52 protein-coding genes and 1 pseudogene (1 of these 53 running past the window's edge) are annotated in these 57,671 nt (G+C 34.8%); 6 read left to right on the top strand and 47 right to left on the bottom strand.

Features of this window, described 5'->3' with window-relative positions:
* Positions 1-109, bottom strand: the 5' portion of a protein-coding gene (locus tag FD20_RS05555; RefSeq protein ID WP_057736569.1) for an SIR2 family NAD-dependent protein deacylase. 629 nt of this gene lie to the left of the window's left edge; only the first 109 of its 738 coding nucleotides appear in the window; it begins with the start codon at positions 107-109; its stop codon lies beyond the left edge, outside the window.
* Between the two features lie 133 nt (positions 110-242).
* Between FD20_RS05555 and FD20_RS05550 the strand changes: the two genes are divergently transcribed.
* The gene (locus tag FD20_RS05550; RefSeq protein WP_057736568.1) at positions 243-644 is read left to right on the top strand and encodes an iron-sulfur cluster biosynthesis family protein; all 402 of its coding nucleotides are present in this window, start codon (positions 243-245) and stop codon (positions 642-644) included.
* A 133-nt stretch (positions 645-777) separates the two neighbouring features.
* Here FD20_RS05550 and FD20_RS05545 read toward each other — a convergent pair whose 3' ends face one another.
* The 6 genes from FD20_RS05545 to FD20_RS05520 all read right to left on the bottom strand — a co-directional run bounded on the left by FD20_RS05545 (position 778) and on the right by FD20_RS05520 (position 8,554).
* The gene (locus FD20_RS05545; protein ID WP_057736567.1) at positions 778-1,944 is read right to left on the bottom strand and encodes an AI-2E family transporter; all 1,167 of its coding nucleotides are present in this window, start codon (positions 1,942-1,944) and stop codon (positions 778-780) included.
* Between the two features lie 221 nt (positions 1,945-2,165).
* Positions 2,166-4,082: an ABC transporter permease gene (locus tag FD20_RS05540; RefSeq protein ID WP_057736566.1), complete on the bottom strand. Its 1,917-nt coding sequence runs from the start codon at positions 4,080-4,082 to the stop codon at positions 2,166-2,168.
* A gap of 3 nt (positions 4,083-4,085) precedes the next feature.
* Entirely contained in the window at positions 4,086-4,841 is a 756-nt protein-coding gene (locus FD20_RS05535; protein WP_057736565.1) for an ABC transporter ATP-binding protein, read from the bottom strand.
* A gap of 103 nt (positions 4,842-4,944) precedes the next feature.
* Positions 4,945-5,937: a sensor histidine kinase gene (locus FD20_RS05530; protein WP_057736564.1), complete on the bottom strand. Its 993-nt coding sequence runs from the start codon at positions 5,935-5,937 to the stop codon at positions 4,945-4,947.
* Entirely contained in the window at positions 5,937-6,614 is a 678-nt protein-coding gene (locus FD20_RS05525; protein WP_057736563.1) for a response regulator transcription factor, read from the bottom strand. Before FD20_RS05525 ends, FD20_RS05530 begins: the two co-directional genes overlap by 1 nt.
* A gap of 572 nt (positions 6,615-7,186) precedes the next feature.
* The gene (locus tag FD20_RS05520) at positions 7,187-8,554 is read right to left on the bottom strand and encodes an FAD-dependent oxidoreductase (protein WP_057736562.1); all 1,368 of its coding nucleotides are present in this window, start codon (positions 8,552-8,554) and stop codon (positions 7,187-7,189) included.
* Positions 8,555-8,825: 271 nt separating this feature from the next.
* On the opposite strand from FD20_RS05520, the gene FD20_RS05515 reads away from it, so the two are divergent.
* Positions 8,826-10,028 carry an SAM-dependent methyltransferase gene (locus FD20_RS05515; RefSeq protein WP_057736561.1) on the top strand — a complete coding sequence of 401 codons (1,203 nt, stop codon included), beginning with the start codon at positions 8,826-8,828 and terminating at the stop codon, positions 10,026-10,028.
* Between the two features lie 383 nt (positions 10,029-10,411).
* On the opposite strand, the gene FD20_RS05510 is transcribed toward FD20_RS05515, so the two are convergent.
* From FD20_RS05510 to FD20_RS05470, 9 genes are all read right to left on the bottom strand, one after another.
* Complete coding sequence (locus FD20_RS05510) at positions 10,412-11,272, bottom strand: MetQ/NlpA family ABC transporter substrate-binding protein (RefSeq protein WP_057736560.1); 861 nt, start codon at positions 11,270-11,272, stop codon at positions 10,412-10,414.
* A 478-nt stretch (positions 11,273-11,750) separates the two neighbouring features.
* Positions 11,751-12,617, bottom strand: coding sequence for a polysaccharide deacetylase family protein (locus FD20_RS05505; protein WP_235807718.1), 867 nt, complete (start codon positions 12,615-12,617; stop codon positions 11,751-11,753).
* 188 nt (positions 12,618-12,805) lie between these two features.
* Positions 12,806-13,591 carry a DUF4931 domain-containing protein gene (locus FD20_RS05500; RefSeq protein WP_268871941.1) on the bottom strand — a complete coding sequence of 262 codons (786 nt, stop codon included), beginning with the start codon at positions 13,589-13,591 and terminating at the stop codon, positions 12,806-12,808.
* Between the two features lie 53 nt (positions 13,592-13,644).
* Positions 13,645-14,109: a GNAT family N-acetyltransferase gene (locus tag FD20_RS05495; RefSeq protein ID WP_057736559.1), complete on the bottom strand. Its 465-nt coding sequence runs from the start codon at positions 14,107-14,109 to the stop codon at positions 13,645-13,647.
* 51 nt (positions 14,110-14,160) lie between these two features.
* Positions 14,161-14,661 (bottom strand): cysteine hydrolase family protein, encoded by a 501-nt coding sequence (locus FD20_RS05490; protein WP_057736558.1) that lies wholly within the window; start codon positions 14,659-14,661, stop codon positions 14,161-14,163.
* A gap of 158 nt (positions 14,662-14,819) precedes the next feature.
* Complete coding sequence (locus FD20_RS05485; RefSeq protein ID WP_057736557.1) at positions 14,820-15,458, bottom strand: HAD family hydrolase; 639 nt, start codon at positions 15,456-15,458, stop codon at positions 14,820-14,822.
* Positions 15,459-15,569: 111 nt separating this feature from the next.
* Entirely contained in the window at positions 15,570-15,992 is a 423-nt protein-coding gene (locus FD20_RS05480; protein ID WP_057736556.1) for a YjdF family protein, read from the bottom strand.
* 154 nt (positions 15,993-16,146) lie between these two features.
* Positions 16,147-16,605 (bottom strand): DUF3021 domain-containing protein, encoded by a 459-nt coding sequence (locus FD20_RS05475; protein ID WP_057736555.1) that lies wholly within the window; start codon positions 16,603-16,605, stop codon positions 16,147-16,149.
* The gene (locus FD20_RS05470) at positions 16,605-17,039 is read right to left on the bottom strand and encodes a LytTR family DNA-binding domain-containing protein (protein ID WP_057736554.1); all 435 of its coding nucleotides are present in this window, start codon (positions 17,037-17,039) and stop codon (positions 16,605-16,607) included. Before FD20_RS05470 ends, FD20_RS05475 begins: the two co-directional genes overlap by 1 nt.
* Positions 17,040-17,359: 320 nt before the next feature.
* On the opposite strand from FD20_RS05470, the gene FD20_RS05465 reads away from it, so the two are divergent.
* The gene (locus tag FD20_RS05465; protein WP_057736645.1) at positions 17,360-18,187 is read left to right on the top strand and encodes a glycosyltransferase family 8 protein; all 828 of its coding nucleotides are present in this window, start codon (positions 17,360-17,362) and stop codon (positions 18,185-18,187) included.
* An 85-nt stretch (positions 18,188-18,272) separates the two neighbouring features.
* Here FD20_RS05465 and FD20_RS05460 read toward each other — a convergent pair whose 3' ends face one another.
* The 7 genes and pseudogenes from FD20_RS05460 to FD20_RS05430 form a co-directional block, all read right to left on the bottom strand.
* Positions 18,273-19,049: an ABC transporter permease gene (locus tag FD20_RS05460; RefSeq protein WP_057736553.1), complete on the bottom strand. Its 777-nt coding sequence runs from the start codon at positions 19,047-19,049 to the stop codon at positions 18,273-18,275.
* 4 nt (positions 19,050-19,053) lie between these two features.
* On the bottom strand, positions 19,054-19,962 hold the full coding sequence (locus FD20_RS05455) for an ABC transporter ATP-binding protein (RefSeq protein WP_187327342.1): 909 nt from the start codon (positions 19,960-19,962) through the stop codon (positions 19,054-19,056).
* A gap of 269 nt (positions 19,963-20,231) precedes the next feature.
* Positions 20,232-21,749 carry an ATP-binding cassette domain-containing protein gene (locus FD20_RS05450; protein ID WP_057736551.1) on the bottom strand — a complete coding sequence of 506 codons (1,518 nt, stop codon included), beginning with the start codon at positions 21,747-21,749 and terminating at the stop codon, positions 20,232-20,234.
* 231 nt (positions 21,750-21,980) lie between these two features.
* On the bottom strand, positions 21,981-22,493 hold the full coding sequence (locus FD20_RS05445) for a ClbS/DfsB family four-helix bundle protein (protein WP_057736550.1): 513 nt from the start codon (positions 22,491-22,493) through the stop codon (positions 21,981-21,983).
* A gap of 77 nt (positions 22,494-22,570) precedes the next feature.
* Positions 22,571-22,950: pseudogene (locus FD20_RS05440) on the bottom strand (TIGR02328 family protein).
* 24 nt (positions 22,951-22,974) lie between these two features.
* Positions 22,975-23,160: a hypothetical protein gene (locus FD20_RS05435; protein WP_057736549.1), complete on the bottom strand. Its 186-nt coding sequence runs from the start codon at positions 23,158-23,160 to the stop codon at positions 22,975-22,977.
* Positions 23,161-23,836: 676 nt separating this feature from the next.
* Complete coding sequence (locus tag FD20_RS05430) at positions 23,837-24,319, bottom strand: AAA family ATPase (RefSeq protein WP_057736548.1); 483 nt, start codon at positions 24,317-24,319, stop codon at positions 23,837-23,839.
* A 201-nt stretch (positions 24,320-24,520) separates the two neighbouring features.
* Between FD20_RS05430 and FD20_RS05425 the strand changes: the two genes are divergently transcribed.
* Both FD20_RS05425 and FD20_RS05420 read left to right on the top strand, forming a co-directional pair.
* On the top strand, positions 24,521-25,096 hold the full coding sequence (locus FD20_RS05425; protein ID WP_057736547.1) for a TetR/AcrR family transcriptional regulator: 576 nt from the start codon (positions 24,521-24,523) through the stop codon (positions 25,094-25,096).
* A gap of 3 nt (positions 25,097-25,099) precedes the next feature.
* A complete protein-coding gene (locus FD20_RS05420) occupies positions 25,100-25,675 on the top strand; it encodes an NAD(P)H-dependent oxidoreductase (RefSeq protein ID WP_057736546.1) in 576 nt (191 codons plus the stop codon).
* A 110-nt stretch (positions 25,676-25,785) separates the two neighbouring features.
* Here the strand turns inward: FD20_RS05420 and FD20_RS13305 are convergent, their stop codons facing one another.
* The 12 genes from FD20_RS13305 to FD20_RS05370 all read right to left on the bottom strand — a co-directional run bounded on the left by FD20_RS13305 (position 25,786) and on the right by FD20_RS05370 (position 35,944).
* Entirely contained in the window at positions 25,786-25,923 is a 138-nt protein-coding gene (locus FD20_RS13305; protein ID WP_157060856.1) for a hypothetical protein, read from the bottom strand.
* A 215-nt stretch (positions 25,924-26,138) separates the two neighbouring features.
* On the bottom strand, positions 26,139-26,597 hold the full coding sequence (locus tag FD20_RS05415) for a GNAT family N-acetyltransferase (protein WP_057736545.1): 459 nt from the start codon (positions 26,595-26,597) through the stop codon (positions 26,139-26,141).
* A gap of 49 nt (positions 26,598-26,646) precedes the next feature.
* Complete coding sequence (locus FD20_RS05410; protein WP_338040523.1) at positions 26,647-27,540, bottom strand: NADP-dependent oxidoreductase; 894 nt, start codon at positions 27,538-27,540, stop codon at positions 26,647-26,649.
* Between the two features lie 732 nt (positions 27,541-28,272).
* Entirely contained in the window at positions 28,273-29,145 is an 873-nt protein-coding gene (locus FD20_RS05405) for an alpha/beta hydrolase (RefSeq protein ID WP_057736543.1), read from the bottom strand.
* Positions 29,142-30,422, bottom strand: coding sequence for a PTS sugar transporter subunit IIC (locus FD20_RS05400; RefSeq protein WP_057736542.1), 1,281 nt, complete (start codon positions 30,420-30,422; stop codon positions 29,142-29,144). Before FD20_RS05400 ends, FD20_RS05405 begins: the two co-directional genes overlap by 4 nt.
* Positions 30,423-30,732: 310 nt before the next feature.
* Positions 30,733-31,572: an energy-coupling factor transporter transmembrane component T family protein gene (locus tag FD20_RS05395; RefSeq protein ID WP_057736541.1), complete on the bottom strand. Its 840-nt coding sequence runs from the start codon at positions 31,570-31,572 to the stop codon at positions 30,733-30,735.
* Positions 31,569-33,275 (bottom strand): ABC transporter ATP-binding protein, encoded by a 1,707-nt coding sequence (locus FD20_RS05390; protein WP_057736540.1) that lies wholly within the window; start codon positions 33,273-33,275, stop codon positions 31,569-31,571. The genes FD20_RS05395 and FD20_RS05390 overlap by 4 nt, the downstream gene beginning before the upstream one ends.
* Before the next feature lie 3 nt (positions 33,276-33,278).
* Entirely contained in the window at positions 33,279-33,839 is a 561-nt protein-coding gene (locus FD20_RS05385; RefSeq protein ID WP_057736539.1) for an ECF-type riboflavin transporter substrate-binding protein, read from the bottom strand.
* Between the two features lie 133 nt (positions 33,840-33,972).
* A complete protein-coding gene (locus tag FD20_RS14000; protein ID WP_268871940.1) occupies positions 33,973-34,095 on the bottom strand; it encodes a hypothetical protein in 123 nt (40 codons plus the stop codon).
* 142 nt (positions 34,096-34,237) lie between these two features.
* The gene (locus tag FD20_RS05380) at positions 34,238-34,534 is read right to left on the bottom strand and encodes a MazG-like family protein (protein WP_057736538.1); all 297 of its coding nucleotides are present in this window, start codon (positions 34,532-34,534) and stop codon (positions 34,238-34,240) included.
* Between the two features lie 10 nt (positions 34,535-34,544).
* On the bottom strand, positions 34,545-35,375 hold the full coding sequence (locus tag FD20_RS05375; protein WP_057736537.1) for a Cof-type HAD-IIB family hydrolase: 831 nt from the start codon (positions 35,373-35,375) through the stop codon (positions 34,545-34,547).
* 62 nt (positions 35,376-35,437) lie between these two features.
* A complete protein-coding gene (locus tag FD20_RS05370; protein ID WP_235807717.1) occupies positions 35,438-35,944 on the bottom strand; it encodes a GNAT family N-acetyltransferase in 507 nt (168 codons plus the stop codon).
* A gap of 361 nt (positions 35,945-36,305) precedes the next feature.
* Between FD20_RS05370 and FD20_RS05365 the strand changes: the two genes are divergently transcribed.
* Positions 36,306-38,951, top strand: coding sequence for a YfhO family protein (locus tag FD20_RS05365; RefSeq protein WP_057736535.1), 2,646 nt, complete (start codon positions 36,306-36,308; stop codon positions 38,949-38,951).
* A 132-nt stretch (positions 38,952-39,083) separates the two neighbouring features.
* Here FD20_RS05365 and FD20_RS05360 read toward each other — a convergent pair whose 3' ends face one another.
* The 12 genes from FD20_RS05360 to FD20_RS05305 all read right to left on the bottom strand — a co-directional run bounded on the left by FD20_RS05360 (position 39,084) and on the right by FD20_RS05305 (position 57,396).
* Complete coding sequence (locus FD20_RS05360) at positions 39,084-40,112, bottom strand: zinc-binding alcohol dehydrogenase family protein (protein ID WP_157060854.1); 1,029 nt, start codon at positions 40,110-40,112, stop codon at positions 39,084-39,086.
* 282 nt (positions 40,113-40,394) lie between these two features.
* Positions 40,395-41,633, bottom strand: coding sequence for a cytosine deaminase (gene codA, locus FD20_RS05355; protein WP_057736534.1), 1,239 nt, complete (start codon positions 41,631-41,633; stop codon positions 40,395-40,397).
* Positions 41,623-42,996: a cytosine permease gene (locus FD20_RS05350; RefSeq protein ID WP_057736533.1), complete on the bottom strand. Its 1,374-nt coding sequence runs from the start codon at positions 42,994-42,996 to the stop codon at positions 41,623-41,625. Before FD20_RS05350 ends, codA begins: the two co-directional genes overlap by 11 nt.
* Positions 42,997-43,312: 316 nt before the next feature.
* A complete protein-coding gene (locus FD20_RS05345) occupies positions 43,313-44,725 on the bottom strand; it encodes an amino acid permease (RefSeq protein WP_057736532.1) in 1,413 nt (470 codons plus the stop codon).
* A 487-nt stretch (positions 44,726-45,212) separates the two neighbouring features.
* Positions 45,213-46,004, bottom strand: coding sequence for a tyrosine-protein phosphatase (locus FD20_RS05340; RefSeq protein WP_057736531.1), 792 nt, complete (start codon positions 46,002-46,004; stop codon positions 45,213-45,215).
* A gap of 303 nt (positions 46,005-46,307) precedes the next feature.
* Positions 46,308-49,526, bottom strand: coding sequence for a GH32 C-terminal domain-containing protein (locus tag FD20_RS05335; protein WP_083489048.1), 3,219 nt, complete (start codon positions 49,524-49,526; stop codon positions 46,308-46,310).
* A gap of 498 nt (positions 49,527-50,024) precedes the next feature.
* Entirely contained in the window at positions 50,025-50,945 is a 921-nt protein-coding gene (gene cysK, locus FD20_RS05330) for a cysteine synthase A (RefSeq protein WP_057736530.1), read from the bottom strand.
* Positions 50,946-51,155: 210 nt separating this feature from the next.
* A complete protein-coding gene (locus FD20_RS05325) occupies positions 51,156-51,530 on the bottom strand; it encodes a YbgA family protein (RefSeq protein ID WP_057736529.1) in 375 nt (124 codons plus the stop codon).
* Between the two features lie 12 nt (positions 51,531-51,542).
* Positions 51,543-52,904: an FAD-dependent oxidoreductase gene (locus tag FD20_RS05320; protein ID WP_057736528.1), complete on the bottom strand. Its 1,362-nt coding sequence runs from the start codon at positions 52,902-52,904 to the stop codon at positions 51,543-51,545.
* 285 nt (positions 52,905-53,189) lie between these two features.
* Positions 53,190-54,581 carry an aspartate ammonia-lyase gene (locus FD20_RS05315; RefSeq protein ID WP_057736527.1) on the bottom strand — a complete coding sequence of 464 codons (1,392 nt, stop codon included), beginning with the start codon at positions 54,579-54,581 and terminating at the stop codon, positions 53,190-53,192.
* Between the two features lie 540 nt (positions 54,582-55,121).
* Positions 55,122-56,039: an ROK family protein gene (locus FD20_RS05310; protein WP_235807716.1), complete on the bottom strand. Its 918-nt coding sequence runs from the start codon at positions 56,037-56,039 to the stop codon at positions 55,122-55,124.
* A gap of 4 nt (positions 56,040-56,043) precedes the next feature.
* Positions 56,044-57,396, bottom strand: a complete 1,353-nt coding sequence (locus tag FD20_RS05305) for an APC family permease (protein WP_057736526.1) — start codon at positions 57,394-57,396, stop codon at positions 56,044-56,046.
* Positions 57,397-57,671: the final 275 nt, after the last annotated feature.

Raw genomic sequence — 57,671 nt, 5'->3', positions numbered from 1 at the left:
AATCAGGATATCCGCTCGAGGTTGAAATTCCTGCTCCAGTGAAAACAACAGTTTTGTTTGCCGTTAGAATGAGTTCAGCTAAGCAAATTATTTTTTCCATATTTGACATTTAGATTCATACCACCTATTGTTTGACTTTTAATCTATATGCATTTAATATGTATGTACATAGCAAAGTTTATACAATTAATGTCCGAAATTCAATAATAGAGTTTGCATTATTTTAAGGAGGTAAATATATTATGTTTTTAACTATCTCGCCAACAGCACAAAAAGTGCTCAAAAAGTATACAGATAATAAAAAGCTCCATGTTTTGTTAAGCTTTGATGATGGTGTTGGAATTTATTCCAAACTCCAAGCAACTTGTGGGCTTGAAACAAACTTTGATATTGTCATTGTTAATGATACAGCTGATTTAACTGATTACGAGACTGAAATTGATTCTTCTTTGGGGCGTTTTTTAGTAAAAGACTACTCACTTGAATTCTTGGACGACGAAACCTACTTAGGTACGGATCAGTTTAATCTTTTAGTTTTATCGGGACGATATACGGGTATAATCGACAACAATGTTTCTCTTAAAGATTTTTCACACTATACTCCGAATTCGCACGCTTTGATGGAAAAAACTGATTTAATATGATTTTTAATTGTTGTCAAGTTTAAATACAACTAAAAAACTGTTAGGCCGCATTTCGACACCCTAACAGTTTTTTGTATTTTGGTAAGTTGCTTACAGCTTATAAAAAGAATTTCAAAATTATTCTTTTTCCTCACTAATCTAAATAATCATCTTTCGAAAACTTTGTATCTTCATACTTGCCATGTCTTCCATAGTAACGATTATAACGACGCTTAAAATTGCGAAAAAGATAAATGACAAGAACCTTAACTAGACAATAGATTGGGATCCCGAAAATTACACCAACTAGGCCCATCAGATCTCCCATAACAAGCAAGACTAAGAGAACGGTAATGGGATGGAGCTGGACCTTATCACCCATCACACGTGGAACGACTAATTCTCCATGCAGGAATTGGATAACAAACCATACAACAACAAATTTAACTGCCATCATAAATGAAGTTTGAAAAGCAACGATTAGTCCTGGAATAAAGACTGCAAAGGGCCCGATATATGGAATAATACACAGAATGCCCGCAGCTAATGAAATAGCTCCAGCATAGTTTAGTCCAATTAAGAGGAAAGCCGGCCAATATAAAATTCCTAAGATAATTGAAGCGACAATCTGACCTTTAAGATAACCGCCAATCTGCTGATCAACAATTTTAAATAACTCATTAAAATCATTTCGAAAAAATGGGGGAACTATTTTTTTTACAAAATTATAAAATTTTTCTTTATCTTTTAGTAAAAAGAAAGCGACAATTGGACCAGTTAAAATTGTTAGAAAGATTGTTGTTACGGCTGAAAAAACACCGCCGAATCCCTTAAGACCATCTGAAAAATATTTGCTGCTGAAATCTCCAATTTTATTGCTATTTAAATCAACTGATTTAACTAATTGGTTAACTTCGTTTGCAAATGGCAGATTCTTGGTAGCTGAATCAAAGTTATTTTGGAAGCCTTTCAAAATTTCTGGGAATCGTTTAAGTAATTCAGTTGCTTGATCTTGAACTAAAAATAAAAGTTGAATACCCCCAATTGCCAAGAGAACAAGTATTAGAACATATATAACCGTTATTACCCATGCTCGAGAAAGCTTTTTTTCTAGTAATTTGACTAATGGATTCAACAAATAGTAAATAACAACTCCAAAAATAAGTGGCGGTAGCACGGTCCCTGCTATAATGCCAAGTGGTTTAAAAATAAATGATATTTTATCGAATAGAAAGATAACAGTTGCCATCAAGCCCAGAGTAACTAATGTAAAAATTAAATTATTTCCACCTAAGAACCGAATCCATCTGCTTTTTTCCATCTTCTCACTCCCCTTAATACGCAATAGCTGATTACTGAGTTAAATGTAAAGTTTACTCGCCATTGCTAATTTCAACACCTAAAGTACATTATAGCGAAATATACCTCTGGCTAATAGTTTTTTACATTTACAGACTGTAATATTGGCTGTACGAAATTAAAAGGGATGATAATCTAAAATATCAATAAGGTTACCAACTAAGTTAGATTTTTTTTATTTTATTATTTTTTATTTACCAACTCCTGATAAACCTTCGTTGTCAGAAAATATATACAAAGATATCCACCTGCTAAAACAAACAGTGTCACAATGCTTACCCCTGCTAATATTTTAGTGTTATACATTGAAAAAAGCGAAAGTATATTTTTAAGCATTGGGATACAAAAAACAAAGTGAATGGCTGCACCTACAATCGGTAACATGAACACTAGTAAAACTTGACTGCGAATTGCCTCCTTAGTTTCTTTTTGACTCAATCCCACTTGCTGCATTGTCTGAAATCTTTTCCGATCGGCATAACCTTCCGAAAGCTGTTTGTAATAGAGAATCAGAGCTGTTGCAAAAATTAGCGTAATGCTTACCAATGACCCAATGAAAAGCAACGACCCAAAAAGCGATTGAAATAGATTTCTAAAAATTGGGGCTGCAGTATATGTTTCGTTACTCAATTTCATATTTTTCTGCAAAGAGTTTGCAAATCTTAACTGATTAGTTTTAGTACCACCTATATTAAATCCTGAGACGACCATTTCAGGTTGTGGATTAATTGCACTGCAGATTGACTTATCAGCGGCAACAACAAAAATCGGTTGTACAATTGCATGTTGGTAGTTGAATGCGAATTTGAAGTTATTAATTTTTTTTACCTGGTAGCGCTGTCCGCGAATAGTAATATGTTTTTTGTTAAATTTTGAAGAAACATCATAAAGTAAAATTTGCTGTTTTTTTAATTTTATATTGGTTCCCTGAATGCTGTTATAGTCAGCAAGTGTTAATGAGGATAACTGCAATGTAGCATTCATAATATTATTGGTTTCAAATTTATCTTTTTTTATTGAACCCGCGCTGGGGGTCGTCATTGTTATCTGTTTTTTCTTACTTAAAGAAATATTGTATTTAGAAGCCGTTTCGTTGATGGTACGCTGCTGCTTTGAGGTAAGCCGTTTTTCTGTTGTAAACATTATATCGTATGGATTCCATGAATTGATCAGCTTATTTTCACCAACATACAAGCTCAAAGTGCCGACCATCGTAACAAGAATAGATGTACACAGTAAACATATCGATGCTAGCCCTGCTCCATTTTGTTTCATCCGAAAAAGCATCCCTGATATAGCAATAAAATGATTTGGTTTATAATAAATCTTCTTCTGTTTCTTCAATACCTTCAGGAGAACGATACTACCGACAATAAAAAGTAAATATGTTCCCAAAACAACTAAAATAACGGCCAGCACAAAGCCAGTAAAAGCTGTTGCATTCGGCTTAGTTTTAACTGATATCCAGTATCCCCAAGCAAGTATTACAACACCAAGAACAGCTAATGTTTTTTTTGATTTGGGTTCCCTCTCACCCTTGAAAGATTGATTCCAAAGATGGATAGGATCATTTGTATGAACTCGATAAAAATTATAAAACAACAACGCTAGAAAAATAAGTGCGAAAATCATAGCCGTCGTATATACTGCATACAATTCAAAATGGTCAAGGGACTGCTTAAGCGTCAACAACTTTTGAAGGATCAAAAACGCCAGTTTAAGAAAAGCAAAGCCCGAAATTAATCCAGCAATTAAGCTAATTGCATACAACAAAGCAGTCTCTAATGTCAGAATCCAGCGCAGATCACTATTACTGAGTCCGATCATATTGTAGAGACCAAGTTCTTCTCCGCGTTGCTTGATCAAAAAACTGTTCGCATAAAACATTAAAAACAATGATATCAAGGAAATAAAAACAATGGCCACCTTCGTTATCTCAATTGTTGCATCGCCAAAAGCCATTGCTTTTAAAGTTTTATTCAGTGATACATTCCAAAAAATAAAGTTAATTGCAATAAGAACTATACTTGCTAAAAGAAAAGGACCATATTCTTGTTTGTGATGTGTGACACCGTGCCACGCCAATTTAAGATGGATCATTCTTTAAACCTCCTTGCTTGACAATGCTGCCAAACTTGTCATGATTTTTTTTAAATATTCCGCTCTCGAATGATCTCCCTTGAAGATTTCGTGATAAATTTGACCGTCTTTGATAAAAAGCGTTCGTTTCGAATGACTTGCCGCTGCAGCGCTATGTGTTACCATCAAAATTGTTTGTCCTTGAGCATTAACTCTTTCAAAAAGCTGTAGCAAATTTTCGGTGTTATGCGAGTCGAGAGCTCCTGTCGGTTCATCAGCTAAAACAAGGTCTGGTTTTGTAATTAATGCCCTTACTGCTGCGACACGTTGCTTTTGCCCGCCTGAGATTTCATGAGGATAACGCTCTAATAAGCTTTTGATATCAAGCTGTTCTGCCAGCGGGCGTAAACGCTGCTCCATCTCAGGATAGCTGGTTTTCGCAAGTACTAATGGCAAAAAAATATTGTCACGATTATTAAATGTATCTAACAAGTTAAAATTTTGAAAAACAAAACCTAAATGTTCACGTCTAAACTTAGCTGTTTGTTTTTCAGGTAGTTTATTCAAATCAAAATTATCTAAAGTAATGCTGCCACTTGTTGCCTTATCCAAAGTTGCAATAATATTAAGCAATGTTGTTTTGCCCGCTCCTGATTCACCCATGATTGCAACATACTCACCTTTATCAACACTGAACGAAATATCTTTTAATGCTATAACCTTGTTTTTCTTGTCATCTGCAAAAATTCTGCGAACATGGTTTAAATCTAATACGTTCATCTAAATAACACTCCTTCACTTGTCTAGTAATATTATAAAAGGTTTCTAACGTTGTTTTGTAGTTACAACAACGTTAGAAACCTTACAGTTTGTTATTTTTAATTCAGTATTTGATCTTAGTTTCAGGAATTAAAATTATTGCACTCGTTCCGTTGCTTATTTCTGATTCAATCGTCAATTTAAGATCTAGTAGCTTACTGATTCGTTGAGCAATATAAAGCCCCATACCAGTAGCAGAGTTGTGATGACGTCCGTTTTGACCAGTAAAACCAGGCTCAAAAACGCGTGGAAGATCACTAGCATCGATGCCAATTCCATTATCAACAATTTTGATTGCATTGTCTTGCCACTCAATTTCAATAGAAGCCCCCTTTTTTGAATATTTGAGAGCATTCATTAGCAACTGTTCTAAAATAAACGATAGCCATTTTGGATCTGTCAGGGCTTTGACAGCCGTAATTTTTATATGGGGTGTAATTTCTTTTCTGATAAAAAAAACTGCATATCTTTTTATAAGTACTTCAATAATGTCACTAACAGAAATCCATTTGAAAACAAGATCGTGGTTAAAGTCTGCTAACCGCTCATATGTAAGTATTAAGTTCAACTGATGGTAAGCCAACGCTATCTGCTGCTGCACATCAATGCTTGCAACCTCATTTTCATTTTCTGCCATTAAACTCAAAGCAGTCAGCGGTGTTTTTACTTCATGACTCCACATCACTAAATAATCACGATGTTGTTTAAATTCTTTCTGAACTTCTTTTTCATATTGAATTCTTTGCTGTTGCAATTGATTAAAGGAACTAATGAATGCTTTTTCTACTAAGCCGTGCGGCACCGCTTCAAGTATCTGTCCTTGAGAACTGGCTTTTCTAAGATTGCGCAGAAATTTTTCTTCATGATAAATTCGATAAAACAAAAAAAGCAAAAAAGGAATTAATGTAAATCTAATTAAATCGGCAATTAGTATAAGTTTGATATTATAAAGCAGACATAAAAAGCCTAAAAAAGTGGTTGAACTTAAATACAGTATAAACAAGGGCCATTTTGCTAAAATAATCTTTATGATATGTTTGACTGAACTGTTAAACATTAGATTGCCAGCCTGAATCCGCGACCACGTTCAGTTACCAATTTTTCTTTTAGGTTCACTGTAGCCAGTTTGCTACGCAACCGGCTAACATTAACGTTCAAAGCATTTTGTGTTATAAATAAACCACCTTGCCAGATATTTTGCATTAAGCGATCTTTTGATATAGTTTTATTGGGGTTCAAAAAGAGAAGTTCCATAATTATTCCTTCAGTTGGAGTTAATTTAATCGTTTGTCCTGTATAACTTAGACAGTTGTTTAGAACATTAAGTTGATATCCCTTGACTGTTATTTTTTTAGATCTTACTTCACTATCACTTGAAACTCTTCGAAGCACCGCCTGAATCTTTGAAATAAGTACAGCTAGCGAAAAAGGCTTCGTTATATAATCATCAGCCCCAGTCGCAATTGCCCTTACCGCATTTGGGTCCATTTCGGCTGCAGAAACAAAGATAATAGGAACATTGGAAATGTCCCTTATCTTCGAAGTCCAATAAAAACCATCGTAAGTCGGCAATGTGATATCCATTATCACCAAATCAGCTTCAAAGTCTAAGAATTCTTGAACAATATTTTTCCAATTACCAACATTTTCCACCTGATACTGCCACTTCTCCAATCCCTTTCTGACAGAATTTAAAATTGATGCATCATCTTCTATAACAAATATTTTTGGCATAAGACCAATTCTTCCCTTCTCGTATAAAGGATTAGATTTAAGAATAGTAAAGCAGTCCTAACAATTTATAATAACCATGATTCAGGTTTAATAGCAATAGCATTTAACACTATGCTTAATTTGATTAGCCTTAAAACACCCATGCTCATATTTAAACATACATATTTGCAATCTCAATATTAATTTTACTATTTTTATATAAATAAATTGTTTTAATTGAACAAAAATGCACAAGAAGCTTAAATGATTCTCGATCAAATGCTCCAAGAACTTGGAGAAACATATGCTCCGCTCAAAAAGAGTTAAAATTTGAAAACAAAGTTGTCCTGTGCTGATTCAAAAAGTACATAATTCATTCTCTACCTGTCTTCTGGAAAATAAACTAGTTTTGTCTAAAAAAATCGGCTGTTGTTAACTGAATTAATGCAGCTAGCTACTAAAAACGGTTACAAAGTTGGAGGACCATGTTCCATCATTTAGTTAAGATCTTCTTGCTTTCTTAAAAAATCAAAAAAGATGAAAATGCGGTAAAATACAACCCTACCGCATTTTCATCTTTTTAACTTCTCTATCTAGTTAGCAAACACTTCTTTTGATCTATTTTTTTCTAATTGGGCCTGTGCTGCTTGGCCTAAGAGATTTAAATAGTTAAACGGACGATCAAAAGTTGGTTGAAAAAGCATATCAACCATCGCTAAATCATCGATCGTATTTTTGTTTTGAATACACAATGACAAAAGATTAGCTGATTGTGAGATATCATATTTGCTCATCAATGCTCCGCCCAGAATACGTCTAGTAACAGCATCATAAACAAGTGACATTAAAACCGGTGTGGTTGAAGGCATAAATTCTGGTCGATAGTTATCTTCAAAAATAACGTGTTCAGCATCTATCCCTTGCATTTTAGCAGCTTCAGCAGTTAAACCTGTTGAGCAGATTGAAGTTCCATAAAGAGATAAGCCAGAAGTCGACTGCGTTCCCATATAACGCAGTACAGGTTTTTTCAAGTTTTTGCCAACGAGAATCCCCTGACGAACAGCATTTGTAGCTAGTGGAATATATGCATTTTTACCAGTTGGGTTGTAATGAACAGCCGCACTATCTCCTGCAGCGAAAATATCTGGATCCGAACTACGCATATAATCGTCAGTGATGATCGCTCCATTAGGAGTCATCTCAACTTTACCGGTTAACAAATCCGTATTGGGTCTGAACCCAATACAAAGTATTGCTAAGTCGGCAGTAATAGTTTTTTTGTCCGTTTCGATCATCAATTCGCCTGCTTTTTCTTCAAATCTCTGAACTGACTGTCCAAGTTCCAACTGTACACCATTGTTCTTAAAATCATTTTCAATTTTATCTGTGAAGGAGGGGTCGAAATACTTAGGCATCACACGATCCTGTGCATCAATTAAAATAACCTCGTGCCCTTTAAGTGAGTACGCTTCAACCAATTCTGCTCCAATATATCCGGCACCAATTACAGCAATTTTTTTGACTTTTGGAACACGTTCAAACAGTTCCTGTGCATGTGTCCAATTTTTACAAAGCAAAACTTTTTTACTTTGTATGCCGGGGATATTCGGAACTATCGGCCAAGAACCGGTAGTCATAATCAACTTATCATAATGTTCAATTGTTACTTCATTTGTCAATAGATTTTCCACTTCAAGCGTATGATTTTTAGAATCAATCTCCCTCACGTTATGCTTTAGTTTGATAGAAGCACCTAATTCGTTTAGCTCATCAGGATTTGAGTAAAATAACCCTTGAGGATCCTTGACCTGTCCGCCCAAGTACAACGCGATTCCGCATGATAGAAATGATATTTCAGCATTACGTTCAAAAACGGTAACCTCAACATCTTTGTAATCGCTTAAAATTTGTTTAATAGCAAATGTTCCCGCATGTGTACAACCAACAACTGCAACTTTCATAAATAATCAGCCTCCTATTCAGGGTATTGCTCATAATTATGTTCACACATGAGCATGTCAACAGTTATATTGTACACAAAGTTAATTTATTAAACAAGTTTTTTGCATTCCCTTTTGTTCATAATTACACTTTTTATTGAGGCCATTTTTTTTAATAAATTTCAACCTTTATCATTTTGAAAATTAGCGTTATATTGGTTAAAAGAGCAATTAAAAAATGTCAAGCAAATTATAGCAAATTTGTTCAAAAGTTTGAAAAGAGGTCTTCACATTGCTAGAAAAAACTTTTTATAAAACGTTACTAAAACATGCTTTCAATATTCCTGTTGAAGTAACTTTTTGGGATGGAGAAAATGAGACTTTCGGTCCAAAAGGAGAAGTACAAAATAAAATAAAGTTCAAAAAGCCGATTTCGCCTCATTCTGTTTTAGAACATGCCACGCTTACGCTTGCTGAAGCTTATATGGAAAAAAATATCGAAGTACAAGGCAGTATTCAAAATTTAATAACTGCGATTTTTATGACCCCCCACAGTTTTATAAACAGTGATAAGTTTAAAAAATTTCTGCCTAAGCAAAATCATTCTAAAAAGCAAAGCAAAACCGATGTTCAAAGTCACTATGACCTTGGTAACTCATTTTACAGATTATGGCTTGACAAAACGATGACATATTCTTGTGCTTACTTTAAAAATAAAAATGATTCGCTTGAACAAGCGCAGACTAATAAAGTTTATCATATTTTAAACAAACTCGATTTGAAACCTGATAAAACATTACTAGACATTGGTTGCGGTTGGGGAACCCTTTTATTTGCAGCTGCTAAAAGCTATGGTGTTCACGCAACAGGGATTACCTTAAGCAAAGAGCAATTCGACTATGTCAGCAACAGAATAGAAACTGAACATCTTGAGGATATGATTGATGTCAAACTCATGGATTATCGTGAATTAGACCAAAGTTTTGACTACATTACAAGTGTTGGTATGTTTGAACATGTCGGTAAAGAAAATTTGGAAACATATTTTAAAAAGATTTCAGAACTTTTAAAGCCTGAAGGACGAGCTCTAATACATGGTATTACTGGGCAACATATGGGAGTTGGCTCTGATCCATTTATTAACAAATATATTTTCCCTGGTGGCTATATTCCCCATCTAAGCGAAATGATGGAACACATTATGCAGAGCAATTTGCAGCTTAAGGATTTGGAAACACTCAGAAGACATTATCAAAAGACATTAGAGATCTGGACACAAAACGTTCTTGCACACAAATTGGAAATTATCGAAATGTTTGATGATAAATTTTTCCGCATGTGGAATTTATACCTGCAAGCTTGTGCATCATCTTTTGAATCTGGAAATATTGATGTCGCACAGTACTTATTAACAAAGGGACCAAGTGGGCTGAATCTTCCACTAACTAGAGATTATATGTCAGAACAGGATAAAAATATTCCACAAATTAAGTAAAAGCGAGAAACAAGCCTAAAAACACAATACTATGTAAAATTAAATTATGTTAGGCTGTGCTAAAAGACGATTTTTCGTACGGCTTTGTTTTTTGTATATTATTAAGGTTCAAATTTTATGTTTACAGTGAAATAAAAACAAGGAACTGAGTCAAAATATAACGTTTGATTCAGTTCCTTATTTTAATCTTGTATTATACAAATTTAGTGAGGATCGACAGCTAGTTTTTCACATTTAATTGCGATTATTCATAGACAAAACTATATTTGCAATGCACAACTGATGCTCAAAACTGGTGTACTCGCTCTGATTTCATCTTGGTAATATTACCTAAAAAGATATATCAGAGGAAAATTAAACGCGGCGTTGCTATATCAAAATATCTAGTCATTAAAATACGAGAGTGGCTTTTGAACCTGAATTTTAGTTCCGTCAAATTTTTCTTTGATATATTTTTGAACCTTATCACTATGGTATATCTTTAAAAGTTTTTTGAATTTTTTATTGTTTTTATTTTTATCTGCTGTTGCTAAAATATTAATATTTTCTTTAGTAGACTGGTTGACCTCCTCATGATAGATCGAGTCCTTTAAAACATTTAATTTTCCTTCAAGCGCGATTGTGTTTCCAATCAGAACTGCTGCAATTGAATTATCTTTCATAATTCGTGGACCAGTCGTATCATCAATCTCCTCAAATTTAAAATGATGCGGATTATCCGCAATTGCACTAGTACCCGAAAGACTTCCAAAACTAGACTTCAACTTAATTAAACCTGCTTTTTCTAGTAATTTAAGTCCGCGAGCAGTATTAGCCGGATTGTCAGCCAAGGCGATTGTTGAACCATCGGGGATGCTTTTTACTGTTTTGTACTTGTTTGAATAAATTCCCATCGGTTCAAGATAAGTTGTTCCTAAATCCGCTAATTTGCCTACCTTACTGCTTTTGTTAAATGCAATATAATATGCATATGATTGAAAGGCATTAACATCGATCTTATTTTCAGCAGTTGCTGTATTTAAAGAAATTCCATCTGTAAAAGATTTTACTTTAATGTTCAAATGCTCTTTTTTTGTTTCAGGTAAAGATGCAATATGTTTCCAAATCTGGACATCAGAACCAATCGATCCAATAGTTATTGTATCTGCATTTTTTGTACCATTATTTTGGACTGTAAGTGTAATAACGCCAACTGCGACTATGACAAGACCGACCAAAGTTAATATAATCCTGCTTTTTCTCATTTCTTCCATTCCTCCTGTAATACACTACTTGATGTGATGGTACTTCCTAACTACTTATCTTTTAGCACAATGTTCATAACATTCTGCTAATAAAAAAACCGCAGTCAATTAAAAGACTGCGGGACGAATAATCGCGTTACCACCCGATGGTTTTGACGATCGTTACCAATCGTCACTCAATAGGTACTCTCTTTGTTTAAGCACACAGCACTTTGCTCAAATAGAAATATACCTTTACGCTTTAACAGGCGTACCTGGAAAAAACTCACAAAAATATTGCTCGTTTTTTCAACGTTTACGTGACCATATTCCATATTGACTCTCCGCTGAATCTCACCCAACTCCAGCTCTCTTCAGAAGAATTAAAATGTACTCATCACACATTAGTGAAAATATAACAATAAAATTTTAATTTGTCAAACAATTATATATCATCTAATTAGTTAACTTTATTGTCTTCAACTTATTCTTTTCTATTTTAGTGACCATTTTTCAATAGCTGATCAAATGTTTGAAGATTTATTCCCGGAGCTATTCGAACTCGCGAGAGTGAATACCAGCCTTGATCTAAGCAGGCTAATCCCTCATTTGTAGTCAAACCGATTTTATATCCGAGATGATTTGCTAATTTGATTGTTGTTTGATTATAACGCCCAGCTGGATAACAGATCATCTGTGTCTTTTGTTTTAAATTACTGTCAAGCCATTTTTTAGAATTTGCCAACTCTTGCATTTGAACGTCTGTCGAGAGTTCATTTAAATCCAAATGTTGAACTGTATGACTTTGAAAATCAATCAGTCCACTATGTTGCATTTTTTTTGCTTCACCCACTGTTAAATGATTCGATTTCTGACTAAAACCGGTTATGTAGTTGATAGTTGCATGCAGATGATACTTTTCCAAAATAGGAAATGCAGCCGTATAATTATCCTTGTATGCATCATCTAAGGTTATCCAAACAACTTTTTTTTGAGGCAACGAGTTAGTTTCAAAAGCCTTGATCGCTTCCGCAGTGGTTAATGTGTAATAATGATTTGCTTTTAGATATGTCATTTCCTCTTCAAACTGTTTTGGTGGAACTCGTAGAGCGTTACCGGATGAAATACTATGATACATTAGGATTGGAATTTGACATTTTTTCTTATAGTGAATCCATTTTGTGACAGTTCTCTTTTTTGCATTTTTTTTATTAACGCTAAGTTTTTTAGTTTTCAAGCTCTCACGCGTTTTTACTTTGCTGTCCTTGACTCGCGTTTTGCTTTGTGCTGTACAACCTGCCAAAATTAACAGGCAAACTACTACAACACTTTTTGCAATCATTTGCCAAATTCTATTTAACTTCAAATAAGTCAGCTCCTCAAAATCTTTACTTAGTTTATTTTAACAGTAATGCCGTAAAAAAATACATAAAATTAAACCAATCTAATTTGGATACAATTACATGAAAAAGTTCTTTCAACAACAGTTTAAAAATTGTCTTAAGTAGTTGAAAGAATTAGTAATTATTGATTTAGAAAATGGTCTTATTTTGCTTACCTCTCCATTTCAAATAATAATTTATCAGCCAATTCTTTCCCAATTTGGCTAATACGTTTGCAATCATTAACTTGCGGAATCTTAAAACCTACAAAGTAAGGTGAAACCATAAATCTAGGAACAACTTTTGCCACAATTCGATCTTCAACATGATAAAAGAAAAGATTATAGGATGTACATTTCCCATTAAAATAATCATTTAATACATATTTAGCAACTGTCTGAACTGCATCTGCGAATATTTCAGAGCTATCCGAGTTAGACAAAATAACGTTAAATTCAGTAAAACCCGCAATCGGATAATCGGAAATATTTATTTTTAAGCCATGCCTCTTATAAAAAACTTTTCCAGTAAAACTTTCTTTTGGAATATTCCTGTAAGCATCAATTTTGTTCAATCCAACAATTTGCATATGTGGATGACGCAAACTTCCACCAGAATAAGGTCCAAAATTTTTGTACATTAGAACACTTTTAAATTTTTCTGAATCGATAGTTTTTTCCCAGGCTTTCAAAGCAAATTTAAAAACTGCCCTGTTTTGTACATCTGTATATGTTGTAATATCACCATTATGTTCTGCTGTTTCAATAACGACAGTTTGGTAAGTCTCCTCCAAGGTTCTATATTTATTTACCAACCAAATACGATCTTGTTCTTCTTCAATGATATCAGTTAACAGTTCACGCTGACAAAATGGACAATCGTTATTTGTATGTACCATATTTTCAGGTTTTTTAGATGCGATTTGAGGGTGAAACACAAGTTGACAGTCTCGTGACAATCCAATTCCTCTTCTCTTTAAAAATGATGTTCTACATATCTTTTTCTTTTAGCTCAAAGATACAGCCTTAACCGGATCATATCTCTTAAACGTAATTTATTCTCAAAGATTGGCCGTTCATAATGTTCTACAAAAAAATTTTTATCTATTCCACAAATTCTGAATCCATTTTTTTGGTATAAGTACAACTGCCCAAAGCTTGTGCTGCCAGTTCCAATTTCAATAACTCTATAGCCCTTTTGCTTAGCCCAATTTTGTGCACATTTAAGCAGCCTTTGACCTATTCCGTGATTACGAAACTGTTTGACAACTGCAATATTTATAATTTCAATTGTCTCAGGCCTTGTAGGCAACAGGAGCATGACCCCTGAAAAAACTTCTTCTTGCCTTGCTTCAATGCAAATGCTCCTTTTTGTATAATTCATAAGCATCTTCCGTGAAGGATCTGCATCCAGCAGTAACTGATAATGTTCTTCAGTAAGTTTATTTATTTCCTTGAATTGCAACTCTTTTTTCATATCTCTGGTCCTCTTATCCTAAGTAAAAAATTGCTCTTTTGATCGAAAAAACTAATCAATAAATTGAAGAAAGCGCTCGTTCCAAATGTTTTCATAAAAACTGATTGTTTGCTGCGCAGTCATGAATTGGTTATCCCACGTTGTCGTTAGTCCGTGGCACATTAGAACCTTGTAACCTAACCCATGTGCAAATTTAACAGTTGCATCAATACAATACTCAGTCTGTGCTCCGCAAAGTTCGATCTGTTGAACATTTAATTGTGCCAGCAATTTCTTTAAATCTGTGTGGAAAAAACTGTTAGCATGTTCTTTTGCTATAAAATAAACTTTACCAGTCAGTTTAAGCTTAGAAACAAGCTGCCACTGGACAGAACCTTTCACCAATTCTTTGTCTTCATGTTGGACGATAATTACAGGTTTACTGCTATCAGCATAACTTTTTATACGATTTGAAACTTTTACAATCAAATCTTCAAAATGATCAACATCTATCTCATTTTTGCGGCACACACCATTTTGAAGATCTATCACCAATAAAGCATCATCTTGCATATACAAATTCCTCCATCCTATTTGTCTACAATATAATAGTTTGTTGTTAGCAAAAAAACGGTTTAATCACTGTTTTTCTAAACAAAAAAGAGCAGTGATATAAACTTCTAGCTAGAGACTAGACTTGGATCTTACGTATCGTTTTTCTCAAAGTACGGTTATATTTTCAGTAAATCTATGACTTTATCAACTAAATAGTCTGGTTTTTCTTTTTCAAGCAGTGAACTAGCATGTGCTCCCCATGTCACACCGCAAGTAAATACACCTGCAGTTCTTCCCATCTGTAAGTCATAGATTGCATCCCCAATCATGATTGTTTCATTTTTTTTCAAGTTATTTGCTTCTAAAATATGCAAGATTCCGTCAGGTGCTGGTTTATATTTTTTTACCTGATCTGAACCGCAAACTGCCTGAAAATGTTGCAAAACATTCAATTGTTCCAAATTTCGGTTCAAAGCTACAGAATGTTTGCTTGAAAGAACGAACATACTTTTATTTGCCACAGACATTTTTTCCAAAACATGCTCCATTTCCGGAAATAGTACCAAGTTCTCAGACTCAAATGCTTTGTAATGCACGCGAAATAAACTGATTAGTTCAGCAAACTGTGCACTTGTAAATTCTTTGTCTGTCATTTTTTTAAACGAAACTTCAATTGGAACACCCATGTAATATTCTATATCAGCCGCTGCGGGAAGTGGCAAATCAAAATCTTTGAATGCCGCTTGGGTAGCTAAAATTGCAGTTTTGCCAGAATTAGCTAATGTACCATCGAAATCAAAAATATAATTTTTCATTATTTCACTCCTACTAAATTATAAAAAAATTGCGGACTAATGTATTATCTGCCCGCAATCAGGTACTTATTTTCATAATAATGCTAGCTTCAACAAACCCTAGTTCTTAATTTAGTGTCCCTTGTGTTTTTGCAGTCGTTTATTTTTTCTTTGTTCATACTGAAACTGTTTTTTATTTTTTTTAACTAAATTACGCTGTTTCTTGCCACTTCTCTTACAGCTTTGATGTTGTTTTTGCAATGCCTGTTGTGCTTTAGTACCTTTGAAATCAGCTCCTACATTTTTGCGTGCTAGCCGCTGCAATCTTTTGGGATTTGCGTGTTTAAGACAAAGTTTAGTCTTTTGCTTCTGCTCATAAAACGTTAATTCACTGTAGTGATCTAACAAGTAAAGATACACAAGCCTCGTTTTTGGTACCGAAGTTCCAAAATTGAACTGTGCAACTCGATAAGAACACTGTGTTTCTTCTTCAAAGATACCTTTATAAAATGGTGGTTCATAAATAATTGTTAAACTTCCTCTTATGGTTAACATAAAAAGTTGTCCCTCCTTTTAATTGCAGATAGAAGGACAACCAAGGAGGCAGGTTACTGACTAATATTTACGTTCCAAATTTAGCGTCTGGACTACCAACCAGACAGTGTTTTTACTATCCAAGATAAGTATAACATACTGTTTCAATCTCAGCTTATGAACTTCTTTTTTTGAGATTTCTGTTAATTTTTTCAATATCACGCCGTGCACTTATCATGCTAACTAACCACATGATTATATATATAATTATAAAAATAATCGTGAAGAAAAAGAACACTCCCCATTGAAGCGGAAACCAACCGGACAAAATTGCCAACGGCGTAAAGCCACCGAAAGTAACTAAGAAATGGGTTATTGTTTGACGTGTAATACTCCAATTTTCTTTTTCAAAGATTAGGGATGAAACTGAAAATAAAATTCCGATCAACGCCCACAAAATAATGGAAATTGCTAAGGCATTTAACGGTCTTTCAAAACTTTCTATGAAGCGCGGTGCAGAAGGAAAGTAGTTTTCAAGTCCGTATGCATATGAGAAAAAAAGCGAAATTAATAATCCGATTGTGATACCGATCGGAATCCCTGAAATGGCAGTTTTTAACATTTTTCTATTCATTATAATTTCAATCTCCTTTTCAATTCTTTTACGAATCTGCGTGAAACTAAGGCAGTCTCATCGTTAATTAATCGTATTATGATCGCTCCTGCTGAACTCATCTCGAGATGGTCTACAAAATTAAAATTAACTATTTCGCTGCTTGAAACTTGAATAAATTGATCAGGTAATTCTTTTGCCAGTTGATAGATCCTCTTTTTGACCTTGAAACTACCTTGATCTGTGGCACTGCAAAAAACATATTTATCTTCTGTGAAAAAACGAATTATTTTTTTGAATTCTAACGGTGCAGCAGTTTCTTCTCTGTATCCCCATATAAACGTTGTATCTTGCTGTAAATTAGCAGCTATTTTCTGATGCCAAGGCTCGATTTTCTTTAGAAAAAAATCAACATGTTCTTTGTGCTCTGGATCAATATAAAAATTTACACGCATCTATCTGTCCCCCTTCTTGTTTCTGAACTAAGTATACAAGCCCGAGTCAATTAATACTTGTCAAAATGACAATCGGTTCAATTTAAAGATCAATGGTAAAAAGTAATGTTTAACTGGCAGCATCTTATCTTTTAACTGAACAATCTTGAATGGCCAGTACATTATCAACTTGCTATTTAAAATTTCAAGTTTTTCACCATAATCGATAAAATTTTTAAACAAACAACAGTTTTTTCAATATGTTAAAATAACTGATAGAAGGACTATTCAAATTGAATAAACAAACTATAGAAAAATAAGGAAGAATACATTTGAAAACTATTAACCTTTTATTTTCAATTGACGATAATTATTTTGAACAATTAAAAACAACTTTATTTTCTCTTAGAAACAATACACCCAATACTTTTTTTAGGGTTTTTGTACTCCAAAAAAAGAAATTCGACTGGGAAAATGAATTTAAAAAATTTTGTTCTGCACTAAATATGTGTTATAAACCACTCATTATTGGTGCAAATGATTTTAAATATGCTCCAGTTACAAAACGTTATCCTGAAACAATTTACTACAGATTATTGGCTCAAGACTATCTCCCCAAAGATGTTGAAAAAATTTTATACTTGGATGCTGATATTCTATGCATTAATGATATCTCATCCCTTTATGACTTAAAGCTCAATAGTTACCTTTACGCAGCAGCAAGTCATTCACAATTAACTAACTTAACGACTGTCGTTAATAAAGTACGTCTTCAAAATTACGATACTGAACAGTACTATAATTCAGGTGTTTTACTAATTAACGTTGTGCAAGCAAGACATATAATAAACCACAAGATTATTTATGACTTTATTCGTGAAAAAAGAGCTACACTGCTTCTCCCAGATCAGGATATTTTGAACTCTTTATTCGGTGATCAAATCTTGTCTCTGCCAGATCAAGTTTATAATTTCGATGCCAGAAAAAATTTGACATATGAAATGATTAGCAATGGAACTTGGGATCTAGATTGGGTAATTAACAATACTATTTTTCTACATTTTTGTGGTAAAGAAAAACCATGGGAAAAAAATGGTAAAGGTAAATTTGCAGCACTGTATAAACACTATGCTCATTTGTCAAAGTTAACTGCTGCCAAAATTGATTAAACTAAAAACTCTCAGATATGAACTCGTATCGAGTTTATATCTGAGAGTTTTGTACTTTGTCATCTAATACGAAACACTAAAAAAATTAAACATTACGTCTACGGAAAACCAAATATCCTAAGAAAAGGAAGATACCTGTATAAACCAAGTTCCCCCAGACAAGTTCTGTATTCGACAAACGTGTCAGAGTTCCTATTACAGTCGAGTTGCTTAATTGGTCTGAAAGGTTAAGCATATTCAGCGGATTCCACTTTAGCCATTCCCACTTATTGATCAACATAAACATTAAACTGGAAGCAATACTGGTTGCAAAATAACCGACAATTCCGACTGAAATTGCAGCTGCTGAACTTTTAAACACATTGGCCAGCAGTAAAACTAAACTCAATAATAACCATAACCCAACAAAACTACCCGCGTAAGTTACTAAAGTTACATGCATAACAGATTGATCATTTGTATAAATGTCACTAAAACTAAATTTCGAGTTAAAAAGCACCATTTTTAAAATGACAGAGAAAATAAATGATAACACATAAAAATATAACGAATAAATAAACATCGTAATCCATTTACTTGCCAAAATTTCACCACGATAATATTTGCGGTAAAGCAGTTCCTTGATGGTTCCATATTGAAATTCCATTGCAACAATGGTGCTGCAGGCTGCAATCATAAAAAATACAACCCAAGATGTTCCGCCGTAGGCAGCAATAAATTCCCCTTTAGGGTCTGAAAAACTAGGCTGTAACTTACTAAAAACAGCGAATATTGTCATCAATAACAACAAAGCGATTGTTCCAATAATGGTACTTTTCTTGTGCATCAATTTAAAAAGTTCTTGTCTTATTAATGTTACCATTCTATTACTCCTTTACCTGATCATTATCCAAAAGATCCAGCAATGACGTTTCCAGATCATTTTGTTCATGCTGCACATCAACAATATTGATATTATGGCTGCTCATCAATTGAATAAGACCAGCTAATTGATCATCACTTGTTTTCTTGATTTTCAATTTATCTGATTTTTCCAAAGTAACTCCTTCGGCACTTAGAATTTCACGTGCCTTAGTATCATTAGTGGTTGTCAGCACCAGATAATTCCCATTTGAATCACTTAGATCTTCCATACTAGTTTGTTTGATTATTTTTCCATTATCAATGACCACAATTTCATCAACCAATTTTTCCAATTCACTCAAAATATGGCTTGATATTAAGAAAGTCGTTCCCTTTTTAGCTAAGTCAAGAATTAAGTTACGCAATTCTTTTGTAGCTTTAGGATCAAGACCGTTCATTGGTTCATCAAGAATCACGAATTTTGGATTGTTTAAAAGTGCTAAAGCAATTCCAAGTTTTTGCTTCATTCCCAAGGAATACGCTTTTGCTTTTCGATTGATATATGATCCAATATTTAATTCATCAATTACATTTTGAATGTCTGCTTTATCGGTCGATGTATCATCTGCAAAAAGCTCCAAATGTTGCATTCCCGTTAAGAAAGGATAAATTCCCGGATATTCAATAAGAGCCCCGACTTCACTCAAGGCTTGATGTTTCGTAATTGAAACACCTTTACCATTGATTAAAATACTTCCGCCCTGGAAATCAAACAAGCCAAGAACTGCTTTCATGATTGTCGTTTTCCCGGCACCGTTAGGACCAACCAAACCCACAACTTTTCCTGGTTGAACGTTAAAAGAAACATCTTTTAACACTTTATTTTTGCCAAAAGACTTATTCAGATTTTTGACAGTTAAAATGTCGTCCATAATTAATTCTCCTTTTATCTATGCAGAAATGAATAACGTACCAATAATAAAGATTATTATGTTTATCCATCAGTTAACATATTATTGACGATTAAGTAATTCTATAAAAACAGCTACCAGCAAATTGATTACCGACCTTTTTATAAATTAATTCACTTTAATCTTTTTCCATGTTATTGAAAAAAACGATTAAAGTCAAGTTGATTATTTATGCTAAAACTCTTTTTCCTAGTGGCTTTTTATTAGTTTATCCCACTAAATTCATGGATTTAATTTTTTTCCAAAGATTTTATTTTTTGCGACATTGTTCTTAATTGTGAGATATTAACTTTAGGATCAAGAAGAGCTCGATCATATTCTAACCTTAATAAGGGTAGATCAGTTTTCGGAACAGGGTCTACCTCCTCCTTGGCAAAGTCGACCAAATGGTGTTTATAGATGCTAAGCGTACGCGTCGCAATATGGCTGCAAAATGATTTATCATGCGAAACAAAGATAAGAGTGCCTGGATAACGCATTAAAAACTCTTCTAATGCATGGAGGGCCACTACATCTAGAAAATTTGTCGGTTCATCCAGAAGCAGGAAATTCTTCTCACTAGTCAACACAATTACTAATTGCAATTTGCATAATTCACCACCGCTTAGTGAACCAATTTTTTTATCCCAATACTTTTCTGGCAGTCCCAAAGCCCCCATAAACCTTCGAACAAATTGTATATCCAGTACCGTCTTTCTCCTGACAAAATCTGCAATATTTTCTTGCAATGGTAGTGTTATTAAGTTTTGTTTAAAAATGCCAATTTTAGCATCTTTCGAGACAAAAATATTTTTTTCATGATTAAAAATAGCATTTAGCAAAGTTGATTTGCCACTTCCATTCGGACCAGTTAACGCTATCTTTTCACCTGGTTTGACTTTAAAGGACGTTTGCTCTAATAGTTTTTCTTTATTATGCGTCAGCATCATTCTATCAGCATCCACTACAGTTTTCCCTTTAAACGCTGGTAAACTAGCCATCAAAACTTTCACTTCAAATTGCGCTTGGGGCTTTTCAACGTTATTTGCCCGCTGACTTTGTTTCAACATTTTATGTGCATTTTTTTCCATTCTGGCTGCTGTAGTTTCTCGCAGGTTTTTTGTATCTTTTCTTTCAAACCTGCCCATCTTTTTACCTTTGCGTACACTAGCAGCTTTTTGCTTTTTACGTTGGACAGCAGCTGCAATTTCTTTTTGTTTCTTAATCTGATAACGATAAAGATTAGTCTGTTGCTGATAATTCTTCTCACTTTTTACCACATAATTTTCATAACTACCCCTAAATTCGCTGCAACATTTATCTTTTATTTCCCAAATGCATGATGCAATTTGAGTTAATAGGTTGCGATCATGGGAAATGACCAGCAGCAAGCCGTGATATTTCAACAGACACTTACAAAGCCAATTTTGATGACCTTCATCGAGATTAGCTGTCGGTTCATCAAGAACCAGAATAGCTGGGTTTTTGGCAATTGCAGTTCGCAGTGCGGCAATTTCAACCTGTCCTCCACTTAAACTATTATCTGAAATCGCAATCTGCGGTACATACTGCAGATCACCTTGCACAACTAAGTTACCGGTATACGCAGTGTCTTCACCTGCAATTATTTTTGCAAGCGTTGATTTACCACTTCCATTACGTCCAATAATTCCTACACGTTCACCTGCACCAGCTTTTAGGTGAGCTGCTCTAAAAAGCAACTCTCCTTGAACCTTTTTTTCTAATGCATTAAGTAATATTAACGTCATCGAAATTCCCCCTTAATATCAGGCGAGAATTAATCGATCGCAAAAAAAATGTCTCATTAAATAGAGACACCGATTCGTACTTGAACCGTTGCCACACCGATTGATCTCACCAAAAACAATTACTATAAAAATTGTCTTAATAGCTGAGAATCAATTAGATGCGCATCGGCACAGTACCCCGTTCTTTCTTAAGATACTTGAATTTTAACGTATTAAGCGACGTGAAGCAAGTTAGACCAATACATTTTTCTTCCATTTACGGATTTTGGGTCTAAAATTTGTAAATGGCGCAACCGAGTTAATGTGAACCCATTTCCAAACTGGCCACATTGCCTTTGTCGTAGCCCATTTCTTCTGACCAGCCTCAAATAACTCCTTTTCATCCAAATTCTTTACCCATTCAGAGAGCTGTGCAACTAATTTACTTAGTTTGACTATTTGTTCTTTAAGAGTCAAATCAACATATTGCCGATAGAAATCCTGATATAATTTACCCAATTCATTCCATTTATATTCAGGTGTCGGAGTCTGTACATTAATTCCGGCACGTTCTTGACTGTCCCAGGATAAAAGCAATGTCAGCCATTCAATTTGATAAGCTAACATTTCGGCCGGAGTTTTATCTACGAGGTCTATTCGTTTGTTCTTCAAAGTTTCTGGAACTTCAGCGAATTCTTGAATAAATTTTTTATAGCTTAAGTTAATAGCATCGACTAGTTCACTGCTAGAAGTATAATTTCTCATTTTTTCTCCTTATAAATAGAAAATAAACTTAATTTAGTTGTTCCACGCCTTCGTGTTTGTCTTTCAGACAATAGCCGTTAATAAAATTCACTTTCGTCAAACGTTATTCCCTTAGCTTTCAAATTGTGCAGACATTCATGTAAATACTCATCATTATGTTCAGGATAAATTGGTGTACTCAATTCAATAGGTGAAATTTCTCTATAAGCTGCACAATTTAACCCGCGATAAGTAGCTTCTTTCCATTCTTCAGCTGGATGATAACCGCGATTCTTCATCTCTCTAAAACCAGCATATGAAATTGGTATAATTTATAAGGTGAATATTTAAAAACATAATTAACAGTTGCATGTGGACGACCCCAACCATTTCCACGTAAAGCAGCTATTTCACGGTGCTGTCCTAATAATTGCTGACGCGGGAGCTTAGAAATCAATTTTTGATGCCATAAACGCATAGTCTGAAAAATCCCCTTCAAAAATTATTTTTTCAAAAAAAAGAGCAAAAACAACTGGAGCAGTAAAATAATCATAAATACAATACTGAGTACGACAAACGACATTAACCTGAAATCTGCCGCAGATCCTAGTAAAACAACAAATACTGTTGCGATTGCAAAAAACAACAACCAAATAACACTAATAATCCACCAAGTAGTTAACTTCATATGTTTAATCCCTTCATTGAGTAATTATATATTCTATTATGCCTTAATTGTACTAATGAAAAATTCTGTATGTAGTAAATTTATCATACTTAACCATATTGTAATCATTTTAAGTATTATTTGTCGAAGAATCACACTTGAGCTTAATTCACATATGTTTTTTTTGAATCTTAACCGATCTTAGGCGTAAATATCATACAGTCTTTCAAAAAACTTCAGTTAAACTCTCTATTGGTCTTTTTAACATCTGTTCCAATCGTCAAGAAGAGTATTTTGACTAAGACAATGCTTTTAACGATATCAAAAAGATCTGCATCTTTCAACATTAAAAATTTTTTTCAACAACAGATGCATCCTTTTCATCTTCAGTAAAAAAGAACATAGCTTTGTCCTTTTGGCAAATAACTTGGATGCCATAATACCGTAAATTATGTTCAAGTTGCTATCTAAAAATGCTGCCCAACACTGTCAATCTATTGTCACTGCAGCTTCATTTATTCTCGCATTGCTTTTCTGCACTTTGATACTCATTCCAATGTAAAGGTTCATCAATCCAGAATCTTGGTACTTATATTATTTAAACACTTATAAGCACTTCTCAAATAGTTGAATGATCTTTTTCTAGATGCTCCCTAGCACACTTAAATCATAAGCGATTTCATCGCTATGTTCTGCTTCAATTTAAAAAGCTCTCGATTATTGACGTCCTTTGCTTTAAATTCTCTTGATCTGTAAAAATATAATCTTCATTTTTTAAAAAATCTTTGTTTTGCCACCACTCCAGCAACATTTCCTCTGGAAAAGGCGCAATCTTTAATCGATTTCTCCTTAATGTTTCATTAAATGAAACATCAAAATAAAAAATCAACATTTTAGCAGCGTATCTTTCTTTGAGTGCTAGCAATAAATTTAAATAGACACTTTTCTTGAATATTCCCTCCACAATAATGTAATTAACATTCTTTGCCCCCCAGCTAATAGTATCTTCAAGCAAAGAAATTGATTTATTTTTGACATGATCTGGTTCAGAAAGCATCTGTCTTCTCAAAACATCTTGACTCAATAATAAGGCATTTGGGGAAAGCAATTTTTTTAAAGCTTGCGCTGTTGATGTTTTTCCTGAACCTGAATTGCCTCGCAATAAAATTATTTTTTGCATAAGTAGTCCCTCTTTGTTTTGTTATTAATTAACTTATTATACCTTTTGATTCTCGTAAAAATTTTTGCGATAGTTGCTCTTGAGATAATGTTTTGACAAACCTTTGTATACACCAGAAGTAATTTTATCTCTACCATAATTTTGTAACGTTCTTGCTTAATTATGATAACACTGTTATCATAATTGCTGGGGGGTCTGATTTTGTCCAACAAAAAAGAACAAACAAAAAGAAAAATTTTAAAGACGGCGCTTAGGGAAATTGATGAGAATGGATATGAAAAACTATCTCTGCGCAAACTCGCAACTAATTGTAACTTGACCACTGGTGCATTTTATAGAAACTTTGCAAATAAAAATGCGTTGTTTGTGTCATTAATGCTAGAACTGTCAACATCTCTTACAGAAATTATTAGTCAAAAAAGCAATGGAAATTATACTCCTCGCGAAAAACTTTTACTTTTAGGGGAAAATGTTTTCAAACTTTTCAATACAAAAAACAATCTTGTCAACTTCTTGTTTTTTAATCCTGTCGCACAATCTATTTATACACAAGACCGTGGACTGCAAGATTCGTTTCCCCTCTTGAAATCTGTCCACAAATTGATAGATGACATAATTAGCCAAGAATCACTTGGCCTAGACTCAGATGAAACATTTATCAAAGTTTGGGCATTTCTTCAGGGCTATATGTTGTTAGTAAGAAACGGTGTCACAAAATTTAATACTGCTCTTTTAGCTGATACACTAAGCAGTCTGCTAACCAAGAAAGGGATATAAAATATGGAACAAGCATTAATTATTTACTGTCATCCTTATGCCAAAAGTTTTAATCATGCTATTTTAGAATCAATTATAGCTGAATTAAATAGAAGAAATGTTGATTATCAAGTAATAGATTTGTATGCTGATCACTTTAGCCCTGTCTACACTTCAGAGGAACTCGCTCTTTTTAGTTCTGGAAAAACACTTGATCCGCAAGTTTTGCGCTATCAAGAAATGTTAAAAAAAGCGGATCGGCTTATTTTTGTAAGTCCGATCTGGTGGAATGGTATTCCCGGTATGCTGAAAGGATTTATTGATAAAATAATGAAAAAGAAATTTGCGTACTTACCAACAAAAACTGGTATTTCTGGTCAGTTAACCAATATAAAAACTGCAAAGGTTTTTACGACATCTACTTCGCCAACTTGGTATCTGAAACTTTTTTGCGGAAATGCTATTAATAAAGCTTTTGTTAAAACCACACTCAAACAGCTTGGTATTAAGAAAACTTCTTGGCAAAATTTGGGCGGAATTGATTCTAAATCCACAAAACAACTAACAGCTTACCTTAAAAACATTGCCGGTCAGATATGATCTTCCTAAATTTATACTAGCTTAAATCTCAAATTATACTTAGACATAAAGATACCGCTTCTTAGTCAGACTATAGAAAGTCCAACTATTATGAGACGGTATCTTAATACTTAAATTATTTTGATATCGCTATCACCTAAATCACGGTGCTGAATTAAATGATTGGTCAAAAACACTAACAATTTCAAAAACTTTGCAAACACACGGAATTTCCCATTAACGATTAATGCCGCCAGTTCATCTGCCATCTGATTGCTATCACTAAAAGGGGCACGCTAAATAACCCCGCATCAGCAAAATGATCAGCAATGACAAAACTTTGACAGTAAGTTTTATATTTAACTAACTCATGTTTTTAGTCTCTAATGCACAAAATTCACATTAAATTAATGTCATTATTGCTCACAAAAATGTTAATGCTATTTTTAACTCAAATTGAGGAATAATATACATTCTCTGCCGACTATAACTCACGACGCATTGTGATATCGGTTGTGATAAAACCAAGTTTTTGATAAACATGAATTGCTCGCTGATTGCTACCAAAAACGTGCAATCCAATTTTTTTAAAACCTAAATTTCTTGCCTCTACAAAAATTTTTGCCATTGCTTGTGTGCCAAAACCTCTATTTTGAAATTCCGAGTCAATTGCAAAATCATAAATAAAAGCGTCATCTTCCTGCACCGGATTTTTGGCAAACCATAGATAACCAATTGTTTTCTGTGTATCACTGAATGTATAAAAATAGTTTCCCTTCGTTTTTAAATCATCCGGAAGCAGTCGCTGATATTCTTCTTTTGCCAACCGCAAAGCTTCTCCAGCGCCCCACGCCCCGGCAGCCTCCTTCTCAGCGGCATACTCCTTAATAGTCCCCATAATGTATTTCTCATAATCTTTCGCTGACATTTTTTCAAGCTTCATTAGTTTCCCCCCTACCGTATATAAAATTGTCAAATGTGCAAAAATTGCCTTAATCATTATCCTTTTCAAAACTTAAGACTAGTTTGCCAACAACATGCTTGGCTTGATGAAGCTTTCGCAGATTAGCAGCATTAAATGGAACAGTTTCAGCAATTTTTACGTAAAAAGCTCCAGCAGCAATCTGTTTAAGTATTACTTCTAACTTTTTACCATTTGATTTTAAAAAGAAAAACTGCACTCGTGGATCAACATCATCGGAAACCGTTGAAATCAAATTCCCATCTTTTTTTAAAACCTTGAGCGAATCTGTTAAGTTTTGTCCACCGATCGTATCAATTATTTTATCCATTTTCGGCACAATTCTACTAAAATCTTCACTACGATAATCAATTACATGTAATCGATCATCAAAATTTCTTAAAAAATCTGCCCCCAAACCGCTCGCGGTCGTATAAATCTCTGCTACTTTATGCTGACGGACAAATTGAATGGCTGCAAACCCAACACTACCAGCACCGCCGTGGATCAGTACGCGAGCGGTCCCAGCTAACTTCAAATGATCATAAACAATCTGATATGCCGTTTGTACCCCTAATGCACAGGCAGCCGCCTGCTTGTAAGTGACACTTTGCGGTATTAATGCTAATTGAGATTGCCCGACAGCAACATATTCTGCATAACTTCTGAGATGCGGACTAGCGGCTACACGCTGACCTACTTGAAATTCAGTAACTTCTGTTCCCAATTTGACTATTTCTCCCGCAACAGAAGAACCCGCAATTAATGGCGTCTCCTTTTCACGTCCCTTTACTCCTGCTCGAAACCCTACGTCATAAGGATCAATCGCAACAGCATGTTGTTTGACCAAGACCTGTTTTGGCTTTAGCTCTGGGAGAGGTACTTGAGCATCGACAAGAACACTAACATCCCCATAGTTTTTCATCTGTACGGCATACATTCTATTATCCGTCCCTTCCAGTTTGATATTTTTCCGTTAACCCGCTTCTTGCTTGATTATAGCATAGTTACTTTTCAATCTTAGCCAAATTTAACCTCTCAGAATGGGAAGATATACATTTTTCCTATCTGCAAATACGAACTACTCATACTGAAATACAGACCACTTACTTCTTTTAGCCCCATTATTAAAAGTTTCAGCTAAAATAAAAATATCAAAAACAAAAAAAGCAGATTAAAAATGACAATGCTTCAAACCAAAAGACTAACTAAACAATATAAAGACAACATCGCTGTTGATCATATTAATTTTAATATAGAAGTTATGCCTGATTTTTAGCGGTATCTACCTTGCTGTTGGGCTAATAATTATTATTCTGCTTAATTACGATACCTAAAAGATCAATAAAGCTCTTTTTAAAAAGAAAATTAAATAATAGTTCTACTGCTAACAAACAAGGCCCAAGGCAAATGACTAATTGCCTTAGACCTTATTTATTTCAAGTCAGTTACTAATACATTCTTTGAAATCCCTGTTAATTCCAAACTTTTGCACTATTTCAATGACAAATTTACTTTTTGCCCATTGCTGTTTCTCAGCTAAAATAAAGCTTGTCTAAGCTTACTATTACTTTGGCTTCTGAATAAAAACAGTAAATTAACTATGATCTAGTCCAAATTAAAATTCCAAAAATTAAACTTAACTTTAATTAGTGTTTTACTGAGGAGTCGCGTTTTGTGTTATATTTGAAGTCGCACCATTTCCAGTTTGCAAAATATTTTCATTTATTAACTGAATAATTTCTCTATTTTGCGGTAAATCAGAGTGTTGGGAATCTTTTCCCGTGACAGTTATTTTTGTATATTGCGCTACTTGATTTTGAAAAATATACTTGCCGGTACTAACACTCGTAGAAGGAACAATTCCGTCTGTCGTGTAGTTTGTTGTGCCATCAATTGAATAAACTGTTAAATTGCGAGGTAGTTTTTCTTTTCCTGCAATTAATTCCTTTAAAATATTGGTACGCTGATTCATATTTGTTTCTGAAAAATTATAGGGTGTACCAATTGTCATTAACCTATCTAATAAAAGTTGGTTTTGATCCATGTATTTTTCTAAGTAAAGTGTGTAAATCAGCCCTCCATTTGAATGCCCAATACCGGAGAAATGATTGAATTGATATTTTTTAGTTAAATAGGTCATTGCAACTGACATCCACTTGGCTTGTCTTTGAATATTTTGATACCCATCATGATTGTTCTCAAAAGCGATGACAATGAAAGGTCTGGTGTCACGAGGAAAAATCCGTCCGCTAATCCGCAGTTGATTATTCGTTTTAACCGTGATTTTTAACAAACTTTGTTTTTTATTGCCAGTGTTTAGTTTGCTAATCAAACCATCAAATCGATTTTCTGTTGCACTTGAACCAGGTACTAAAATCACCGGATACAACTTGGAACGATTTTGAACACGTTCCTTAGTAACATGCGTCTTGGTCCAAAAGTAAGCCGGCACACCAACAGCAATTGTCATTCCAATAATAACGAGTATTAATATACTTAATGAACTCGATAAAAATTTCTTTTTCATCTTTGCTCCTCCCTTGTTTTTGTCAAAGAAAAAGCTGGCATCTCTAAAGCCTTAAAAAAGGGATAGTACATCAACATGCTAATAAGAAGTATCGTTAAAGTAAATATTAAAGAATTCCAATGCCCATTTGTCCCCATAAAAGCATTCAGAACGGTCGGCGTATTTAATGGTACTTGATAAACGGAGGGAGAGATTAAACCAATTTTTATTGCCAAAGCCCCTAATAAAATACTTATAACTGGAACAAAAATAAAAGGAATAATTAGAACTATGTTAAAAAACAAAGGAACCTCTGCTAAAAAGCCAATATTAACATTCAAAAAAACAGGGAATAAATTTTTCCATGCATTGATTCGATGTGTACGATAGCGTGAAAACAACAAAAAAAGTAATAATAAAGCCAATATTTGACCATAACCTCCTAAAACTGCAAAAGAATCACTTAAACTGTATATGTTAAGCGGATGAGGCAATCCTTCCAAATTGTCCTTTATTAAGGCAGCAGAGAGATTGGCTCTGGTCAAATCGTTATCTGTGTGTGCAACCAAAATCTGATCAGGACTGATAAAACCTAACCACACAAATAAATTGCGTCCGATTTCTCTTAGAATAATACCCAGAATCTGATGCTGATCATCATTGAGCAAACTGCTTATCCCAGCAAAAACAGGAGCTGAAAGGCTCGAAAAAAAGTTCATGCTAAGTAAACGTTCCACGCCTTTTATGAGACTACCCAAAACGATAGTTGCCGCTGAAAACGACCAAACAGACTTAAGATGCAAGTACTTTTTTGTTATATGATAAAAATATGCACCAATCAAACCAATTACTAACATTTCAATAAATGGAATATTTCCACTTAAATTGACTTGACCTGCACCGTCCCCAAGTGTGCGTCTCACATGAAAATTTATAAAAAAAAGCAAGATAAGCGCAACCACTGCGCCAGGAACAGCTTCTTTTTTATTAAATAAATACCCACGATACCATGCAACAAGCACACAAAGTAACAATAATGCAACATCAAAAAACACACAGCTTAGTAAATGGGTAATACCATTTGCTTCTGACACCCACTGTATTTTATCGAGATGGTATATCTCATAAAAAAAACCATGTGGTTGAAAAAAAGATAGTGTCAAACATTGAATTAAAATTCCTATCAATAACAATGGAGACACTCTTTTTAAACCAAAATAACAGCTTCTAAACCATGGCCATCTTTGCTGCTTATGCTGCAGCTTATATAAATATGTAATCATTCTATTAGTCATCATTAATTGACCCTCTTTATCTCTCAACTGAGTTGATTGTACCACTCTCAACAGGTTTCGTCTCTGTTGATTTTTCTTATTTTTAATAAGCTTAAGGAGACCATAAAAACTAGCTTATATGCTTCAATGACTCCTCACAGAAGATAAAAGAATTATGATATGCCTGTATTAATTGTAAAATGCGACATCAAAAATATTGTACTTAATTAAACCTCGGATTTTTGTTCTAAAAATTTATCGTTTTCAAACCGATTTCAACATATAAAAACAGCTACTGCGATAGTTCCACAATAGCTGTTTATCCGTATTAATTCTAGTGTTTAAAAGGGTTCCAGAAACGTCCGCCATTCACATTGAAAAGTGCTACACCAGCTAAAACAATCAAGAAAATAACAATTAGTGATGAATAATCAGCTTTTCCAAATTGTTTTTCCATATACCATGTTCTTCTTTTACCTTGTCCAAAACGTCGTAATTCCATCGCCTGACTAACAACTTCAATGCGATCTAGGCTGGTAAAAATAAGAGGTAAAAGAATCTGTGCATTTCCAATAATACGTGGCCAAAATTTAGCCTTTTTAGAAATCTCATAGCCCCTTGCTTGTTGAGCCAGGCTAATCGTTCGATAGTCGCGTTGAACGTTTGGAATATATCTCAAAGCAATCTCCACAGCATAACTTGTTTTATATGGAATCCCAATTTTATTCAAACTGGCTGCAAACTCGCTAGGATTTGTGGTCATCAGAAAAATCAATGCCAGCGGAACTGCGAATGTATATTTCAAAAAAAGATTAAAAATATAAAAAAGCTCTTCCCATGACAAGTTAAAATAGTTTTCAGGGCTCCGCCATAGCATGTGCTGCGTTCCATAAATAGTCATCCCATAACCAGGTGCAAAAACATACACCATCAGCAAATTTAACGCCGCAAAAGCTATAATAATTTTTATAACAAATGAGACTTCTGTAATACTGATTTTAGACAACTTGAATAAAATCAAGGAAAAGGTAAGTATTCCTAAAAGGAAACGTGTATCATAAGTTATCATCCCAATTATTGAAAATGCTATAAAGCCAATGAGTTTAGTACTTCCGCTTAGACGATGCAAGAACGTATCTTTATCGTTATAGCCGATTAAAAAATGACTGTTCATACTCGCCCCTCTCTTTCAGTTTGGATAAACTTAGCTACAAAATCCGTTGCCGATGGTAACTTATAACGTTCTGCTAAATCAAAAAGACTGGTTCGAACAAGATAAGCCTTCTTGATTGTTTCGTCATCAGTCAAAACAGCTGCTGGTTCAGCATCGAGCAGAATTTTTCCTTGATTTAAAACAACGGTTCGCTGCGTATATTCAAGCATTAAATGCATATCATGTGTTATCAAAATAATTGTCAAATCATTTTCCCACTGTATTTTTTCAATAAATGTCATTATCTCGGTGTAATGTTTTAAATCTTGACCAGCAGTTGGTTCATCTAAAATCAGCATCTCTGGTTTAAGTACCAGTATAGCTGCGATTGTCACACGCTTTTTCTGACCAAAACTCAAAGCAGAAACTGGCCAATGCCGCATTTCATACAGTCCACAGACACGTAAGATTTTTTCAACGCGTTCCTTAATCTTATCTTCCAAAAGTCCGCGCAACCGAAGTCCAGAGGCTACCTCATCGTAAATCATGGTTTTGGATATCATTTGGTTGGGATCCTGTAAAATATAACCGATATGCTGAGCTCGTTCTTTTACTGACATTTTCAGAAGATCTTGGCCCTTAAATTTAATTGACCCCCCTGAAGGTGAGAGAAAACCAGTAATTAAATTGCTCAAAGTTGATTTACCTGCACCATTTCTACCAACTAAACTGATTATTTCACCCTTTTTGATTTCAAGAGACAGATCTTTAATTATTGGAGAGGCATCTTCATATGCAAAGGACAATTCATTCAGATCTAGAAGAGTTGATCTTTTTTTGACTTTTCTGCTCAACTGAGTGTGATCATTCCAAGCAGTCAATTTCCGACTCATCTGTGATTCAGTAATTTGGGAAACTTGATCGATATTTTGGCATGCGGCTAAGTTAACTCCTGCACGCTTCAAGGCACTTAGGTACAGTGGTTCACGCAAACCAAGTTTTTCTAGCAATGATTGCTGCAATATTCTTTGAGGAGTATCATTGGCAACAATTTTTCCATCTCGCATGATAACAAGTCGATCTATTCCACCTTTTAAGACTTCCTCAATCCGATGTTCAATAATAATAACGGTCAGATTTTGCTTATGTGCTAGTTGATCTATTAATTCAATTGACGCAGCTCCTGAAGCTGGATCTAGGCTAGCAAGTGGTTCATCGAAAAGCAGTATTTTGCTTTCATCAATCAAAACACCAGCCATTGCAACGCGCTGTTTTTGTCCACCTGAAAGTTCCTGTGGTGAACGATGTATCAGCTTTTCTAAATTCAATTTTTTCGACCATTTTCGTGTAACTTCACGCATTTTTGCTTGTGAAAGCTGGTCATTTTCAAGTGAAAAAGCAATATCTTCAATAACCGTTAAACCGACAAACTGACTATCTGGATCTTGAAGAACAGTTCCAACATCGAATGACAGGTCAAAAACAGAACTTTCAACTAATTCTTTGCCATTGATAACACACTTACCAGAGATCTTTCCTGGATAAGCCTGCGGAATTAATCCGTTCAAACAACGTCCCAACGTTGATTTACCAGAGCCAGACGCCCCAGCAATCATTACTTTTTCCCCAGGAAAAATATCTAAGTTGATATTATCTAACGTTTTTTCTGACTGTGACTCATATTGAAATGAGAAATTTTTAAAACTTATAATTGGCTCAGTCATACGCTATCTTTCCTTTTTTAAACTGCCCCGTTTCGTACGCGTCTTCGCGTAAAGAACCAGCAGAATTGTACCTATCACAGCAACTGAAAGACTATTGATAATCCATGTGGTAATTCCTTGCAAAAAGACCTTTTTAGCAGGTTCATGGTAGATAATGATGTCACCAGTTGGTGCAAGCAAGACCCAAGCAACAAAGTTAACGATTATTTGATAAATATTGAACCAAATTAATTTTCTCCTGCTTAAAACACCACTCTGTATATCAAGTTTTCTTTTAGCCAATCCAAAAGCAAGACCAACCAACCCATCGGTTATGACCCACGTCCACCATGGAGAACCATAGGTAACAAAATCATTAAGTGTATGTCCAATAAAAATTGCTAAACCTGCCGCAATTGGTCCATAGATTGCACCTAATAGTGGTAGAAATCCTTCAGCAACATTTATCTGAGTATTAGGAATTCCTGTTGGTATCGCAACAAACTTCATTAATACGAAAATAATAGCTGCCCCAATTCCTGTTGCAACAACAGTTTTGATTGAATTATTTTCCTTATTTTTCAATGTGACCACTCCTTCAGATCAAATAGTTTTTAGTTACTTTTGATGCACTGCTTTACGACTGAGAAAGCAAAAAAGCATCCCTTCATTTACTGAAAGGACGCTCCCGCGTGTTACCACCTATCTTCAAACCTTTTCAGGTTCCTCTAAATATCTTATATATTTTCAAAGATAACGGTTTGCCACCGGTAGAAGCTTGTCTAAAGAGACTCGCAACTACTTGTTTTCCCCAGGAACCATCTTCACTTGACTCAATCATCGACTCCCAGCGCTTTCGACTCTCTAAGCATGAAGTTAAAGCTACTCATTCCCTCATATAATTCATGATCAAAAACTAACCTTTTACAAGTCTACAACATTACTTTTAAAATTGCAATTTAGCGTAAAGTTCTCCGTATGATTTAATTATTTTGCTTTTCGAGCCATTTATTGGTTTTTTGTTTTAGCAGCTTAATTAATTCTGCATGTGAAATATCCAATTTAACAAGTACAGCATATGTAACGAGCAAAATGTCTACTAATTCTTCTTTAGTATTATCAATATTCAATTTTTTGTAAGAGTTTCCAGACACATTTTCTGCTGAAAGATATGCCTGAGCCGCTTCACCGACTTCTTCCATTAATTTTAAAAATTGCTGCTCAACGCTTTTAGGTTCAAGATGTGCCGCTTTTTCAATTTCAACTATTAAATCGTCCATCGAAACTCCCTCATTTCATTAACGCCTTCTCAAGTACGTCCAACACACCTGAATGATTATTATCATGGAAAGTAATATTTTTAGCAATGTTTTTAATTTTTGAAGACGCATTATGCATAGCAAAACTATACGGTGTCAATTCTAACATTTGAATATCATTTTCATTGTCTCCGAAGGTCATTATTTCATCATTTTTTATCTGATATTTTTCTTGTAAATACTTAATACCTGTTCTTTTATCAACATTTGCTGTACCTACGAGCTGTGTGTTGAAACCCGAATTTAAGCTGGTCAAAGTTGGTGGTAATAAATTTCGAAGTTTTGCACTGGCCTTTTCAAAATTCGCGTCTGGTGCAAAAGTGACACCCACTTTTATAAGCTGATCTTTATTTCCTAAACCTGCCAAAGTCTTTAATGAAACTACGCTTTTAACCGAACTGTAGTAACGTTTAATTATAGCTAAATATTTATCTGAAAGACTCTTTTCGGCATAAGTATAATTAATGCCCGAAATCGTCTTCATAATTAAGTCTTTTTTTGTAAAATTAGTTTCCAGTTTCTTTAGAAGATCTAAATAATCCGAAATCTGAATTGGAGCAGTAAGCGCCAGCTGAGATCCGCAATGGACTAGCGAACCATTTTGAGAAATATAATCAATGTCATCTTTAAACGGTGAAAACTGCATCTGTAATCTTTGAAATTGAGACCCGCTTGCGGCCACAAAATGTATTCCGCGTTGTTTCAAATATTTAAAAATTTTTTTAAACCGTTCTTGATCATATGTGTTATGGTCATTCAAGAATGTACCATCCATATCAACAGCTATCATTTTGATGTTCATGTAATCTATTCCCTTCTTTTTAAATATGTTTTTTCATTTGAATGAATAGTATAAAACTTAGTTCAATCAAGATCTAACAGCATATTATGCCATTTTTCACTTGCATGCTGTGAGTCTGATACGCCCTCATCTTTATAACCAGCCTTTTGATAGAAAGATATTTTGTCCTCGAGGCAAGTTAATGTTATTGCCTTTCGACCAGCTTGTTCAGCCAGTTGCGCGAAAGCTTTTAACAACTGACTTCCTACCCCACACCCTTGAACCAATGGATGGACAGCTAGACTTAAAACACTTTGATATTCAGCATTAGCATCATTCGTGACAACTTTTTCATAAAATTCGTCTTTTAAGTAGCGTTCATTTATTGCAGGGCCCACAATAAAACCGACAACATCGTTGCTTTCTTTAGAATGAGCTATCAGGAAGCTATCATTAATTATTCTTAGACGATTACGCATTGAGTCTAAACTAGCTGCTTCAGCGTTCGAAAAACCATTTCTTTCAATCTCCATTATTTGAAAAAGATCCTTCTCCTTAGGATGCATTATTTCCAATTCGATTTTTATCAACCCCTCTTATATAGCTAATACCTTTCTCCATACAGGATAAATATTAGCATAGTTTACACAGATAAACATTCATTTTTACTCATGAAAATTTCATTTTGAGTTTGAATCAATTTCTCATAGTACAGTACACAATTTAAGTTTTAGCTCATTTTTGTTCAGTTCTTATTGTTGTAAATATTAAGAAATAAAATATTTATTTAAGCCTTTGCACAGATAAGGACTAAAATAATTCACAATGTGTAAACTAAATATCAGAGTCCTATAATTTGCACGTATCATTTTTCCTTGCTAAGCTGAATCTGCATCAAGCTTCAAGAAATTCGAATAAACAGGACCTAATAATAAAAAGTCGGTGAATTAATTGTCTAACAATAAACATTACATAAAATATTTAGTTCCTTCAATAGCATTCATAATCTCTTTTATTCTAGCCTCAACAATAATGATTTTCGAACAAGTAACACCTTTTGGTAATCATAACCTATTGCTGAGTGATATGGGCAGTCAATACATCACCTTTTTCAGTTCGTTACATCATTCCTTGTTTACACATTCATTCCAGTTTTATTCTTTCTCACAGTCACTTGGTGCAAATTTTTTACCAACAGTTGCCTACTACCTGATTAGTCCATTTAATCTTTTGTTTCTGCTTTTTCCAAATACCGCTGACATACCTAAAGCAGTTACGCTCATTATTATTTTGAAAAGCTCAACAATTGCATTTACGATGACCTATTTTTTAGAAAACCATTTTAAAAAATATGATCCTTGGATGGCACTTTTTGGGACAATATTCAGCTTATGTGGTTTCGTTGCGCTTAATTATTTCAATATCATGTGGCTGGATGCTTTAATTTGTCTACCCTTGGTTATTAATGGAATTGACGATTTAGTTTCAACTGGTCGCACAAAAAGATTTTTTGGATGGCTATTTGTCAGTATTTTAACAAATTTTTACTTAGGTTACATGATTTGTTTATTTTCAGTTTTTTATATAGTTTACATTCTAATAGAAACTCGTTCATCATTGTTTCCTATTCAAAATTTCTGGAAAATGAATCGAAGTAGTCTAACCAAGTTTTTTACCAGTGAATTTTTGTGCGCTCTAAGCACATCCTTTCTTCTTTTACCCACTGTGTTAGGTATGTTACAGACGGCAAAAGGAGGTAGTTGGAAAAATTTCACTTTGGCCCCTCAATTCGGTTTTGAAATTTTAAGTCAACTTGGAGTGGGTGCCTCGAACTACTCTTCACGTTTATTTCATGCTCCAAGTATATTCAGTACGACCTTTGTGATTTTATTAACCCTTTGCTACTTTGTTCACCCTCAAATAAAGAAAACCAGCAAAAGAAATGCAGCATGTTTTTTGATCATATTTTTATTGAGTATGCTAATAAAATTAAGCAACACTATCTGGCATCTTGGACAGCAACCTGCCGGATTTCCATTCAGAAATTCATTTTTCGTCAGTTTTATTTTAATTGTCTTTGCCTACCAAGCTTGGGAGAAGAACCCACTCCGAATCAGCCGCTTTTGGAAATGGATGCTTCCGAGTATGTTAATAAGCACAATTATTGCCGGTTATTTTGGAAGCCGTTTATCCTCGTGGATATTACATAATTATTTCTCGCATTCTCTTCGAAGCTACCAAGTAATCCACGTAACATCTTTGGAATCAGTCATTTTGAGCTTCCTCTTTATTGCTGCAACATCAATTTTAATCTTTTCAACAAAAAAGATGTATAAAAAAATACTACTACTTATAATTGTTTTATTCGAAATCACGTGTAATTTTTTATTGGCTATGAACAATACACCCTTTGGTAATCAAGTAGTTTACAAAAAAAATTTCACATACGAATCAAGTAAAATTAATCAAATTAACGGTTCAACCAATTGCCTTTTCAGAGTTAATAATTCAAACACTTTGATTAACAAAGCATATCATGAAAAATATTATAATTATAACGATCCAATGCTTTTCAACTTCTATGGTATTAACTTCTACAGTTCAACTCTAAATAATACAACACGAAAAACATTGCATGCGTTTGGTTTTTTCAGTAAAAATGTTCGGCGTATCAGTTCGATTGGGTTAACGCCATTAACAGAATTTTTATTTGGAGTGAAGTACTCTTTTGAACTTAACAATAAGCAGCAAGATATAGCTCCCAATCCAAGCTTTGTTGGAATTGGATTTGCCGTTCCGACTGCATTTAATCGGCTGAAGTTGAATACAGGCAAGAAGTTTAGTTCAATTTCAAATCAAGAATTGGTTCTACAAGCTCTAAAGAAAAGCAAAGAACCTTATTTTGAGAAGAGTAAAATATTATCCTCTCCAAAAACAGGAAAGACGATTTCTTCAAACAAATACAGCTATACTTACATTGTTAAAACTAAAGCATCTGGCCCAATGTATTCAGAGTGGTCAGCCAAATACAGTAGATATAATGCAATATACATTAACGGGAAAAGATTGTCTATCGATGAAGATGTTAGTCGACATAAATACCTGCAATATCTTGGTACATTTTCCAAAAACCGGAAAGTGGAAATTAATTTTGTTGCAAAAAAGAACAATTTAAAAAATAACTTGCGCATTTATAGTCTAAACAATACTAAATTTAAAAAAGTTGTTACACACACCAGAAAAAGCAGTTTTTCGCCTAAAATCAGTACTAGTTTTTTACATACCCAAGTAACAGGAACAATAAAAACTACAGACTCTTCTAAGCTGCTTTATCTTTCTATTCCTTATGATAAGGGATGGACAATTTTAAGAAACGATCGAAAGGTCCCAGTCAAACGTTCACTTAAAGGAATGATGTCCGTCAAACTCACATATGGATACAATAAAATTGTTCTCACTTACCATGTACCAGGATTAAAAATAGGATCCATTCTTTCAGTTTTCAGTTTTGCTTTTTATTGTTTACTAGAACTTTTTTGGACATATAGAAGAAGACATATCCTCAACAAAAAAACTTCGCATATAAGTAGGAACTAGAAATATTCCACAATTAAATAGAAAAGTCTAGATAACTAAAACAAGACAGCTGGGTCAAATTATAACTTTTGCCCCAGCTGTCTTGTTTTAACTTGCTTTTCTAATACACGCTATTTTTCTTCTATTTTCCATTTATCTGCACAGAACAATTTTGCCAATTGAACTGTTTGTCTCGATCAGAGCATGCGCGGCTTTTAGGTTTTCTGCATTAATTCCATCAATAATCTTATTGGCAGTACTTTTTATTTTCTTCTGTTCCAATAATACCGCTATTTTTTCTAAACTTTCATGCTGGGTTATCATTTCTGGAAGCTGATAATAGGATTTTGTGTACATCCACTCCCACATAAATTCAGCACTTTTGGGCTTTAAAAGTCCTAAATCAAGCGGCTTTTTATTCCCTGTAATAGAGACAATGCGTCCGTTAGGTTTGATCATCTCTGCCATCTCTTTAAAATGACCGTCAATATCATTCAAACCTAAAATATAGTCAACATTTTCATAACCCAATTCGTATAGTTGCGGAGCCATTTTTTGACGATGATTTATCGTTTGATCAGCACCATGTGCCTTAGTCCAAGCAATTGTCTCAGTTCTTGAAGCAGTTGCAATAACATGCAGACCAGCAAGATGAGCCAATTGTGTTGCAACTGATCCTACTCCACCGGCACCATTGATAATAAGAATAGTTTTCTTCTCATTATCAGATACATCGTCAATATTAACCCTTATTTTTTCAAATAAAGCTTCCCAAGCTGTCAAAGATGTCAAAGGCATTGCCGCTACATCTGCAATATCCATTCCTTCGGGGGCATGACCTACAAGACGCTCATCAACTAGCTGATATTCGGCGTTACTTCCTGGTCTATCAAAAGCCCCAGCATAAAAGACAAAATCACCTTTTTTAAATAAAACTGCCTGCTCACCAGTGGAAACGACGGTCCCACAAGCATCCCACCCAAGAATTTTGGGAGTTCCGTACTCTTCAGATCCATTCATTCTGACGCTTATATCAATTGGGTTAACCGCAATAGCATCAATCTTTACTAAAAGATCACGTCCAGTTGCTTTAGGAATTGGTGTTTCAAAATCAAACAGACTGTTTTTATCTTCAAGAGATAAATGTTTTTTAAATCCGACTGCTTTCATATTGGAAGGCATACACATCACTCCTTATATTATAGGTAATTCTTCAAAAGCTAAGATACACACCGTTGCGATTTTATTATTTAATTTGTCCAAAAATTCATTTCAAACCCTTAGACAAAAACTCCCTAATTCCTAGTTATTGTCGCTCAATTTCTTTCAAAGTGCAACTTTGCCGCAATCCAATTTTTACGTTGAGGGCTAAAAAATCTAAAAATCACCGCGACTTTTTAAGTTTAGCATGCTTACCATAACCACAATCCACGCACTATCCTATTAGTTTAAATTAGTAAAATTCTACTCCAAATAAAGTTCACTCTGAGCCGGAATTGTCTTGGCAACAACTCTTCCATTTCGAATATTATACAAAACTTCAGCATGCTTATTCAAAACATTATAAAAATCTTCTCCATTTAAGAGAACGCAATTTCCCGGCTGTCCGACCGCAATTCCGTAATGATCACTAATATGCAGTGTTTTAGCACCATTGTAAGTCACATAATTAAATGAATTTTGCAACTGATCATACCCCATTAATTGAGCAGCATACACACCCATCTGTAATGGATCTAACATGTTCCCATTGCCCAATGGGTTCCATGGATCTTTAATATCATCCTCGCCAAAAGAAACATTGATGCCCGCTTCTGTCAATTCTTTAACGCGCGTCAGCCCTCTCCGTTTAGGGTATGTATCAAAACGACCACCCAGATGCATGTTAACTAGCGGATTAGAGACAAAATTGATATGTGACATTTTAAGCAAACGAAATAGTTTATATGTGTATGCATCATTATAGGAACCCATCGCTGTAGTATGGCTGGCTGTCACGCGTTCTTTCAAACCTGATTCATATGCTAATGTCGCTAAAACCTCGAGATTTCGCGTTGCTGGATCATCAATTTCGTCACAGTGGACATCAATTAAAACATTATATGTTTCAGCCAATTTCACTATATATTTCAAAGAATCGGCCCCATAAAAATGATTAAACTCGTAATGCGGAATTCCTCCGACAACGTCGGCACCTTCTTTTAATGCTTGTTCGAGCAATTCTTTACCTTTGGGAAAAGATAAAATTCCTTCTTGAGGAAATGCAACCAATTGAAGTTCAACAACATTTTTCAACTCGTCTTTCAGTTCTAACAAAGCCTGCAATGCTATCAGCTGCGGGTCTGTTGTATCAACATGGCTGCGGATAAATTGGATTCCGTACTTTAACTGCTGATATATCGTTTTTCTGGCTCTATCTTTGACATCTTTAATTGATAATTCTTTTTTTCTTTCTGACCAGATTCGAATGCCATCAAAAAGTGTGCCAGTTTGATTCCATTCAGGTTGACCAGCAGTTAAAGTTGCATCGAGATGAACATGTGAATCAATGAAAGGAGGAAGCAATACCTTTCCTTTTCCATCAATGACTTCTTCTCCTTTTTCAGGAACCAATGTGTCTCCGATAGAACTAAATTTTCCATCTATTATCCTAGCACTCTGTACTTTTTTTTGATTGTTGATATGTACATTTTTAATTAACATCTTTTTTGGAACCTCCGTAGCTTAATTTCATTAAATAATAATATAATACCCCACTGAGTACCATTGTAATAAAAGTTGCCCCAACCGTTTTTTCTAGGAATTCGCTATGCTGCAATCCAAAGAAAATAACAGCTCCAGCTAACCATGTTAAAACAGCAATCCAATTAACACCATTGGTATACCAATAACGACCCTCACGTTTTGTCAGATCATCTAAATGATAATGACCCCGATTCCGTAAATAAAAATCAACGACAATGATACTGATTATCGGCCCTAACACCATTCCAATATAATCCAGAAATACAATAAAAGTATCCAAAAAACTGCCCAATATCATTGGAACAAAAGTAACAATTGTTGCTAAAACTGCAACTATCCATAATGATATTTTAAGTTTCAGACGTGGGAAAATATTTGAAAGAGCAGAACCTGCGGCTAAAAGATTTACAGCATTTGCTGTCATACTCGTCAAAATAATGACAATTAACGCTAATATTCCCAATCCCAAGCGACTAGCAATAGTGCTTGGATCAGAGTTGTTAGGATCATAACCTCCAGATGCAACTGCAATGCTAATTGTTGCAACTAATCCAATGAAAGCAAACCAAACTACGCCCAACAAAGCTCCGACAAATGGCATAACAGTTGCTGTTGTTTTTTTCTTTGTGAATCGTGTAAAATCAGCACCTGCGGTTACCCAAGCTAAGTTAAAAGCCGCAACAGTATCAACGGCCGTACCAGTATTCATTTTAAATTTAGCGGGCACATGCCAAGACATGATCTCATGTAACGAAACAGACTGAAAAACAACAACTGATTCCCACAATACAAAAATGAAAACCAGTACAATTCCAATTCTTTCGATTAACTGGACTGATCGCGAACCACTTGCAATACTGATGATATGCAAAATGCTCATTACCAGAATTCCACAAATCATTCCTTTGCTCCCACCTGGCTGACCATAAAGAGGCCAACCAGCAATATCATGCATTAAATAACTGACCGATGTGGCTGCAATATATGTATTGACTGCTGTCCATCCGATAAATTGTGTGACATTGATTAGCGATGGAAGATAACTTCCACGGATTCCAAATGAGGCACGACTGATTCCCATTGTTGAAACACCTGTTTTAAATCCAATAAAACCTATTAATGATAAAAATAAATATGAAAGTGCTGAAGAAAAAAGTAGAACACCCATTGCAGCAGCAAAACCGCAAGCTGCTAAAACTCCTCCAATGTACCATGTTCCATTGTTTGCGTTAGCACCAACCCAGGTAGCGAACATATCCCACGAAGATGTTCTTCGTTGTTCAGGACGAATGCTTAAGCTTCGTTCGTTATCGTGATTCATAAAATAATTTCCCCCTGCAAACAGAATCTCAATCAGTCTGATTAAAATACTGCTAAATTTTTTAGATTACTAATTTTTAAACTGCTCACACAAACGTAATAGTAATTTGGTCATATATAAAATGGAATATTTGTCTGCATCATGTGAGAGCTTAATTAAATTTAAGAATCCATGTTTCATATTACCTTATTTTCCTCACATAATACCAGACATTCAGGAATATTCCTTTTTTCAATAATAAAATTCGAGGATTTAGTTTCAAAATCCTCGAATTCTATTAAAATGTATAATGTTTTTGATCATTTAATATTTGTAGCTATATATTTAGTTTTGAATGTTTTCTAGCATAAAAGAAATAAATTAACATTCCTATTCCGAACCAAACAATAAACCGAACCCATGTCTCCCAATTTAATCCAGCTATCAGTGTCAAGCAGAAAAGAATGGCAATGATTGGTGTGAAAGGCACACCTGGCGCTCTAAAGCCACGATGAATTTTAGGATTAGTTTTACGCATCCAAAGAATTCCTGCTGAAACTAAGATAAATGCTGTTAAGGTTCCGATATTAACGAGCTCTGACAGAATATTCAAATTAATAAATCCTCCTGCAAGTGCAGTTATAGTACCAAAGAACCAAGTTCCCTTAAAGGGTGTTTGATATTTTTTATTAACTTCACCAAAGAATTTTGGAAATAACCCATCACGCGACATCGAATAACAAATACGAGATTGTCCGTAAAGCTGAACTAAAATAACAGTCGTCATCCCCAAGATAGCCCCAATACTGACAATAATCGAAAGCCAAGTCTGACCGGTTGAATGCAAAACAGCCAATATTGGCGCGTTAAGATACTTTGTAAACATCGTATATTTAACAACACCTGTCATAATTAATGTCATAATAATATATAGTACGGTCGAAATCAATAATGACAAGAGAATGCCACGCGGTAAGGTCTTGCTGGGATTAACTGTCTCCTCAGCGCTTGATGCAACTGAGTCAAATCCGATGAACGAGAAGAACACAATCGAGGCAGCTGGTATAATGCCGGCCGCAGTACCATGATTGAAGGAATACCAACCATATGGAGAAAATGGTGTCCAATTATGAGGTTTAATGAACCAGATTGTACAAACAATAAAGAGAATAATAACTGCTAGTTTAATGACTACCATCGTATCATTAACACGTTTTGTCTGGTTGATCCCGATTGAAATGATCCATGTAATTACTAAAACAATCAAAAATGCCGGCAAATTAAAAATTGTTGAAACACCGGGGGTTGTCCCTGCAGCTGCGGTCAAGGCTGTTGGAATATGAATACCAATATTATCTAATAAATTGACAAAATATCCAGACCATCCAACTGAAACTGTAGCTGCACCTAGAGCATATTCCAAGATAAGATCCCATCCAATAATAAATGCAATTACTTCCCCAAATGCAACGTAAGAATAGGTATATGCTGATCCAGCAACGGGAGCCATCGATGCGAATTCAGCATAGCAAAGACCCGCAAAACCACAACATATTGCAGCAAGTAAAAATGACAATGATAATGCAGGCCCTGCTGTTAGAGCTCCTTTACCAGTTAAAACGAATATCCCAGTTCCAATGATAGCTCCTATTCCAAGGAACGTAAGGTCCAACGTATGCAATGTACGCTTCAAAGGCGTTGTTTCGCCTAAAAGGTCATCAATACGTTTCTTACGAAAGATACCATTCATGTAAACATCCCTTTCATTTAAATACGTCCATAATTCTATAATCGTTTTTTCATTTAGTCAAATGATCGCACAAAATATTTGTCATTTTTTATGACATGTATCATGAAACTATAAAATTGAAGTTTGTTTAAAAAAAACAATTCGCATTAAAAAAAACATTTTTAAGAAAAAAGGATCTATTTAATTGGAAAACAAAATAATTAAATATTTACTGCTTTTCAAAAGAAAGAGCTTTCGTCTATCACTATCTACCGAACTTCAAATTTAGGTTTAAATGTTTTGTATATCCAAAAATAATTTCAGTTTGTAAGACCTAAATAAGAAAAATTTTCATATTCTTAATATAAATGGCGCTTTAGACTTTGACTCCTGAAGCACGTTACTATGTAAAACATAATGTTAAAACAAAGGAGTGGATCAAAAAAACTTCTGACCCACGCCCTAAACAAAATTTTAAATTAAGTATGACACTGTTTTTTATTGCTAGCTAGAAAAAGAAAAAATGCTTCTTTTTTTTAGATATTTTAGAATAGCCATGTGCCATAACTGGCAGACCATTCAATAGATTTTCAGCATTTTGTTCAAATTCGTCTACTTTTTCCTGTCCTATTGTTACTTTTAGTTTCTCAAATGCTTCATGCAATGCAAACTTACGTCCCTTAAGTGCATGAGCATCAGAGGCAAACAATTGAACCAGTCCATGTTCAACTAATTGATCTGAAATTTTTTCAACATTACTCCCAAAACCACCAATATAGCTAGTCGCAGTCAGTTGAGCCAATGCTCCTTCTGAAACAAACTCGTATAAGATATTTAGATCATTTTGAATCTCATGATTACGCTCTGGATGAACAATAATCGGAGTTGTCCCAATCTTGCGCAATTCAAAAAACAAACGTTTAGCATAAGCCGGCACGCTCCCATGAGGAAACTCAATCAACATATATTTCTTTGCTTCGTCGATTCCAAGAAGGTCATTGTAACGTTCAATTAAATCACCGTTAATGTGGACCTCTTGACCAGGAAAAATCGTTAAAGGCATTTTTCGGACATCCAGCTCAGCTTGGAACTCAGCAACAGCTTTAATAACATCGGTTCTATGATTGACATAGTCGCCATCGAGATGATGTGGAGTAGCTAAAATATGGGTTATTCCTTCTTCTATAGCATCATTAGCAAGACTCAGCGAATGCTCTAAATCAGGAGATCCGTCATCAATTCCTGGCAGCAGATGACAATGCAGGTCAACGATTTTCCCACTCGTAGTTATTTTTTTCATAGATAAGTTTCCTCCTTAGCAGGATATATCTTGTGTTTATTATCTTTCCAAAGATCAATTATTTTAATTACACATTACTCATGTCAGATTAAATTAGGGATACAGCTTATAATTCTTGTATTTCATATTGTTAAAAATCAACTTAATAAATAATATCAAGTATAAGTATAGGCTAAAGCCTTTGCTTTATCAATTATACTCATTTGTAGGTTTAATAGTAAAAAGCGCTCGCAATTTAACCAGAATAAATATTCTAGCCAATTACGTGCGCTTTCCTTTTTAATGAACAAAAACAGGTGTTTTTTATTTTCTGCTTTTTTTCCCTTTAAAACTAGATAAAATTCCAATACTGCTTAAGAGAACAATTATTGATCCCCATACGCTCATTACTGATGATTTGACAGCACCCGTCTGTGGTAACTGTAACTGCCCTTTATTTTCTTTTTCAATAATGCTTTGATTGTTTTTTCCTGCCTTATGTTTATCAGCCATACTTTTTATAATTTGATTTTTCAGACGCCCATTTTTATTACGTTGTTCTTCATTTACTATTGTCCCACTAACTTCACCACTTCTAGACCAGTCGTCATCTTTTGAATTATGCAGCCATACAGCAGTGTTTTTATCTTCAACACTCTGTCCACTAACCTGTTTGTCATGGTCTCCTTCAGAACACTTATCTGTGTTAGCTGATCCAAGTACTCTGACACGTGCTTTTTTTGAAATCGTATTACCTTGGCTATCTGTATAACTGTAGTTAACATAATAAGTTCCAGCTTTAGTCGGATCTACCCTTCCAACTACTTTGACATCTTTAAGCAACAACGCTTTTCCCGTGATGTCAGTTCCGCTAATAAAATTATCTGCGGCAGTCCATTTAGTGTTCGGACTTGCAGTAAGTGTTGTATCTTTTATCAATATATCCGTTTGAATCTTTTGATAAATGTAATTAACTTCCTGGTCTTGCGCCGTATACAAGTTAACTTCGTTTATGTTTTTTGCATCTGTACTGCTTAAAAAATAACCTTTTATTTTACTTGCTTCAAGCAAAGAATACGTATCACCTATTTTACCTGTAAATTCTTTTGAAGGAGCAATCTTTTTTCCATGTTCATCAACATAATTATAAATTATTTTTGCTTCATTGCTCCAAATACTGGCAAGTGGATTTAACGTTAAATCTGTGATTTGAGCTGTTCCATTCTGTGCGTAAAGATAAAGTTGATTGGTCGCTTGAGCACCTATATATTCAGGACGCAGGAAGAAATTTTGTGTAATCGTTTTTTCACCCTCGTTGGCAAAAGCTTCAATACTTGTCTCGTCGACATAAACAGTAAGCGTGATTGTGCCATTATCAGTATTAACGAAAGCGTTCATTTGATCTCGCGGATCTCCCATATTTGGTTCGCCTGTGTTCAAACGTCGTACAAAAAATTTTTGAGTTTTTAAGTCATACCCAACAAGAATATAATATTTACCATCATCTGATACCCGCAGCTTAAACCCAACTGACTCAGGTTGATTTTCTGCATTCCATGAAAATTTTGCTGTTATTTTATATTGATTGCCTTCATATTCAATTTTTTGTTCATTGTTTTCAATAGTTAGATTAGCTTTTGACTGAGAAATAACATTTTCCTGCTCATTATTTTTAATTTCAGAAACCACCGTATTCTTCAATAAATACCCATCAGTTCCTTCAGAACTTTTAACTAATTGCAGTTCTCTTGGGAGAGTCATATTACCATACCACGGTGAAGTTTTAGCATCCCCTGTATATGACCAATTAGATTGCCAGGCAATAAGCACATTACGTTTATCCTTCATGTTTGCAAAAGGAATACCAGCATAAAAGTCTTCCCCATAATCAAAAGTCATTGGTGAATTCATTGTTTTTTTACTTTCAGGCAGCCACTCACCGTTAGCGTTGATATTGCCAACATAATATTCCATTCCGGACCCAGTCGCGTGGGCCCCTTGCTGAACACTTACGGCAAATATCCATTTTGTTATGTTGGTTCCTGAAACTGTCATTGGAATTAATGTCGGACATTCCCAGACACCAGCACCGACATTTTTCTGTCTTTGAATACTAGATGCATATTCCCAATGGAGTAGATCCTGAGACTTGTAGATAAGTGCTTGCTGATTAGAAACCACTGTCATTAAAAATTGCTTATTTTGTTCATCATAAACTACATTGGGATCTCTAAAATTAGCTGCATCTCCTCCTTCGGAAGCAGTAACTGGAATTAACGGCTTAGGTTCAGCCGAATTTCCATCTGAAGAGTATTGAATAAATGTTGTTCCTCCATCCAAACTATAGGCTAAATGTTGTTCTTGAATTTCACTTAAACCAATCCATGTTCCCCAGCCATTGTCTTCCCCATCATTGATTCTAGTTGCAATTTGATAATCTGCTGTATAAAATGCTAAAATTGCTCCATTGCCTAATCCACTAATATTATCTTTGTCTACATAGATCGAACCACTAAAAATAGCTTTCTTACCATTGGAGTCTCCCCAATTAGTAGTGGGTACACCGACATAGCGGACTTCACCGTATTTGGCTAAATTGCCAGTGGTGTTGGTGTATGTGAAATCTTCCCACCCTTGATTATCTAACATTGGAATTGCAAGCTGTTCCTGCGTCCAATTAACCATGTCTTTGCTTGTCGCATGCCCCCAAGACATGTTCCCCCATTCATTTCCTTCCGGATTATACTGGTAATACAGATGGTACAAACCTGTTTTTTCATCATAAAATAAACCGTTTGGATCGTTCATCCAATTCTGAGCGGGGGAAAAATGAAATTGATTACGGTATTCTTCATCATAAGTCTTGTTTTCTGAAATTACTGAACTTGTTTGCTGCTCATTTTTAACAACTGCAGTCGAAACGGCATTCGTTTTTGTATCAAGGTTTTCAACATCTTTTTTGTCTTCTTTTAAAACCTCAGTAGAAGACTGTTCAGCTTGTATACTTGAAGAACTTACCGTGCTATCTTGCTCAACAGAACTTGTCGTATCTTCAATATCTTCTTTCGCCGAAGATGAACTAACTGCAGATGAACTAACTGCTGAAGAGATATTTTTTTCACTGACAGGTTCCTCTGTCTTAGATCTACTGCTAGAGCTATCAGCAGACTCACTTGAAACATCTGCAGCTGAAGTAGTAGTGCTAGTGCCATTCTTTGTTTCAGCTTCAATAAAAATCGCATTTTCTGCTCTAGTTTCTGTTTTTGCAGATAAGGATGAACTAGATGATGCTGTTTGTTTTTCTTGCTCAATACTTGATGAAGTACTTGATGAAGTCTTTACTGCTGGAGTTACACTTTGTCTTTCTTTCTGTTCTATTGATAAACTACTACTCAAATCAGTCTGTGCCGCAGCATGAATCGAATCTGTTTGGCTTGTAAATAAAAACGTAGTTCCTAACAAAACTAGTGAAAAAGTCCATATTTTTCCTTTTTTGTACATTTTGTAATGTTCTTTTACTTCCCCCATATATCGATCTTGCATAAAAATTCCTCCCTAAATGTTCTTAAGTAATATTCCAATAAGAATAAAGCAATTTTCGTGCCATAAAAAAGAGTTTTCAAAGAAGGCTGATTTAAAAACAAAAAGAAATTTTCTGTAAGTATAAAACAAAACAGGTATGCTTCTAATTGAAACATCTAGTGTAACATTTAATACACTTGCTCTAATTTTTAAAACTAGTTTTACATCTATACATCACTTAATACCTCTAAATTATCCGTATATTAAGAAAGCATACTGTTCTTTCTCTCAAAAAATAGTACCGAAAAATTGTCGCCTTTAATTTCAATGATTAAAATAAGCATTTTTAGAATTTATACTGATATTTTTGAAAACAAAATACGCTTATCCCCTATTAGCAATAGAGGACAAGCGTTCCAGATTTATTGTTCTTTAAAACAATCTTGCTTCTGACAAGAATTTTATACACTTTAAAGTCTGATACTCTCTTTGATTGGCCAATTAATTGATAATTGGCTTTTATTTAAAAAGTTCAGTTGATAAATAGCGCTCACCGTTATCTGGTGCAATAGTAACTACAGATTTCCCTTTACCTAGTTTTTTGGCAATTTTCAAAGCTCCATAGATATTGGCACCCGAGGAAATTCCTGGTAAAAATCCTTCCTTCCGCCCCACTTTACGGACAGTTTTAATTGCATCGTCACTTGGCACTTCAATAATATCATCGAAAATATCATTATCCAAAACAGATGGTACAAAACCAGCACCGATACCCTGAATCTTATGTTTACCACCAATTCCTGTTTTCAAAACTGGTGACTCTGTCGGTTCCAAAGCATAAATCCTAATGTTTTTATCTACTTCTTTTAATGTATGCCCAATTCCAGTTAAAGTACCACCAGTTCCCACTCCTGCAACAAATGCTGTTGGAAGATTATTCCCAAATGCGTCTAAAATTTCTTTTCCAGTCGTTTTTTCATGAATTTTGGGGTTAGCTGGATTATCAAATTGCATCGGCAAAAAATAGCCCTTTTCGGATGCTAGATCTTTCGCCTTTTTAATAGCACCTTTCATTCCTTCACTGCCGGGGGTTAAAATCAATTCTGCACCATAAGCCTGCATCAATTTACGGCGTTCAATACTCATTGTTTCTGGCATAGTAATAATTAAGCGATAGCCTTTAATAGCTGCAACTGAAGCCAAGCCAATACCTGTATTGCCCGAGGTCGGTTCAATAATCGTCCCACCTGTAATAAGTTTGCCATCTTTTTCAGCTGCTTCAATCATTGCAAGTGCAATTCTGTCTTTAACAGAGCCCGCAGGATTGAAAAATTCGAGTTTAACATACACGTCGGCCGAATCAGAGGGAACTATATGGTTCAATTTAACGATAGGAGTATTGCCAATCAAATCTGCAACTGAATTAAAAAGTTTGCTCATAATATTAGCCCCTTTTCTTTTGAAATAATTCTTTTACCCAATAAACCACAACAAATAAACTTGTAATAAGTATAACTTAACAAATAGAGATATCCAATCAAAATCCCGTTTCGTATAGAAAACATAAAAAAGCGGTATAAGATAACAGCCGCTTTTTTAAATCTCATACTTTTTGTAAAAAAAACAGTCCTACCTCCATCAGTTTTTCAACTATTTCAAATAAACTGTCAACAGCTTGGATTCTAATAAATATCGAACCTGATATTTCATTGCTAATTCTGCTAAAAAAGGACCCATTATATCATTTTCAGGTGATAAAACTGCTAGTCCATGCAAATAAAATTCTTTCTCAGCGTCCGTTGCCCTTTTTTTGAAGTAACCCCAAACATGCTGATATGCTGTTGTTAAGGTTTTGATTGTTGGTTTTACTATTGCTGCTTCTAGAAGCAGTGCTTGATAGTTAAACTCTTTTTCTTTTGACCATTCATTATTAGATGCCAATTTGCGAATTTTATTATAAATCTGCTGAGAATGTGCCATTACCCAATATTTGTTTACCGACCAAGATTTCTGCCATTGCTCCAAGTATAGTCTCCCCTATTTTTTTTCAAGTTGAGCAACGGCCTTCTGAGCAGCTATATTTATAATGTTCCAAGGCCTATCAAAACCTGGTTGGAAGAAAAAGTCTGCATATGCGAGGTCCGTTACTTTAAGCTTTTGTTGAATCGCTAAAGAAATAACATTGATATTAGCCGTAACATCACGTTTAGACAAGATCTGTGCACCCAACACTCGTCCATCCGAAGGAGCATATGTCAATTTAAACCAAACTTTAGCATTTTTGTCATCCATCGAGACAAATTTTGGTTGAACAGTATCTTGAACTAAAATTGATTTTGTTTCAATACCTAATTTGTCGCTGGTTCCTGCCTTAACGCCTGTTGAAGCAAAATGATACTGAAACACAGAAAGTGCTGATGAACCCGAAACCGATGGCATTATTTTCTTCGCTCCAAAAATATTTTTAGCGGCCACACGTCCCTGCCTCCGTGCATTAGTTGCCAATGCAACTCGATTATTTTGACCAGTTGGTGCAAATGGAACCAGTGTTGCATCTCCCACTGCATAAATATCCTTTTCACTTGTTTGCAGGTAATCATCAATTTTAATCAATCCATGGTCATCAAGCTCAATAACATCCTTAAGAAAATCTGTATTAGCCTTGATTCCTGCTGCTTGAATCACTAGGTCTGCTGGATATTCGCCTTGATTCGTTATGACGTTTGTCACCTTACCATCATGCCCCTCAAAACGCTTGACAGTCTGCCCTGTTGCAGGATATATATCGTGTCCAAGCATTTCATCAGTTAAAATTTCAGTAAACTCTTCATCTAAGTACAGATTGAGCAGTCGCGGCAAAATATCAATCACGGTCACATGTTTTCCTGCTTTTGCGAAGACTTCAGCTGCTTCAATTCCGATATAGCCCGCACCAATGACAACTACATTCTTGACATCAGGATCAACTGTTTTGGCTTTAAGCTTTATTGCCCAATCACGTCCACGCATACCGTAGATATTCTTCAAATCATGTCCTTCAACCGGTAAAACGGCTGGAACAGCTCCAACACTCAAAACAAGTTTATCATAATCTTCATCACGTTCAGAACCATCGGCATGATTTACGACATGTACTTTATGTGCTGCGGAGTCAACTTTTGTAATTTCTTGCTCAACAAAAACATGGACTCCGGCTGCTCGCATTCCTTCTGGTGTAGCATAACTAACCGAATTGACATCTTTAACGACACCTTCGAGATAAAGCTGCATTCCACAAGAAAGAAAAGACAAAAAATCACCTTTTTCATACCACTGAATCTCAGTTTCAGGGTGCTCAGCCAAAATACCCCGAACAGTTTCAAAACCACCATGAGAAGATCCAACCACAATTACCTTCATATAAAATAACCTCCTGCCTTTCTATTTACAACTTCATTCCGATAGTACCATTTTAGAATATAGGTTAAAAGAAATTAGAACTGTCACAAACGAAAATCAACGATTACTGAAATTTTTAAAAGAGAAATGTTACACAACAAAAAATGTTTTCAGCATCGTTTTTAAGAAATTAGCTGGTTTTTATATCAATTTGCGTATAAAAAAATCACCACCAAATTATCTTTTAGTAGTGATTGTTCTTTATTATCTCAAGAATCATCGAACTTAATGTTTATCATTCAGCCTTCAAGCAAGATTACCAACTTTTTCAGATGAATGCTGATGAACCAGGCTCTCTTTTGAAAAAAGTTCTTCAATTTTACTGTCATCCAACAATGCTTCTGCTCTTATGATTTCTTTAATCGAACGGTCTTCAGTAACCGCTCTTTTAACTAATCTGGTAGTTGCTTCATAGCCGAGGTATGGAGTCAGAATTGTAGCTGTGACAACAGATTTTTCAACATCTGATGCACATTTTTTGTCATTAGCCTTTATTTCGCAAACACAATTCACAGTCAATGTTTTGATAGCTTGTGTTAAATGCTCTTCGCTCTCCAAAATCCGCTTGAACATGATTGGTTCAAAAGCATTAAGTTCTAATTGACCAGATTCCGCAGCCATCGTAACTGTTACATCATTTCCAATTACCTCGAATGCAACTTGATTGACAACTTCTGGAATGACTGGGTTCACTTTTCCTGGCATGATTGAAGACCCTGCTTGTTTTCGTGGCAAACTTATTTCATTTAACCCAGCTTGCGGACCGCTTGAAAGCAGTCGCAAGTCATGACTCACTTTTGATAAATCAATCGCAAGGTTTTTTAAGGCGCCGGAGAATTCTGCAAACGCATCGCAATTCTGGGTCGCATCAAGCAGATCAGTCGCAAGATTAAGATCAAGATGGGTTCCACGATTCAAAAGCGGCACAACTTCCTGTTGATATGCATCACTTGCATTGATTCCCGTACCAATGGCTGTTCCACCAAGGTTAACAGTTTTTAAATCCCTCGCTGCTGCTTCTAATCGCTTGAGATCGCGCTTAAACATTGAATGATACGCATGGAAAGATCTTCCAAGCGTAGTTGGCACAGCATCTTGAAGCTGCGTACGTGCAACTTTGATAACAGTTTTGAATTCGAAAGCTTTTTCCAGCATGGCTTCAATTAAATTGCGAATCGCTTTTAGCAATTCTGGTAAAGATTTCAACATTGCCATTTTGCCAGCAGTAGGAAAGGTATCATTTGTCGACTGGGATTGATTGACATCATCATTGGGATGGATAAGTTTTTCCCCCGCTTTTCGATTTGCCAAATGCGCAATAACCTCATTAACACTCATATTGGAAGATGTTCCCGCTCCTCCTTGAATCGCGGGAACAATGAAAGCATCTGAATAATCTCCATGTAATAACTCATCACAAGCCTCACTGATTGCTTCAAACTTAACTTCAGACAGTGTACCAGCTTCATGATTGGCTTGAGAAGCTGCCTTTTTTATTTGAATTAGACTTTCTATAATCAACGGATGAACCTTTTCATTTGAAATAGGAAAATTCACTGCTGCTCTTTGACTATGAATTCCATAAAGAACGTCGTTCGCAATCTCCATTTTACCAATGCAATCTTCTTCAATCCTCATAAATTTATACCTCTCCTTTAATTAATCATTTAAATATGCCATCAACTTACGTATCAATATAGCTTAATTAAACTTTAAGTCAATAGAGGTAGACCATTTATGAGTATTCCATAGATTCAGCATTTAAAAACCCGTTTTATCCAAAGAATCAACACTAGAATTTTTATTAAAAAGAGCTTTATCTTTTTTTCAATAAACTTAATTATCGCTATAATAGGCTAATTAAATTGTTACTTTTCTAGCGAACCCACTGCAAGTTTTTTTAAAAATTTTTTCTAGACATCAAGCTGATGATTTTTCTCAGAAAACTATACCTCTTGCAGTCATTGAAGTCCAAAAAAGCAAAAAATATAACAGAAGTTCATAATTTTTGGACACCAACAGTTAAAATGCAAGATTAGTTCGCGTTTTAACTATGAGTGATCCATAGTTAAGTCTAAAAGAACAAGTTGATGTGGAAAAGTCGTTTAAATCTTATTATTTGAACAGCGTAATACATTTCTTATAAAATAATGGACACAAAAAACAAAGTTTGTATGATTATTTTGAGCTATTTGCTTTTGAAAGCAGTAGTTGGGCAATTCCGTTCAAAGAAGCATCCTGTTTATAGTAAGCAGGTAATAGTTTAGGTGGGAATGGAACATTATCACGCAAAGCAGACTTTAACTTGTTTGCAAAGAGTGAAAATTGTGCTTCCATCCCACCACCAATAGCCACAACCTCTGGATCCCAGATAACACATAAATTGCTGAGTTGAAAACTGAGTAGCTTAAGAATATGCTTCTGGAGTTGAAAAAGCTCACTTTCTTTTGGAAAATCTTTGTTCCAGAATTCTTTAGCCTCCATTTCTACACTAGTTATTTGGGTAATTTGACGAGCAATTCCTTGTCCACCTGCAACTTCTTCAAATGGAGCATGACCATTCAAAAAAGACACGTTAGAATCAACGGAGTTCAAAAGATACCCTACCTCACCTGCGGCACCATGACTTCCTTTGACCACTTTTTCCCCATATGTTAATCCAACAGCTACCCCAGTACCTAAATTCAAATAAAGACCATTTTTTGTATTTTTTAATGCACCGTTTAAAATTTCTCCATACGCGGCTGCCTTGACATCATTCTCAATATAAATAGGAACGTCCGGAAACTGAAGTTCAAAACTTTCTCGTAAGTTTATTTGATCCCAATTCTTAATCGTCGGAACCAATTTAAGATAATCTCCGTTAACCACACCAATGGTACTAATACCTATCCCAGAAATCGTACATTGTTTTTCAGAAACCAACTTTTGACATAATTTTAGTGCTTCAGTTATTATTTTTTTACTATCTTGGTGTGCAATGATTTTCTTTTCTCTTGCCAGCCAATCCCCTTTAAGATTTAATAGTGCAACGATAACTTTAGTTCCACCAAAATCAATTGCTAAAAAGCCATTTTTATTATTATTCTCCAACAAAGTTTTAAATCCCCTTTCTGTTGTTTTTAAACGGCCATTCATCATGTTTGAACAAACTTCTTACCAAGAAAACCAGTATTCCTAATATTGTCCATAGAAGTGCTAACCAAATTGCATTTGAACCTGATGATATAAAAACAAATGCCCAACCTATGAACGCGATGACACTCGGTAGCGGGTAAAGGAACTGTTTATAGGGACGCTTTAAATTAGGCTTATTTCTACGCAAAACAGTCAAAGCAATGATCTGCATCATAAATTGAATAACAATTTGGACTGCCATTAAAGCATTAATTACGGTTGTCAAATTGAAAAAACAACAAACTACCATGATTGCTCCAATAACTAGCAGTGAATAGTTAGGGAATTTAAGTTTAGGATGAAGATGAGCAAATTTTTTGAAAAAAACACCATCTTGAGCTGCATTATATGGAATTCTTGATGCTCCCAGTAATCCAGTATAAACAGATGCAAAACAAGTCCAAATGATTAAAATTGTAATAATAATTCCACCTGGTGCTCCCCATGCTTTAGTCATGAACAAGGAACCAATATTAGAACTCTTAGCTGCTTCTTTCCAAGGAACATATCCAATAATGCCAATATTCATTAAAAGATCAATCAAGGCTACCAAAATAATTGACCAGGTAATTGCTCTTGGAATTGTTTTACCTGGTTCTTTTAACTCATCACCCATATAAGCTGAAGTGTAATAACCTAAGTAATCGTAGATTGACAATAACATTCCTGCACCCAATCCTTTAAAAAAGCTTGAGGGTGCAAAAGCATTTTTAGGGAATGCAAAAGCCATTTTAGGATCAAAGTGTAAAATGCCTGTGCCGACAACTAAAATAACTGTCAATATCATACCCATCCAGAGAACAAAAGATATTTTCGCTACACTACTAACACGTCTATATAACAAAGCAATTGCTAACAAAGTCACAAAAACAGCAATAAGTTTCATTTGCAGAGCGGTCATGTGTGGGAAAAAGAAACCGACGTAGTTTGCTAAACCAATTGCCCCACTTGACATTGTCAAAGGCGTTGCTAACAACACTGACCATATGAAAAGAAAAGGCATTAAATTACCTGTCCGTTTGTAAAAAGCCGCTTTAAAAAAGTTATACGTACCGCCTTCTCCAGGAATTGCACTTCCTAGTTCACTCCAGATCTGACCGTCTAACAGTGCTAAGACAGCCCCAGCAATCCACCCAAACATTGCTTGCGGCCCTCCCATTGCGCTTAACACTAGTGGGATTGTTATGAAAGGACCTGCACCCATCATTTGTGCCATATTTATCGTAATTGCTTGAAAAGAACCTATCTTTCTTTCAAGCTTGTGTTCAACATCCATTGCTATTCCCCCTATATTTTTATACTCTCACTAACTAAAAAATACTATGTATTTATGAAGAGAATCATGTCACTAAAAATAACATGAATACAAAAATTCTAAGCATCAAAACTTCTTTCGTCAATGCTTAAAAATAATAAAAGCGCTGACACTTTGTATTAAAATATGTAATCGGTTAAATAATCTTATTAAAAAGATAGCTTTTTTATAGAAAAATTATTTTCTACTCAAAAACGCAATCAACCGTTTATTTATTGTTTCTAAACATCAAAAAT

The sequence above is a fragment of the Liquorilactobacillus uvarum DSM 19971 genome (assembly GCF_001434935.1).
Lineage (GTDB): Bacteria > Bacillota > Bacilli > Lactobacillales > Lactobacillaceae > Liquorilactobacillus > Liquorilactobacillus uvarum.
This window is presented reverse-complemented; position numbering and strand designations above follow the sequence as displayed.

Coding starts and splice junctions, on each gene's coding strand:
- FD20_RS05550 (WP_057736568.1), top strand. CDS start 243: ATGTTTTTAACTATCTCGCCAACAGCACAAAAAGTGCTCAAAAAGTAT.
- FD20_RS05545 (WP_057736567.1), bottom strand. CDS start 1,944: ATGGAAAAAAGCAGATGGATTCGGTTCTTAGGTGGAAATAATTTAATT.
- FD20_RS05540 (WP_057736566.1), bottom strand. CDS start 4,082: ATGATCCATCTTAAATTGGCGTGGCACGGTGTCACACATCACAAACAA.
- FD20_RS05535 (WP_057736565.1), bottom strand. CDS start 4,841: ATGAACGTATTAGATTTAAACCATGTTCGCAGAATTTTTGCAGATGAC.
- FD20_RS05530 (WP_057736564.1), bottom strand. CDS start 5,937: ATGTTTAACAGTTCAGTCAAACATATCATAAAGATTATTTTAGCAAAA.
- FD20_RS05525 (WP_057736563.1), bottom strand. CDS start 6,614: ATGCCAAAAATATTTGTTATAGAAGATGATGCATCAATTTTAAATTCT.
- FD20_RS05520 (WP_057736562.1), bottom strand. CDS start 8,554: ATGAAAGTTGCAGTTGTTGGTTGTACACATGCGGGAACATTTGCTATT.
- FD20_RS05510 (WP_057736560.1), bottom strand. CDS start 11,272: ATGAGAAAAAGCAGGATTATATTAACTTTGGTCGGTCTTGTCATAGTC.
- FD20_RS05495 (WP_057736559.1), bottom strand. CDS start 14,109: ATGAAAAAAGAGTTGCAATTCAAGGAAATAAATAAACTTACTGAAGAA.
- FD20_RS05490 (WP_057736558.1), bottom strand. CDS start 14,661: ATGCAAGATGATGCTTTATTGGTGATAGATCTTCAAAATGGTGTGTGC.
- FD20_RS05485 (WP_057736557.1), bottom strand. CDS start 15,458: ATGAAAAATTATATTTTTGATTTCGATGGTACATTAGCTAATTCTGGC.
- FD20_RS05480 (WP_057736556.1), bottom strand. CDS start 15,992: ATGTTAACCATAAGAGGAAGTTTAACAATTATTTATGAACCACCATTT.
- FD20_RS05475 (WP_057736555.1), bottom strand. CDS start 16,605: ATGAATAGAAAAATGTTAAAAACTGCCATTTCAGGGATTCCGATCGGT.
- FD20_RS05470 (WP_057736554.1), bottom strand. CDS start 17,039: ATGCGTGTAAATTTTTATATTGATCCAGAGCACAAAGAACATGTTGAT.
- FD20_RS05460 (WP_057736553.1), bottom strand. CDS start 19,049: ATGGTAACATTAATAAGACAAGAACTTTTTAAATTGATGCACAAGAAA.
- FD20_RS05455 (WP_187327342.1), bottom strand. CDS start 19,962: ATGGACGACATTTTAACTGTCAAAAATCTGAATAAGTCTTTTGGCAAA.
- FD20_RS05450 (WP_057736551.1), bottom strand. CDS start 21,749: ATGACGTTAATATTACTTAATGCATTAGAAAAAAAGGTTCAAGGAGAG.
- FD20_RS05445 (WP_057736550.1), bottom strand. CDS start 22,493: ATGAGAAATTATACTTCTAGCAGTGAACTAGTCGATGCTATTAACTTA.
- FD20_RS05435 (WP_057736549.1), bottom strand. CDS start 23,160: ATGAAGTTAACTACTTGGTGGATTATTAGTGTTATTTGGTTGTTGTTT.
- FD20_RS05430 (WP_057736548.1), bottom strand. CDS start 24,319: ATGCAAAAAATAATTTTATTGCGAGGCAATTCAGGTTCAGGAAAAACA.
- FD20_RS05420 (WP_057736546.1), top strand. CDS start 25,100: ATGGAACAAGCATTAATTATTTACTGTCATCCTTATGCCAAAAGTTTT.
- FD20_RS13305 (WP_157060856.1), bottom strand. CDS start 25,923: ATGGCAGATGAACTGGCGGCATTAATCGTTAATGGGAAATTCCGTGTG.
- FD20_RS05415 (WP_057736545.1), bottom strand. CDS start 26,597: ATGAAGCTTGAAAAAATGTCAGCGAAAGATTATGAGAAATACATTATG.
- FD20_RS05410 (WP_338040523.1), bottom strand. CDS start 27,540: ATGAAAAACTATGGGGATGTTAGTGTTCTTGTCGATGCTCAAGTACCT.
- FD20_RS05405 (WP_057736543.1), bottom strand. CDS start 29,145: ATGAAAAAGAAATTTTTATCGAGTTCATTAAGTATATTAATACTCGTT.
- FD20_RS05400 (WP_057736542.1), bottom strand. CDS start 30,422: ATGATGACTAATAGAATGATTACATATTTATATAAGCTGCAGCATAAG.
- FD20_RS05395 (WP_057736541.1), bottom strand. CDS start 31,572: ATGAACAGTCATTTTTTAATCGGCTATAACGATAAAGATACGTTCTTG.
- FD20_RS05390 (WP_057736540.1), bottom strand. CDS start 33,275: ATGACTGAGCCAATTATAAGTTTTAAAAATTTCTCATTTCAATATGAG.
- FD20_RS14000 (WP_268871940.1), bottom strand. CDS start 34,095: ATGATTGAGTCAAGTGAAGATGGTTCCTGGGGAAAACAAGTAGTTGCG.
- FD20_RS05380 (WP_057736538.1), bottom strand. CDS start 34,534: ATGGACGATTTAATAGTTGAAATTGAAAAAGCGGCACATCTTGAACCT.
- FD20_RS05375 (WP_057736537.1), bottom strand. CDS start 35,375: ATGAACATCAAAATGATAGCTGTTGATATGGATGGTACATTCTTGAAT.
- FD20_RS05360 (WP_157060854.1), bottom strand. CDS start 40,112: ATGCCTTCCAATATGAAAGCAGTCGGATTTAAAAAACATTTATCTCTT.
- codA (WP_057736534.1), bottom strand. CDS start 41,633: ATGTTAATTAAAAATGTACATATCAACAATCAAAAAAAAGTACAGAGT.
- FD20_RS05350 (WP_057736533.1), bottom strand. CDS start 42,996: ATGAATCACGATAACGAACGAAGCTTAAGCATTCGTCCTGAACAACGA.
- FD20_RS05345 (WP_057736532.1), bottom strand. CDS start 44,725: ATGAATGGTATCTTTCGTAAGAAACGTATTGATGACCTTTTAGGCGAA.
- FD20_RS05340 (WP_057736531.1), bottom strand. CDS start 46,004: ATGAAAAAAATAACTACGAGTGGGAAAATCGTTGACCTGCATTGTCAT.
- FD20_RS05335 (WP_083489048.1), bottom strand. CDS start 49,526: ATGCAAGATCGATATATGGGGGAAGTAAAAGAACATTACAAAATGTAC.
- cysK (WP_057736530.1), bottom strand. CDS start 50,945: ATGAGCAAACTTTTTAATTCAGTTGCAGATTTGATTGGCAATACTCCT.
- FD20_RS05320 (WP_057736528.1), bottom strand. CDS start 52,904: ATGAAGGTAATTGTGGTTGGATCTTCTCATGGTGGTTTTGAAACTGTT.
- FD20_RS05315 (WP_057736527.1), bottom strand. CDS start 54,581: ATGAGGATTGAAGAAGATTGCATTGGTAAAATGGAGATTGCGAACGAC.
- FD20_RS05305 (WP_057736526.1), bottom strand. CDS start 57,396: ATGGATGTTGAACACAAGCTTGAAAGAAAGATAGGTTCTTTTCAAGCA.